The 57,671-nt window shown below is 60.4% G+C and carries 51 protein-coding genes (1 of these 51 running past the window's edge); 25 read left to right on the top strand and 26 right to left on the bottom strand.

Annotated elements, in window-relative coordinates; translation table 11 throughout:
• From ACO550_RS15895 to ACO550_RS15870, 6 genes are all read right to left on the bottom strand, one after another.
• On the bottom strand, positions 1-424 hold the start of the coding sequence (locus ACO550_RS15895) for a tripartite tricarboxylate transporter substrate-binding protein (RefSeq protein ID WP_315592793.1). 551 nt of this gene lie to the left of the window's left edge; 424 of the gene's 975 nt are visible here — the first part of the coding sequence; its start codon is at positions 422-424; its stop codon lies beyond the left edge, outside the window.
• A gap of 74 nt (positions 425-498) precedes the next feature.
• Positions 499-1,809 carry an NAD-binding protein gene (locus ACO550_RS15890; protein ID WP_315592792.1) on the bottom strand — a complete coding sequence of 437 codons (1,311 nt, stop codon included), beginning with the start codon at positions 1,807-1,809 and terminating at the stop codon, positions 499-501.
• Positions 1,810-1,876: 67 nt separating this feature from the next.
• Positions 1,877-3,076: a tricarballylate utilization 4Fe-4S protein TcuB gene (gene tcuB, locus ACO550_RS15885; RefSeq protein ID WP_315592791.1), complete on the bottom strand. Its 1,200-nt coding sequence runs from the start codon at positions 3,074-3,076 to the stop codon at positions 1,877-1,879.
• Complete coding sequence (gene tcuA, locus ACO550_RS15880) at positions 3,069-4,472, bottom strand: FAD-dependent tricarballylate dehydrogenase TcuA (protein WP_315592790.1); 1,404 nt, start codon at positions 4,470-4,472, stop codon at positions 3,069-3,071. The genes tcuB and tcuA overlap by 8 nt, the downstream gene beginning before the upstream one ends.
• A gap of 72 nt (positions 4,473-4,544) precedes the next feature.
• Complete coding sequence (locus ACO550_RS15875) at positions 4,545-5,540, bottom strand: LysR substrate-binding domain-containing protein (protein ID WP_315592789.1); 996 nt, start codon at positions 5,538-5,540, stop codon at positions 4,545-4,547.
• 332 nt (positions 5,541-5,872) lie between these two features.
• Positions 5,873-6,079, bottom strand: a complete 207-nt coding sequence (locus ACO550_RS15870) for a rubredoxin (protein WP_315592788.1) — start codon at positions 6,077-6,079, stop codon at positions 5,873-5,875.
• 212 nt (positions 6,080-6,291) lie between these two features.
• Here ACO550_RS15870 and ACO550_RS15865 point away from each other — a divergent pair, with 212 nt between their 5' ends.
• The 5 genes from ACO550_RS15865 (at position 6,292) to ACO550_RS15845 (ending at position 11,154) form a co-directional block, all read left to right on the top strand.
• On the top strand, positions 6,292-7,461 hold the full coding sequence (locus ACO550_RS15865) for a thiolase domain-containing protein (protein ID WP_315592787.1): 1,170 nt from the start codon (positions 6,292-6,294) through the stop codon (positions 7,459-7,461).
• A gap of 4 nt (positions 7,462-7,465) precedes the next feature.
• The gene (locus ACO550_RS15860; protein WP_315592786.1) at positions 7,466-7,882 is read left to right on the top strand and encodes an OB-fold domain-containing protein; all 417 of its coding nucleotides are present in this window, start codon (positions 7,466-7,468) and stop codon (positions 7,880-7,882) included.
• A 29-nt stretch (positions 7,883-7,911) separates the two neighbouring features.
• The gene (locus ACO550_RS15855; RefSeq protein WP_315592785.1) at positions 7,912-9,081 is read left to right on the top strand and encodes a lactonase family protein; all 1,170 of its coding nucleotides are present in this window, start codon (positions 7,912-7,914) and stop codon (positions 9,079-9,081) included.
• A gap of 148 nt (positions 9,082-9,229) precedes the next feature.
• On the top strand, positions 9,230-10,348 hold the full coding sequence (locus tag ACO550_RS15850) for a CapA family protein (RefSeq protein ID WP_315592784.1): 1,119 nt from the start codon (positions 9,230-9,232) through the stop codon (positions 10,346-10,348).
• 29 nt (positions 10,349-10,377) lie between these two features.
• Complete coding sequence (locus tag ACO550_RS15845) at positions 10,378-11,154, top strand: SDR family oxidoreductase (protein WP_315592783.1); 777 nt, start codon at positions 10,378-10,380, stop codon at positions 11,152-11,154.
• Positions 11,155-11,190: 36 nt separating this feature from the next.
• Here the strand turns inward: ACO550_RS15845 and ACO550_RS15840 are convergent, their stop codons facing one another.
• The 8 genes from ACO550_RS15840 to ACO550_RS15805 form a co-directional block, all read right to left on the bottom strand.
• The gene (locus ACO550_RS15840; RefSeq protein WP_315592782.1) at positions 11,191-11,925 is read right to left on the bottom strand and encodes an IclR family transcriptional regulator; all 735 of its coding nucleotides are present in this window, start codon (positions 11,923-11,925) and stop codon (positions 11,191-11,193) included.
• Positions 11,926-12,040: 115 nt separating this feature from the next.
• Positions 12,041-13,054, bottom strand: a complete 1,014-nt coding sequence (locus ACO550_RS15835) for an amidohydrolase family protein (protein ID WP_315592781.1) — start codon at positions 13,052-13,054, stop codon at positions 12,041-12,043.
• Positions 13,055-13,136: 82 nt separating this feature from the next.
• Positions 13,137-15,020 carry an NAD-binding protein gene (locus ACO550_RS15830; protein ID WP_315592780.1) on the bottom strand — a complete coding sequence of 628 codons (1,884 nt, stop codon included), beginning with the start codon at positions 15,018-15,020 and terminating at the stop codon, positions 13,137-13,139.
• 51 nt (positions 15,021-15,071) lie between these two features.
• Complete coding sequence (locus ACO550_RS15825) at positions 15,072-16,052, bottom strand: tripartite tricarboxylate transporter substrate binding protein (protein ID WP_315592779.1); 981 nt, start codon at positions 16,050-16,052, stop codon at positions 15,072-15,074.
• A 104-nt stretch (positions 16,053-16,156) separates the two neighbouring features.
• Complete coding sequence (locus ACO550_RS15820) at positions 16,157-16,945, bottom strand: enoyl-CoA hydratase-related protein (protein ID WP_315592778.1); 789 nt, start codon at positions 16,943-16,945, stop codon at positions 16,157-16,159.
• Between the two features lie 50 nt (positions 16,946-16,995).
• Positions 16,996-17,721, bottom strand: coding sequence for an enoyl-CoA hydratase-related protein (locus ACO550_RS15815; protein WP_315592777.1), 726 nt, complete (start codon positions 17,719-17,721; stop codon positions 16,996-16,998).
• 29 nt (positions 17,722-17,750) lie between these two features.
• Positions 17,751-18,794 carry a 2Fe-2S iron-sulfur cluster-binding protein gene (locus ACO550_RS15810; protein WP_315592776.1) on the bottom strand — a complete coding sequence of 348 codons (1,044 nt, stop codon included), beginning with the start codon at positions 18,792-18,794 and terminating at the stop codon, positions 17,751-17,753.
• Between the two features lie 36 nt (positions 18,795-18,830).
• Positions 18,831-20,957, bottom strand: a complete 2,127-nt coding sequence (locus ACO550_RS15805) for an acetate--CoA ligase family protein (RefSeq protein ID WP_315592775.1) — start codon at positions 20,955-20,957, stop codon at positions 18,831-18,833.
• Positions 20,958-21,278: 321 nt separating this feature from the next.
• Here ACO550_RS15805 and ACO550_RS15800 point away from each other — a divergent pair, with 321 nt between their 5' ends.
• Positions 21,279-22,034, top strand: a complete 756-nt coding sequence (locus ACO550_RS15800) for a hypothetical protein (RefSeq protein WP_315592774.1) — start codon at positions 21,279-21,281, stop codon at positions 22,032-22,034.
• Between the two features lie 71 nt (positions 22,035-22,105).
• A complete protein-coding gene (locus ACO550_RS15795; protein ID WP_315592773.1) occupies positions 22,106-24,235 on the top strand; it encodes a 3-hydroxyacyl-CoA dehydrogenase NAD-binding domain-containing protein in 2,130 nt (709 codons plus the stop codon).
• Positions 24,236-24,296: 61 nt separating this feature from the next.
• Here the strand turns inward: ACO550_RS15795 and ACO550_RS15790 are convergent, their stop codons facing one another.
• The 3 genes from ACO550_RS15790 to ACO550_RS15780 form a co-directional block, all read right to left on the bottom strand.
• Positions 24,297-25,337 (bottom strand): amidohydrolase family protein, encoded by a 1,041-nt coding sequence (locus ACO550_RS15790; RefSeq protein ID WP_315592772.1) that lies wholly within the window; start codon positions 25,335-25,337, stop codon positions 24,297-24,299.
• Positions 25,338-25,433: 96 nt separating this feature from the next.
• Entirely contained in the window at positions 25,434-26,864 is a 1,431-nt protein-coding gene (locus tag ACO550_RS15785; RefSeq protein ID WP_315592771.1) for an MFS transporter, read from the bottom strand.
• A gap of 88 nt (positions 26,865-26,952) precedes the next feature.
• On the bottom strand, positions 26,953-27,903 hold the full coding sequence (locus ACO550_RS15780) for a tripartite tricarboxylate transporter substrate-binding protein (protein WP_315592893.1): 951 nt from the start codon (positions 27,901-27,903) through the stop codon (positions 26,953-26,955).
• Positions 27,904-28,148: 245 nt separating this feature from the next.
• On the opposite strand from ACO550_RS15780, the gene ACO550_RS15775 reads away from it, so the two are divergent.
• The 5 genes from ACO550_RS15775 to ACO550_RS15755 all read left to right on the top strand — a co-directional run bounded on the left by ACO550_RS15775 (position 28,149) and on the right by ACO550_RS15755 (position 34,878).
• A complete protein-coding gene (locus tag ACO550_RS15775; protein ID WP_315592770.1) occupies positions 28,149-29,945 on the top strand; it encodes a dihydroxy-acid dehydratase in 1,797 nt (598 codons plus the stop codon).
• 34 nt (positions 29,946-29,979) lie between these two features.
• Positions 29,980-30,744 carry a GntR family transcriptional regulator gene (locus tag ACO550_RS15770; protein WP_485994899.1) on the top strand — a complete coding sequence of 255 codons (765 nt, stop codon included), beginning with the start codon at positions 29,980-29,982 and terminating at the stop codon, positions 30,742-30,744.
• 304 nt (positions 30,745-31,048) lie between these two features.
• A complete protein-coding gene (locus ACO550_RS15765; protein ID WP_315592769.1) occupies positions 31,049-32,629 on the top strand; it encodes an isocitrate lyase in 1,581 nt (526 codons plus the stop codon).
• A 266-nt stretch (positions 32,630-32,895) separates the two neighbouring features.
• Positions 32,896-33,966: an iron-containing alcohol dehydrogenase gene (locus tag ACO550_RS15760; protein ID WP_315592768.1), complete on the top strand. Its 1,071-nt coding sequence runs from the start codon at positions 32,896-32,898 to the stop codon at positions 33,964-33,966.
• A gap of 42 nt (positions 33,967-34,008) precedes the next feature.
• On the top strand, positions 34,009-34,878 hold the full coding sequence (locus tag ACO550_RS15755) for a prephenate dehydrogenase/arogenate dehydrogenase family protein (protein WP_315592767.1): 870 nt from the start codon (positions 34,009-34,011) through the stop codon (positions 34,876-34,878).
• A gap of 6 nt (positions 34,879-34,884) precedes the next feature.
• On the opposite strand, the gene ACO550_RS15750 is transcribed toward ACO550_RS15755, so the two are convergent.
• Positions 34,885-35,799: a LysR substrate-binding domain-containing protein gene (locus ACO550_RS15750; protein WP_315592766.1), complete on the bottom strand. Its 915-nt coding sequence runs from the start codon at positions 35,797-35,799 to the stop codon at positions 34,885-34,887.
• Positions 35,800-35,965: 166 nt separating this feature from the next.
• On the opposite strand from ACO550_RS15750, the gene ACO550_RS15745 reads away from it, so the two are divergent.
• Genes ACO550_RS15745 through ACO550_RS15705 form a run of 9 tightly spaced genes read left to right on the top strand, consistent with a single transcriptional unit; the run spans position 35,966 to position 45,035 of the window.
• Positions 35,966-37,306, top strand: coding sequence for an amidohydrolase family protein (locus ACO550_RS15745; RefSeq protein WP_315592765.1), 1,341 nt, complete (start codon positions 35,966-35,968; stop codon positions 37,304-37,306).
• A gap of 9 nt (positions 37,307-37,315) precedes the next feature.
• Positions 37,316-38,824: an ATP-binding cassette domain-containing protein gene (locus tag ACO550_RS15740; protein ID WP_315592764.1), complete on the top strand. Its 1,509-nt coding sequence runs from the start codon at positions 37,316-37,318 to the stop codon at positions 38,822-38,824.
• A 1-nt stretch (position 38,825) separates the two neighbouring features.
• Positions 38,826-39,824, top strand: a complete 999-nt coding sequence (locus ACO550_RS15735) for an ABC transporter permease subunit (protein ID WP_315592763.1) — start codon at positions 38,826-38,828, stop codon at positions 39,822-39,824.
• Positions 39,821-40,792 carry an ABC transporter permease subunit gene (locus tag ACO550_RS15730; protein WP_315592762.1) on the top strand — a complete coding sequence of 324 codons (972 nt, stop codon included), beginning with the start codon at positions 39,821-39,823 and terminating at the stop codon, positions 40,790-40,792. The genes ACO550_RS15735 and ACO550_RS15730 overlap by 4 nt, the downstream gene beginning before the upstream one ends.
• Positions 40,793-40,836: 44 nt before the next feature.
• Complete coding sequence (locus ACO550_RS15725) at positions 40,837-41,805, top strand: sugar ABC transporter substrate-binding protein (protein ID WP_315592761.1); 969 nt, start codon at positions 40,837-40,839, stop codon at positions 41,803-41,805.
• A 30-nt stretch (positions 41,806-41,835) separates the two neighbouring features.
• Positions 41,836-42,702, top strand: a complete 867-nt coding sequence (locus ACO550_RS15720; protein ID WP_315592760.1) for a dioxygenase family protein — start codon at positions 41,836-41,838, stop codon at positions 42,700-42,702.
• Positions 42,703-42,739: 37 nt separating this feature from the next.
• Complete coding sequence (locus ACO550_RS15715; protein ID WP_315592759.1) at positions 42,740-43,048, top strand: Dabb family protein; 309 nt, start codon at positions 42,740-42,742, stop codon at positions 43,046-43,048.
• A 12-nt stretch (positions 43,049-43,060) separates the two neighbouring features.
• Positions 43,061-43,345, top strand: a complete 285-nt coding sequence (locus tag ACO550_RS15710; RefSeq protein WP_315592758.1) for a YciI family protein — start codon at positions 43,061-43,063, stop codon at positions 43,343-43,345.
• 22 nt (positions 43,346-43,367) lie between these two features.
• Positions 43,368-45,035, top strand: a complete 1,668-nt coding sequence (locus ACO550_RS15705; RefSeq protein WP_315592757.1) for a GMC family oxidoreductase — start codon at positions 43,368-43,370, stop codon at positions 45,033-45,035.
• Positions 45,036-45,076: 41 nt separating this feature from the next.
• On the opposite strand, the gene ACO550_RS15700 is transcribed toward ACO550_RS15705, so the two are convergent.
• The 8 genes from ACO550_RS15700 to ACO550_RS15665 all read right to left on the bottom strand — a co-directional run bounded on the left by ACO550_RS15700 (position 45,077) and on the right by ACO550_RS15665 (position 54,804).
• Positions 45,077-45,685, bottom strand: coding sequence for a PqiC family protein (locus tag ACO550_RS15700; RefSeq protein WP_315592756.1), 609 nt, complete (start codon positions 45,683-45,685; stop codon positions 45,077-45,079).
• Complete coding sequence (locus ACO550_RS15695) at positions 45,682-47,298, bottom strand: PqiB family protein (RefSeq protein ID WP_315592755.1); 1,617 nt, start codon at positions 47,296-47,298, stop codon at positions 45,682-45,684. The genes ACO550_RS15700 and ACO550_RS15695 overlap by 4 nt, the downstream gene beginning before the upstream one ends.
• Positions 47,299-47,437: 139 nt before the next feature.
• On the bottom strand, positions 47,438-48,097 hold the full coding sequence (locus ACO550_RS15690) for a DUF3313 family protein (protein WP_315592754.1): 660 nt from the start codon (positions 48,095-48,097) through the stop codon (positions 47,438-47,440).
• A 137-nt stretch (positions 48,098-48,234) separates the two neighbouring features.
• Positions 48,235-48,867 (bottom strand): TetR/AcrR family transcriptional regulator, encoded by a 633-nt coding sequence (locus ACO550_RS15685; protein ID WP_315592753.1) that lies wholly within the window; start codon positions 48,865-48,867, stop codon positions 48,235-48,237.
• Between the two features lie 262 nt (positions 48,868-49,129).
• Positions 49,130-49,315, bottom strand: a complete 186-nt coding sequence (locus ACO550_RS15680) for a hypothetical protein (RefSeq protein WP_315592752.1) — start codon at positions 49,313-49,315, stop codon at positions 49,130-49,132.
• A 210-nt stretch (positions 49,316-49,525) separates the two neighbouring features.
• On the bottom strand, positions 49,526-49,921 hold the full coding sequence (locus ACO550_RS15675) for a hypothetical protein (RefSeq protein ID WP_315592751.1): 396 nt from the start codon (positions 49,919-49,921) through the stop codon (positions 49,526-49,528).
• A 116-nt stretch (positions 49,922-50,037) separates the two neighbouring features.
• On the bottom strand, positions 50,038-51,423 hold the full coding sequence (locus tag ACO550_RS15670) for an FAD-binding protein (RefSeq protein WP_315592750.1): 1,386 nt from the start codon (positions 51,421-51,423) through the stop codon (positions 50,038-50,040).
• A gap of 120 nt (positions 51,424-51,543) precedes the next feature.
• Complete coding sequence (locus ACO550_RS15665) at positions 51,544-54,804, bottom strand: AfsR/SARP family transcriptional regulator (RefSeq protein ID WP_315592749.1); 3,261 nt, start codon at positions 54,802-54,804, stop codon at positions 51,544-51,546.
• Positions 54,805-55,043: 239 nt separating this feature from the next.
• Between ACO550_RS15665 and ACO550_RS15660 the strand changes: the two genes are divergently transcribed.
• The 4 genes from ACO550_RS15660 (at position 55,044) to ACO550_RS15645 (ending at position 57,600) form a co-directional block, all read left to right on the top strand.
• Positions 55,044-55,337 (top strand): helix-turn-helix domain-containing protein, encoded by a 294-nt coding sequence (locus tag ACO550_RS15660; protein WP_315592748.1) that lies wholly within the window; start codon positions 55,044-55,046, stop codon positions 55,335-55,337.
• Entirely contained in the window at positions 55,334-56,641 is a 1,308-nt protein-coding gene (locus tag ACO550_RS15655) for a type II toxin-antitoxin system HipA family toxin (protein ID WP_315592747.1), read from the top strand. The genes ACO550_RS15660 and ACO550_RS15655 overlap by 4 nt, the downstream gene beginning before the upstream one ends.
• 171 nt (positions 56,642-56,812) lie before the next feature.
• Positions 56,813-57,193 carry a hypothetical protein gene (locus ACO550_RS15650; RefSeq protein ID WP_315592746.1) on the top strand — a complete coding sequence of 127 codons (381 nt, stop codon included), beginning with the start codon at positions 56,813-56,815 and terminating at the stop codon, positions 57,191-57,193.
• Positions 57,190-57,600, top strand: coding sequence for a PIN domain-containing protein (locus ACO550_RS15645; protein WP_315592745.1), 411 nt, complete (start codon positions 57,190-57,192; stop codon positions 57,598-57,600). The genes ACO550_RS15650 and ACO550_RS15645 overlap by 4 nt, the downstream gene beginning before the upstream one ends.
• Positions 57,601-57,671: the final 71 nt, after the last annotated feature.

Genomic DNA, 57,671 nt, shown 5'->3' with positions numbered 1-57,671 from the left:
CCTTGAGCGACTTGTCTGGCTGCTCGGGTGATACCACAACCAGGAACGGCGAGCGTCCAACAAAGCCGACACCCGTAAAGTCGCGCATCAGATCGTAGCCCGGATCCTGGCGAATGACCTGTTGGAATGCCATCGTCCCTGCCGAGCCCAGAAGCGTGTAGCCATCGGCCGGCGCCGCCTTGGCTACGTTGATGCCGATCAGACCGTCACCACCGGCACGGTTCTCGACGATGACCGACTGCTTGAGGTTGGCGCCCATCTCCTTGGCGACAAGGCGGATGGTGAAATCGAGCAGGCCGCCCGGCGCAGTATTCACGACGATTCGAATCGGACGCGAGGGGAACGGATCGGCAGCGAAGCTTGCTGACGAGATTCCAAGTGCGATGCCAAACAAGGCCAAAGCCTTCAACGTGGGGCGCTTCATATTGTCTCCAACCATCTTGTTTTGGCCATTCGTTCTTGAATGGCTCCTTACCACCAGAGCATGCTTCCCGAGGGCTATTGGGCGAAGCGAACCCCTGAGACCACCTCGATGACGCCTGCCACTTCCGCGACGTCAGCGTCCTCACCGGCATCCACGGCTGCCTGTTCGTACAGGCAGCGAATCTGGTTAGCCACGAACATGGGCGCACCGACCCTGCTGCCAAGCGCGCATGCCTGACTCAAGCTACCAGCAACCTCGCGCAAGGACCTGACGGGGCTGCGATCACCAGCCAGCAACGCGGGCAGCAGGGCGCGCGATGCTCCGCTCCAACCGGAGCTCGAATTGATGACCGTGGAGATGTCCTCGAGGCGCAGGCCATACGCCACACCAAGCGCGGTGCATTCATAGGTGACCAATTGCCCCAGCGCAAACATTGCCGCTTCCACCAGCGGGCTCACAGCGTTGGCATCCACTCCGGCCGGCTTGCTCTGTGCTTCACCGGGAGCAATGCCGGTACCAGCCATCTTTCCGATGACACCAACCATGTCTTCGAGTTGCGAACCGTTACCCAGGGTATTGACACCGACCTGCAGCAAACCGCGAACAACGCTGGTGATTGGCATCGGAACGCCAACTTCCATCCCCAGCATCATTGCCTGGGTAATATCCTTGAGCATGAGGGGCAACCCGAAGCGGGTAGACGCCCTACCCTCCACCAGCGCAGGCAGCATCTTCTCCGTGACCTGGCTGCGCCCAAGGCGGCTTTCGTTCACCTCTGTGGTGATGCGCTCCAGAGGCAGGCCCGCCTTGATACCCATCGCGACGATTTCGAGCATGCCCATACGACATGCGCCGTTCATGGCGTTGTTCACCATCTTCATCGCCTGACCGTCGCCAATGCGGCTGCCGCAACGATAGATCGTGCCTGCCATGGTCTCCAGCAAGGGCAGCGCCTTGTCGTAAAGATCGTCTGGCCCGGCGACCATTAACGTCGCACTTCCACTGGCTACGATCTGAGGACTTGCGGAGACCGCTGCATCCATCATCTGGACGCCGATCTCGGCGAGAAGCGCAGCGATCTTCCTCGTTTCTGCAGGAATTCCGCTGGTCTGGTCAATGACCAGCTTTCCTGCCGACAAGCCTGCTGCCAACCCATCCGGACCGGATACCAACTGAAGGACATCGGCGCTACGCGGCAGGCAGACAATCACAGCGTCACACTGCTTGCCGAGGTCAGCGGCGGACGTGGCCACTTTTGCGCCGAGGCCTCTGAACGTCTCCGTGGCCTGTGGATTCAAGTCCCAGACGTAGAGTTCGTGCTTGCCAACAAAGCGACGTGCAAGTTCGCCACCGAGTGCGCCCAATCCAACGTATCCAACCTTCATCTATGTCTCCAGTTTCTTCTGTTCTCGCCAACCTGGGTCAAAGCCAACACTTGGGTCCGCGCCTACGTTAATCGTTGCCGAGCTTGAGGGTGTTTGCCTGTCGCTTCTCCAGCGCAGACTTCAGCAGTGCCGCCGTGCGGAAGATGCCGTGCGCGAACTTTCCGTAAGGAAGTGTCGCAAACAGGGCCATGACGATGCCGAGATGAACCGCAAGCAAAGCCGGCATGGCTCCTGCCTCACGGAAAGCAAGCAACGCCAGGCCGGATACGCTCGTCAGCAGTAACAGGATGATGAACGCGATATCCATCGGCTTCTGTCGCAAGTCGGATCGAAGCGGATCACGACGCAGGTTCAGCCAAAGAAGACCGATAGGACCAACAACCAAACCCAGGCCACCCGCCGTACCAAGCAGAACTGGCGCACTTAGCATCGGATACGGTGCATGCAAGCCAAGCGCATAGTGGTACAGCGTTGCGACGGCCGTGGCCGCGAAGCAAAGCATGAAACCGTAGAACGTAGCGTGGTGGAAGCGCCGACGCCACAGGGTGAACTTGTCGTCGGCGTCGTTGCAGCCTGCCCCATGACCGCCATCGAGATACTTCAGCGTAAGTACGTTTGCCGTAGCTTCAGCAACTGCGCCTGCCCCAAGCCCTTTCACCGAGAGCCCACGCCAGAATCGCGATACGCCGATGCCCAGCGCGAGCAATGCGAATCCGAACACAGCGCCAAACATGGCAGCCAGGAGGTTATGCGGAAAGATCGCGTAGAAGTTTGCCGCCAGACCTTCCTGCACGAGTACACCGTTGGTCAGCAGCATGGCGAGGATCAGGAACAGCGCCAATCCGGCGGAAAGTGCTACCGCGACCGTCGTCCCATTGTTGCGATACAGACGACCGAACGCTGCTGGCCACGCGTATTCGGTATAGGTTTGCAAGCGCACCCGCGCCATCGCCTGCGGCACATTCACCGCGAAGTCATGCGGGGGAGCGTATTGGCATGCGTGATAGCAAGCGCCGCAGTTGTGACAAAGATTCGCCAGATAGTTGACATCGGCCTTATGAAACTCAAGGCGTCGTGTCATCGCCGGGAACACAGCGCAGAAACCTTCGCAATACCGGCATGCATTGCAGATCTGCATTTGCCGAGATACCTCGGCTTCATCATCCGTGAGTGGCAACACTGCAATCTGGCGCAGCTTTACAGATGCGGAGCTGGAGCGGTCTGCTAGCGACTCAGCCTCCTTCACCAACAATTTCAAGTCATGCATAGCTTTCCATCCGCTTGCCCAAGGCTGCTCGGGCAGCCTGAGTTCCTGCAATCCGACCAAATGCGGTACCAATCGACATGCCAACGCCTGCCGTATAACCTTGACCGAGGACATTGCCGGCCATCATCTCGCCAGCTACAAAAAGATTGTCGCTGGGAGAGCCGCCAAAGTGGACCTGAGCCTGGTCGTTAACCTTGAGTCCCAGGTAGGTGAACGTGATGCCAGGCCTCAGGGCGTAACCAAAGTACGGCGGCTTGTCGATGGGCAGTGCCCAATGCGTCTTGGGCGGGTTCACACCCTCGGTGTGGCAATCGTCAAGGGCCGTATGATCAAAAGCTCCCACCCGGCATCCCGCGTTGTATGTTTCAACAGTCTCGACGAACGCCTCGACCGGCACGCCCAGCTTCCGGGCAAGCTCGTCCAGCGTGTCTGCTTTCTGGCCAGGAAACACGGGGGGCATGAATCGACCGACAGCCTTGCTGTCAATGATCGAGTAGCCGATCTGGTTCGGCTGCTGAGCGACCAGACGTCCCCAGATCGCGTATCGCTTCGGCCAGAAATCCTCGCCTTCGTCATAGAAACGTTGCGCATTCTGATTGACCACGACACCCAGGGACACACAGTCGATGCGCGTGCAGATGCCACCGTCGTATAGCGGAGCCCTGGCGTCGATTGCCACACAATGCGATTGCGACGGGTCGCCAATAGCATCGGCACCTGCCTCGATCATGTGCTTCAACAGGACGCCCTGATTGAAGCGTGTGCCGCGAATGAGAAAGTTGTCCGCCGGCCATTCGCCTCGTTCATTCTGACCCCATGCCTCGCGCAACCATTCCCGGTTCGATTCGAACCCACCTGCCGCGAGGACACATGTTTTTGCAGTGAAGCGTTCACGCTCGCCCACAGCCGCGACAAAACGCGTGCCGTCCATCTCGATAGCGTGAATCGGGGTGTTGTAGCGAATCTGTACGCCCAGCGCTTCGGCGCTACGGTAGTACGCATTGACAAGGGCCTTGCCACCGCCCATGAAGAATGCATTGGTTCGCGCCACATGCAGCGCGCCTGACAACGGAGGTTGAAAGTGGACGCCGTGCTTTCGCATCCAGGGCCGGCATGTCGCAGATGCCCGAATCACCAACCGCGCGAGGGCCTCGTCAGTCTTCCCGCCTGTGACCTTGAGCAAGTCCTGCCAATACTCTTCTTCGGGATAGGCATCCACCAATACATCTTGCGGCGCGTCGTGCATGCACCGAAGATTGCGCGTGTGCTGCGAGTTGCCACCGCGCCATTCGCGTGGCGATGCTTCCAGCAACATGACGGACGCGCCCGCCTCGCGGGCCATCAGTGCCGCGCACAACGCCGCATTACCTCCGCCAATGATCAGTACGTCAACCATCTATGTCTCCTTGAGGTTCCGACTATATGAGCTAGGTCGAACCTCCGCCATCCTCTGTTCGCAAACAGTTCTTCATGAAACATGAAGACTTTGCTCGGAGGCGGTCAGACTGACTGCGCTGCTCTCCGTGTTCGATCGACACGCTGCCTCGATAAGCGTTGCGCCTGGCCAGCGTCCTTCGCTGACAGTGCTACGGATGACATCGGCCAGGACTATCCGGGTAGCCAGCGCGGCTGGCGACAGCTCATCTTCACTAAGACTGATGAGGATGTTCTCGCGCTGAGCGGCCGCATCGTCGAACTGCACGCTGCTCAGCTCAGCATGGGCCTCTGGCGCCAATAGCGATCCCGGCTGGATCGTCACCCCCATGCCGGCCCGCACTGCGCGCATAAGAAGACTCAGACCATCAATCTCAGCCACGACATTCGGCTCCACCCTGGCCTGCTCGAAACATCGGATAAGCAGCGATCGCAAGCCATGGGAACCACTTGGGAGGATGAGCGGAAGCGCTGCGGCCTGGCTGATACTGGCGTTCTCCCCAAAGGGGACGCCCAGCATGTCCGGCAATCCGATCAAGAACAGCTTCTCATTCAGAAGCCGCAATCTGCTCCACCGCTGTGATGGTTCTTCCCGAAAAAGGACAGCCAGGTCGATCTGGCGCGCGCTCAGCATGGTTGACAGATAGCCGGACAGGCTCTCAACGATGCGGACTTTTACGTCAGGGTAACGGCTGCGCATGGCTTGCATGAATCGCACGCCAACAATCCCGGCCGTACTCTGCGCGAGACCCACACTCACATATCCCGTGAGGCGGGCGTGCCTTGCCGCGGTGGCTGCGGCATCGGCATGCCGCAATGCGAGTTGGGCCTGACGCCAGAACGCAAGACCAGCATCGGTCGGCACCACGCCGGTCGAGGTTCTCTGCAATAAGCGCGTGCAGAGTTCACCTTCGAGACGGCTGATCTGCTGACTGAGTGCGGATGTGACAACACCCAACTCGAGCGCCGCCTTTCCCATGCTCCGATGCTCGATCACGCTGACGAAGTAACGCAGTTGCCTGAGTTCCATCTCTGCTCACTTACCACTTACGCGACTGCGTCGGCAGGCACGAGAGCAACCTGCAGCCGACCCGGCGCGGGAGGGTAAACGCACCACGCCCCGTCACCATGTCGAAAGAACCAGATCGAATGCAGCTCTGACGCGCGCTCGAACTGGACTTCGACACATCCGGTTCCCTGGGTTGGATGGCGCGCCCGAATGACACGGGTAGCCGCGCGATCGCTGTCTCCAATCCATTTTTCGAAGAGGGATCTCAGCGAGGTTGAAGCATCTCTCATGCTGTCGCTCCAATGGCAGGGTATGCGTGCACCTTCGGCTACGCATCGCCTTGGCTTCGCTCTTCAGATTTCCACCATCTCGAAATCGCTCTTTCCGACGGCGCACTCCGGGCAACGCCAATCATCCGGAATGTCTTTCCACCGAGTGCCGGCGGGAATGCCATCGGCCGGCATACCCTCGGCTTCGTCGTACACGAATCCACACAGGGCGCACTGCCAAATCTTGAATGCTTCTCCAGCTTCTGCCGAAACTGCCTGAACGTCTTCCACAACTACTCTCCTTGACTTCGATATCGAGGCAACCCTCAACGCCACGATGGCCGCTGCGCCTCGACAAACACTCAGTGCTGCGCTGCGCACCGGATCGGATACCCCCAGCACAACCACAGTTCCGATGCTATCATAGGTTCTATTGGCTAGCATAGGTTCCACTGAATGGAACCGCAAGGCGATTTTTCGAGAAGTGTTGAGGAGGACAGAACATGAGTGTCAGAGGCAAGGCTTGTATCGTCGGCGCATACGAGCACCCCTTGCGCAAAGCGCCGTTGCACTCGGTGGCGCAGCTGCATGCCGAAGTAGCGAAAGGCGCGATCGAAGATGCGGGGCTTACACGCGACGACATCGATGGGTACTTTTGCGCTGGGGACGCCCCGGGCGCCAATGTCTGGTCGATGGCGAACTACCTGAACCTGAACAAGCTCCGGCACGTCGACTCGACTGACATGGGCGGTTGTTCATACCTCGCCCATGTGGCGCACGCTGCGGAAGCCATTGCTGCAGGCAAGTGCAATGTCGCGCTCATCACGCTTGCAGGGCGGCCGAATTCGGAAGGGATTTCTGGAACCCAGGTGCGAGTACGGGGCGTCAATATGCCCGAGGCACCATTCGAGATGCCCTACAACCCCGTGACGCTCAATCTGTATGCCATGTGCGCAATGCTGCATATGCACAAGTACGGCACGACGAGCTCGCAGTTGGCCTGGGTCAAGGTTGCGGCGTCTCAACATGCCCAGCACAACGCCAATGCAATGCTCCGGAATGTGGTCACGGTCGATGACGTACTCGCTTCACCCCTTATCGCGGATCCACTGCGCAGACTCGATTCTTGCGTGGTCAGCGATGGCGGAGGCGCCATCATCGTGACCCGTCCGGAAATCGCCAGGTCGCTCAACCGGCCGGTCGTGAAGGTGATTGGCAGCGCCGAAAGCACCAAGCACCAGATGGGGGGAGAGATCGACCTCACGTATACCGGTGCAGCATGGACGGGGCCGCGGGCATTCGAGGAGGCAGGTGTTCGTCCTTCGGATATTCAGTACGCATCGATCTACGACAGTTTCACCATCACCGTCGTGCTTCAACTCGAAGACCTCGGCTTCTGTGAGAAAGGCGCCGGCGGCCGTTTCGTTGCAGACGGCAACCTGATCGCTGGCGTTGGCAAATTGCCCTTCAATACCGACGGGGGCGGTCTATGCAACAACCACCCTGCCAACCGCGGTGGTATCACCAAAATCATCGAAGCGGTACGTCAACTCCGAGGCGAAGCACATCCGAGTGTGCAAGTCCCAGACTGCAAACTCGCCCTGGCGACCGGCATCGGCGGCGCCATCGGTTCGCGGCACGGCGCCGCAACGCTAATCCTCGAACGGGAGTAAAGATATGCCGACTATCCCTGCAGATCGAAAAATCTCCGATCCCGCGCTGAATCCTGGCGACGAGCCCTACTTCGAAGGCGCCTCCAGGGGCGAACTCCTCATCAAGGCTTGCAACGGTTGCGGCAAGGTCCACCACTATCCCCGTGCTATCTGCCCCTTCTGCTGGAGTGCCGACCTCAAATGGGCCCAGTCGAGCGGGAAAGGACAGATCTACACCTATAGCGTAACGCGTCGCGGCGCCGGTGCGCCCTACTGTATTGCCTACGTTACGCTCGATGAGGGACCGACCCTGATGACGAATATCGTGGACACCGACCTGGACGAGGTAAGGATCGGACAGCGGGTTAACGTCGTCTTCAAGCACTCGGAGAATGGAACCGCAATCCCCATGTTTACTCCGGCAGCTGGCGACGCCAGCTAGAGGAATTCAACACCCGGACAGGAGTAACCATGAGACAAACCGTCGTTCTCTACAGTGCAGTCGATGACCTGATTACCCGGTATCGCGTAGATGTGGATGCTGGGACGCTAGAGAAGCAAGAGACCACCCAGGCGGCGTCGCGCGTGCAATACGCCTGGCGCCATCCATCCCTTGACGTCCTGTACGTGACTACCAGTAGCTCGGGACCCCATATCAAGTCCGAGTTCAGCCATGTTGCCGCATACCGCATGGCCGAAGACGGACGTCTGTCACTGCTTGGTGCGCCCAAGCGCCTGCCAGACCGTGCGGTCCATATGTGCGTTGATCCGAAAGGCAGGTACATCCTGTGTGCCCATAACTTTCCGGAATCTGGCATTACGGTAGATCGTATCGAAGCCGACGGTTCTATCGGGGACCGGATCGAGCAAGCAAGCTCGGCCAACTTTGGCATCTACCCCCACCAGGTCATGGCGTTTCCGTCTGGAGGTGCTGCCCTTCTGATTGACCGCGGGAACAACAGCACAAAGGAACGACAGGAGGAACCTGGCGCACTGCGGAGCTACCTGCTGGACGATGGCCAACTTGCCGCGCATGAAGTGGTCGCCCCTGACGGCGGCTTTGGCTTTGGCCCACGGCATATTGATTTTCATCCTTCTGGCAAGTGGCTGTACGCCTCCGACGAGCGCACCAATAGCCTCCACACGTTCAGGCTCGAAGGCGACCATATCGATCCGAGGCCGATAAGCACGCTCCCCTCGCTTCAGGCGCCCGACCGGACTCACAGTCGCCAACTGGCGGGTCCCATCCATGTACATCCGAACGGACGTTGGGTCTACCTTGCGAACCGCGCGGATGGGAATGTCGACCGCGACGGCGTCCGGGTTTTTACGTCCGGCGAGAACAACATTGCCGTGTACGAGATCGACCCGGAAACCGGGGTGCCAGCTCTGCGCCAGCATATCGATACTGAGTCGTTCCACGTGCGGACATTCTCGTGTGACCCAACCGGTCGGCTATTGGTCGCCGCCAGCGTCAAGCCGCTTGGCATCGAGGTCGGAGACAAGGTGGAGATTGTTCCCGCCACGCTATCCGTATTCCGGATCCGAGACTCGGGGCGGATCGAGTTCATGCGCAAGTACGAGGTTACGACGCAAGGAAGTCAAATGCAGTACTGGTCTGGTCTGGTGGCACTGCAATAACGACAGGTAGCGAAAAATAGCGGAAAGTAGCGAATGCTATGATTCAACGATAATTTTCGAACTGATTCCACACAATGGAACCCAACACCGCGTTTAAAGGGTGTATCCATGATGCGTGGGAGAGACAAGCAATATGGAAGGAGACACTGTGTCTGATATTTCAACCGTCCTGATCGCCGGCGACTGCGGCCCAACCCATGGAGCGTCCGAGGGCTATCCAATCGAGGGATACACGGAGCTGGTGAAGCCGGTGCTTCAAGAAGCCGACATGCGGTTTGTGAACTGCATGCGCACGTATTCGGGCAGAGGCGTCAAGTCTGACCATGCACCGCAGGTCTGCCAGCCAGCGGAGATGGCTCACATCTTTACCGGCGGACTATTCGATGCGGTAACGATGGCCAACAACCATAGTTACGACGCAGGCCCAGAGGCCTTGCTCGACACACGCGAGCTTTTGAACGCCCATGGTGTCCAGGTCACGGGTGCGGGGCGCAATCTTGCGGAAGCACGAACGGCTGCAATCGTTGAGAAAAACGGTGTAAAGGTTGGATACCTTGGCTATACGTCCGTCGCCGCCGCCGGAAGCGACGCCGGTCCGGACAAGCCGGGCGTAGTGAATATTCGCATCCACACGACCTACGATACCCGGGGCCCGCATCAGCCGGTGCGGGTTCGCACAACGCCTGATGAGGCCGATCTTGCACTGCTGATCGAGGACATCAAGACGCTGCGCTCGCAAGTAGACGTGGTCGTGCTGGCGTTTCATTCGGGAGTCATCAGGCTGCCACGAGTCGTGGCCGACTACCAGGTGGCGGTGGCGCATGCGGCGATTGATGCTGGAGCCGATGTCGTCGTCGGTCACGCGCCTCACCTGCCCAAGGCAATTGAAGTCTATCGAGGCAAGACGATCTTCTATAGCCTGGGAGTATTCGCCATGACCAAGTCATTTGCGGCGCCGTCGTGGACAAGCGAACCGGCGTGGGCACACGGTGCTGTGCGAAATCATACGGACCTCGACCCCGCATACCCGCTTATGCCTTATGGCCGCGACTGCACGAAGGGGCTGCTGGCCAAGTTGAAAGTGTCGAAGCAAGGCGTTCTGCAGGTGTCATTTCTGCCGATGACGTTCGACGATCGCTATCGCCCCCAAGTACTGCGTCGCGACGACAAGCGCTTCGATGAAATCGTCGGATACATGGAATGGGTTTCGGAAGATATGCCGCATCGCTTCACGGTAAGCGGTGACGAAGTCATCGTCACCGAGTGAGCAATGCTTCGAATGGATGCGAGTGAGATATGGACCTAGGAATCAAAGGTAAAACCGCCCTCGTCACCGCTTCCAGCGGTGGCATGGGCCGGAACATTGCCCACGCTCTTGCGGCTGAAGGCGCGAACATCGCGCTGTTTGCCCGTTCCGCGGACAAGTTGGCGGAGGTGGCCGCAGAAATCGAGCGCACCTACGGCGTGCGAGCGCTGCCAGTCGTCGGCGATATGACATCGACCGAGGATGCCGCACGCCTCGCGGCAACGCTGGAAAAAGAGATGGGCGGCACGGACATCGTCATCCTCAACACCGCTCGGCCACCGAACCCCATCCGGACGACGATCGACGAAAACGATCCGAAGCGATGGCATGAAGCCTATGAGAATCAACTACTCAGCGTAATCCAGGTAGTTTCAGCGGTATTGCCGGGGATGACGCAGCGAGGTTGGGGGCGTCTGGTCGCAGTAACTTCCGCTTCCGTGAAGCAGCCGATGCCGCACCACAGTCTGTCGACCGTGTTCCGTGCAGGCGTAACCGCCTACATGAAGCATCTGGCAAACGAGGTCGGCCAGCACGGCATCACCGTCAACTGCGTTGCGCCGGCGCTAATCGATACGTCGCATCGAAATGCCGCCACGGCCTATAGCGCGTCACAAACCGAGGCCCGAAAACGGCTGACACCGCTGGGCAGGCTTGGGACACAGGAAGAGATTTCTTCCGTTGTGACGTTCCTCGCGTCGGTGCAAGCGGGATTTATCAACGGCGCGACGGTCCCTGTAGAAGGTGGGATGGTCGGCTCTTTGTACTAGGAAAGCGAGCTGGCGCATGTGAATGCGCCAGCGTTTTCAGGCACGTCCGCCAAACTGCCGGGAAATAGTGGCCGCAGCCGAAACTACGAGCTTGGTGAATTCCTTCTCGTGCATTTGCATCCGAACCGTCGGAGCGCCGACGGAAATGCAATATCGCACTTGCTCATTCACGTCTTTAATCGGCGCTGATACCGCTGAAATGCCGAGAAGCCTTTCGCCATGGGACACAGAGAAGCCCTGCTCCCGCACCTCGTCCAACTCGGACAAGAGTTCAGTCTTGGTCTTCTTCAACGCCTTGGCAGCCGAGGTAACGATCGGTCCAAGTTCGGCCTTTTCCATATAGGCCATCAACACCCGAGACGCGGAGCCAGCGAGCAATGGCACCTGCTCACCGGCCTGCACCACTGCGCGTAGCGGAGATGCACCGGTGGAAACCGCATCGATACATACCCGGTTCTGACCGCTTACTGTATGGATCGACACTGTTTCTTTCGTCTTCTCAGCCAACTCGACCAACACCGGACGTGCGATCTCGCGGATGCCCAGCGTGCTCTTGACCAAGCCTGCCAGTTGGGTGAAACGGAAAGAGAGGCAGTATTCCTGGTCCTCAAGCCGCACCAGATAACCGGCCTGCTCCAGGCTCTGTACGATGCGAAACGTCGTCGACTTTGGCAACTCAATCCGGTCGGCGATCTCTTGCAGCGAAAGGCTGCTCCGATCGGCCGAAAAACTTTCGAAAACGGCGAGAATACGCTGCACCGAACGCATCATAGGAAAACTATCCCGTCAGGAACCAGAATGCCGACATGGTACACCACAGGGCATACCGGCAAGTAGACTCCCCGGTACGAGGGCACGCAATCTACACCGGCACGAGTTGCCGGCGTCAGTCTTCCAGTCGATACACTCGAATCGCATTGTCGTGAAACAACGCACGCTTTTCGTCCGCAGAGAAATCCTTAACGATGCGCTTGAACGCATTCCATAGTGAACTGTAGCTGCAGCTCTGTTTATCGACCGGGAAGTTGCTCTCGAACATACAGCGATGGGCGCCGAACGACTCAATACACTCGAGCACGTATGGCTTCCAGGCATCCGCAAGCTCAAGGGACGTGGGCGGCGTTTGACGCACATGAAAGTCCCAGCCGGTGTAGAGCATCCCCAACCCACCGATCTTCACGCTCAGGTTTGGAAACTGAGCCAGGCGGCCCAGCTTGTCACGCCATTCCCGCAACACGGACGAACGGTCAAGATGGGGCGGCAGCCCGACAATGCCACCACAGTGATCCAGGATCACGTTGGCTTCTGGATGCCGTTCCAACAAATCAACAAGGTCGTCCAACTGGTGATAGAAGAGCCAGGCATCAAACGTAAGGCCGTGGCGCGACAACTGTGCGACACCGCTTTGAAACTTCGGCTCCCGCATCAGATGCCGTGGCGCAAAAGCGCGGCCATATCCTGCGGCTCCCGCATCCCAGGTAGCGCCGTGTCGAACGCCCTTCAGCCTGCCCTTGCCTGCAGCAAGCATTGCCTGAAGTACGTGCTCTACCTCGTCGCCAAGCATAAGATCGGCATGGGCAATGATGCCACTGCAAAATTTGCTTCTTCTACCGCCGACCGTTTCACACTCTTCTCCAACCCTGGTGGCGAACTCGACTTCGCCGACGGGCTTGAGCTCCTCGGGGCCATCCGTACGGTACGAGGACTTGTACTGTACGAAGACCGTGCCAACGATATTGGTTCCGGCGTCGATCTCCGCATCGAGTTCATCCGCCAGGAAGCGTCCACGGTCGTCGTCGAACAGGTGATGATGGGGATCGACAATGGGAAGCTCTGGGTCGATGGATTCCTCGCGAAGCTGCGAAACCCAGGACGCGAGGCTGTCGAGCGAGCGGGGCATATTCCCGCGAAATTCCGGTACGTTGGACATATTCATAGAAACGGAGAGATGCGCTGCCACTCAGCGCAATGATGCAGGTCTGTCAAACCTTGGGGCAGGACTGCGCCTGGCCATTCTTGTCATTCAGAAGTCCCTGGCGAACCTCCACTGATGCCCAACCTTCGTAGTATCGGATCAGCTCACTGACGTCGTCACCATGGGTATTCAGGGCAGTCGCCAGTCCAAACAGCAGCCGGGTGGATTCAAATACCCAGGTCGTTACACCTTGGCTGGAAGCCTCGTCGCAAACGAGCCGAAGCATACGGTGCGCATGCGCAAGCGACTTGCCATAGGCGAATTGCCGGGTGGCGACCTGCTCCGGAATGATGGTTGCGCTTGCCGTAGTTCTGCCAGTTTCGATGCCAAGGATCTTGGCCATCGTAAGCGGTTCCAGTCCCGCCTTCGCGCCAGTCACATACGACTCACATCCAACCGCCAGCAGGCTTGCGGACAAGGCCTCGTCGATTGCGACCATCAGTTGCGCATCACCGGCACGGTTGGAAAGATGGCGGACCTTTGAAGCGACCGCGTCCAGCAACGATCCCACTTGCGCTGCCGCCGCTCCATCTCCGCTGACCACGGCCCTCCACCCCGCCTGTGCCGCAGACGCATGCGTGGGAACCATCGGGGCGTCCAGGTACGAATGTCCATTGGTCGCCAGTTGACGGCACAGATCCGACGCGACCTCCTTCTGCAGGATGCATGTGTTCAACACACACCATTTCTCAGACCGGCTGGCAAGCCACCGTGGAACGCCTTCAGCGACGTCGTCGTCCGGCACAACGAGAAGGACGCAAGAACGCTCTGCAAGACGACCACCAGCTTCAGACGCTGCCCCACCCTTCTCCGGGTGCTCCACCACCGTGACCGCCCAGCCGGCAGCATCGAGCTTCGCCATCCAGGTTGGCTGATTCGCGGGACAGCAAACCACCACGACATTCGTGAAGTCCGTCGCGTGCCCTTCCACTGCTGAAGTCGTTGTCGGCGCAGCATTACCCGCAGAGCCTTCCACGATAACGCCAGCCCATGGTTCCAGATAAGTAATCAGTGCGGTACCGTCGCGATCCGCTCCGCCTTGGGCCACTGCGTACCGCCAAAGTTGCTGCACTGATCGCGACACCCATGTCGGTACGCCGAAGTTCGCCGCCTCTTCCACTGCAAGCGAAATGTCTTTGGCCGTGATGGCCATCCGGGCACCGTAGTCGAACGTGCGACCAAGCACCGCGCGCCTGAACTTGTTGCGACTGGCGTTGGTGCTGGATGCACCTGAATTAATGATATCGAGCATCGCTTCAGGATCCAGCCCAGCCTTGACGCCCAGCACGAAAGCTTCACAAGTCGCCGCCATCCCGGATGCCGACACAAGGTTGTTCAACAGCTTGAGGGTCTGGGCCCTCCCTATCTTCTCACCCAGGTACAACAGCATGGAACCGGCCAAGGGCAGCATTGCAGGCTCTGCGCGCTTGAAGGCATCGGCAGGTCCGGAACACATGATCCCGAGCTTGCCGTTTCCGGCGGTTACGACGTTCCCCGTGATGGGCGCATCAAGCAGCGAAATCCCCGACGCCTCGAACCGTCGCGCAGCCTCGCGAGCGAACTCAGGTCCCGTCGTCGACAGGTCTACCACCACCCGAACCTCAGTACCCTGCGCCACACCCTGATCGCCGAAAAAGACAGCCTCCAGCGCACGCAGTGAAGGAAGACATGTGAAGACAAGATCCACACGAACCGACACATCCAAGGCACTGCCGCATGCAATGGCGCCGGCGTGGACCGCCGCATTGAGAGCCTCGACGTTCAAGTCATGCACAAAGACTGTAAAACCCTGCTCGAGCAGACGATGCACCATGGGTCCGCCCATGGCGCCCAAACCAACGAACCCCACGGCGTTTGATGAATGCTGCTGCGACGGTGACGCTTCCATCATGGTAAGAATTTGTGTTTAGAAAACTTTCGTCAGATGATTGATTTCAGGCGCTTAATCGGCCCTGGCACCCGATTGCTCAATGACCTTACCCCATTTGGAGATCTCGGCAGCGAGAAAGCGCTTGAACTCTTCCGGACTGGACCCGATCGGTTCAGTACCAGCAGTCTCCAACTGTTTCACGACGGCAGGTTGCTTGAGTGCCTTGATTGTGGCCTGGTTCAGTTTGGCAATGATTTCTGGCGGCGTTCCAGCCGGAGCCAGCAAGCCCTGCCAATTGTTGACCTCGAAACCAGGATAGCCCGACTCGGCAACCGTAGGCACGTCCGGCAGAGCAGGCGAACGCCTTGGCCCGGTGATGGCAAGGACGCGCAACTTCCTGGCTGCAACGTTCGGCAGGACCGCAGGCGGGGTGAGAAGCGACACGTCAACAGTCTGACCTAATACCGCGGCAAGTGAAGGGGCGGTGCCGTTGTATGGCACGTGGACCGCCTCGATATGTGCCACCTTCTTGAACAACTCCATGCCCAGGTGGGCACCCTGCCCGTTGCCGGCCGACGCGTAGGTCATTCCCCCGTTCCTGGACTTTGCATAGGTGACCAGCTCTCCCAGCGTTTTGACCGGAAGTGCCGGATTGACGGAGAAATAGAAATAGTTCGCGGTTACCTGGGAGATCGGAGCAAAGTCCTTCAGCGCATCAAAGCGAAGGTTTTGGTAGAGATTTACGTTGATGGCGTGACTCGAATTTGCCATAAGCAACGTGTATCCATCGGCGGGCGACTTCGCTACGAGTTCAGCGGCAATATTGCCGCCGGCGCCCGGTCGATTCTCCACAACTATGGCCTGGCCAAGGCTCTTTCCAACTTCCTGCGCCAGGATTCGCGCAATAAAGTCGGCACCTCCGCCAGCTGCAACGCCTACCACCATCCGGATAGGCTTGTTGGGGTAGTCAGAATGCTGCGCCTGGGCCGGCGCAAGTGCACCGACTGCGAAGGCCAAACCAGCAATGTAGATCAGGGCGGATCGTTTGTTCATGGCGTCTCCTCCATGTATGTCTTGTAGGGTATCGGCTTCGGGCCGTCTTCCAGCGCCCCTGAAAGCCGCTCTTCTGTGAGGATGCTAGTTCTTATGTCGGGCGCTTAGTAGCCTTCGAACCTTGGCTTCCTCTTCTCCTTGTAGGCCTGGATAGCCTCCTTGTAATCCCGGGTCGACTGAATGACAGCCATATGCGCTGAGACAGATTCGAGACTGGTGCGGAAATCCGTACGGAGACCTTGGTACATCAGCTTCTTGATTTCCCGGAGTTGAATCGGCGGTCCGTCTGCAAGCTTGCTCGCAAAGGCAAGCGTTTCATCGAACAACTTCTCGTCCGGGAACACACGATTCACAATCCCCAGACGGTGAGCTTCGTCGGCCGAGACGAAATCGCCGGTCCACAGCAACTCCAGGGCCCTCGCGGGTCCAACCAGGCGGGGCAAGAGATAGCAACCGCCATTCCCCGGTAACAGGCCGACACGGACATATGCCTCGGCGAATCGAGCCGACGCGCCAGCAAAGCGGAGATCGCACTGGAGCGACAGATCCATGCCGGCGCCGAAGGCTGCTCCATTTACGGCCGCAAGCAGGGGCTTCTCGAAATCCTCGATCGCCAATGCGACCTGGTGGGTCACATTCTGAAGGCGCTGCTTGCGCTCCAGCGGTGTTGGCTCACCCGCCTCGGCGGAGCGACGCCCCAGGTCTCCGCCAGAGCAAAACGCGTCACCGGCACCCGTCAGCACAACGCAACCAATGCCGGGGTTTTCGTTGGCTTCCCGCAGCGTCTCGCGCAGTTGGGCAAGCATTTCCTCGCTCAGCGCGTTTTTCTTTTCCGGGCGATTGAGGCGTGCCACCCGGACACGACCAATGGTTTCAATTTCAAGATCTGCCACTTTCCGTCCTCATAATCTGTGCGTCCGCTTTCAGAAGCTGGTTGCGGAGTTCACCGCGCCGCAGCCTGCCGATGCAAGGCGTGCTCAACGCGCGCTTCGTCAATAGCTGTCTTGATCTTGCGATTGAGCCAACGCTTGTTGTTGGCAAAGACCGCCCGATCACGATCTCCCAGCTTCCGCGCCTCCTTGAGAGCACGCTCGATAAGCTCGTTTGCGGGTGCCACGGCATTGATGAGCCCCCGGCCATGTGCCTCAATTGCCGGCATCCGCCTGCCGCTCTGAATCATGTCCTTCGCCAGAGCCCGTCCACCAATCGCTTCCAGCATGCTCGCACCAGAGAACGTTGCGATTCCCAGGTCGATTTCTGGAAGGGACAATGCCGCGTGCTCCGCTGCAACACAGGCGTCGGCAAGCAACGCAATCATTGCGCCCGCACCACTGGCGATCCCGTTCAACGCACAAACTACCGGGATACCTGTATCGAGAACAGTGTCTTGCAATGCGGCAAGTGCCAATGAACGGCGCTCCTTTTGCTTTGCAACGTCGCCATCGGGAGGCAATTCCCGTACGTCGACGCCAGCGCAGAAGACCTTTTCGCCGCTGGCAGTCAGAACCACCGACTTCACTGACGCATCCTTGGCGCTTTCCTGAATTGTTCCGGTGATCGCCTGCATCATTGCGACGGTCAGGGCATTCGCCTTCTGCGCCCGGTCGATGGTAATGACGAGCTGCTCTTCCTTGAGCTCGATAATGAGGTTTTCCTCTCGTACTTCCATTGTGTCTCTCGTCTCTTTTTGTTAGCCCGTCAGGAACCCTTCACACCACCGGGTACGAAGATGTCGGCATAGAACTCTTCCGTGGGTAGCTGGCAGGCCGCAGTGAAATCATCTCGCGCCGCTTGCACGACAATTGGTGCACCGCATGCGTAGACCTGGTGTCCCGACAAGTCCGGGAAGTCTTCCATAACGGCCTGATGCACGAATCCGGTCCTGCCGCTCCAGCTGTCCGCAGGCTGGGCGTCGGATACCACGGGTACGTATGTCACCCCGAACTTGCCGACCCATTCTTCCGCGAGCTGCGACAGGTAGAGGTCTTGAGGGCGTCGTCCACCCCAGTACAAGGTCATCTTCCGCCCGTGGCTCTTGCTCGCTTCGCTTTCAATCATTGCCTTCACAGGTGCGAAACCAGTGCCACTTGCCACGAAGATGATTGGCTTGGCACTCTTCTCGCGGATAAAGAACGCTCCCTGCGGGCCTTCGATGCGCAGCAAATCGTTGGCCTTCATGTTCTGGAAGACGTGCTTGCTGAACGGGCCACCATAGTTGCGCAGGTGAAGTTCGATAACACCATCGCTGGCATCGACACTCGCGAGTGACAAGCTACGGCGGATGCCACCCGGGGCAACGATATTGATGTATTGGCCTGGCAGGAACTTGAGCGTCTGACTCGCCGGCAGGCGCAGCCGAATTCTCATCACGTCATCGGCCAACTTCTCCAGTTCATGTACCCGGCAAGGTAGTCGGACGAACGGGATGCCCTTGGTCTCTTCAAGGATCGTACATTCGACCGTGACCGGCGACCTGGGTGTTGCCTGGCAAAGCAGTGCGTAGCCTTCCCCGCGCTCCTTGTCGCTCAACGCGGACGCCGACGATTCCCCATGATCCACTTCGCCGGCGACAATGCGCGCCTTGCACGAGCCGCAGATTCCGTTCCTGCAACTGTGGGGAAGTGGATAACCATTGCGCATCGCGGCCTGGAGAATCGGCTCCGCCGAGCCCACCTCAAGCGTGGGCCCGTTCGGTACAAAGGTGACAGGGAGCGACTGTGTCTCCGTTATTACTTCAGTCATGGTATCTAGTCCTCATGCCCCAATTCGACGCGTCGCTTACTGAGCCACGCACGGCTTAACGGGGATAATCACGGCATCGGCAGCCACCACCCCCTCCGGAAGCACGAACAGCGGGTTGATATCAACTTCCGCTACACGCTCGCGGTTTTCCCATGCGAACTGCGACAGGGCGGCCAGGGCCTTGGCTGCGGATTCGGTATCGAGAGGTTTTCCGCCACGCGCGCCCGCCAGGATCCGCCGGCACTTCAGGCTGTTGATCATTTCCCGTCCGGTCTCGACATCAAACGGCGCAATTCGACAGGCTGTGTCGCCCAGCAGCTCTGCGTAGATGCCGCCAGCGCCTACGACTACCACCGGGCCGAAGACCGGATCGTTCACGACGCCAGCGATAAGTTCGAAGCCACCCTGGATCATCTCGGTAACCAGTGCTCCAGAGATCCGAGCGTTTGGCGCTTTCTGCCTGGCACTGTCCAATACACCCGCAATCGCGGTCTCCAGTTCCTGTCGCGTACGGATGCCGACCTTTACGCCCCCTACTTCCGTCTTGTGAGCGATGTCCGGAGAAACTACCTTGACGACGAGAGGGGCGCGCATGGTTTCGAAGACACCAGCTTCTTCGCTGCTCTGCACGATGACGTCGTTGGAAACCGGGATGCCGGCCTGACCAAGAATTCGCTTGGCATCGGTCTCGGACAGCGACGATAGATCGCTATCCGACAACACCGAGGATGCAGGCCGAGTGGCGTCCGCGGTTTTGGCGTTCTGCTGCTGTTGACGTTTCGCTGCGCCATAGTTCGCCAGCATCGCTACAGCATGAGCGGCGCGGGAAGGCGACGGGAAGACCGGGATTCGCGCGGCTTCAAACGCGTCAAAGGCATCTGCAACCAGTTCGCGAGGCGCCGAAGAGAAGACCAGCATCGGCTTACTGGTCGACTCGACCACGCGCGCCATGACTTCTGCCGCTGCCTGGCAACCAGCCTTCCCGGTCGTGGCCAGGTTGACGCACACTGCATCGACATTCGGGTCATCGAGCACCGCGCGCAGAACGGTGTCCAGCTTGTCGCGATTGGCCGGCGAGAAATACCCGGCGGTGAGGTCGACCGGATTGTGCACCGCACCGATGCTCGAAATGACGGTTTGCAAACGCGTTTGCGTCTGCTCGGTCAACTCGCAGAGCATCACCCCGTCTGGCTCGCCGGCATCGGCAAAGACAATTGCGGAACCGCCCGACACGCCGAGCACGGCGACACCAGTACCTTCCGGAGTCTTCTCGCCTTCCAGCGCCTTGAGGTAATCAACCGCTTGATGGATCTCCCGGATTTCGATAATGCCGCTCTGGGCAAAGAGCGCCTTATAGAAATCGTAGCTGCCGGTCATGCTTGCGGTGTGGGAGGCAGCGGCCTTGGCACCCTGCTCGGTAATACCTGCCTTCCACAGGAGAATCGGCTTCCCGAGGGTCAGCGCGCGTCGGCCAACCTCGAGCAGAGCCCGCCCATCCCGCGTGCCCTCAAGGTACGCAACGATGACACGCGTTTCGTCATCGTCGAGCAGTGCGTCGATAAGCTGAACAGTATCGATATCGCTTTCGTTGCCTGTTGCCACGACGTGTCGGAAACCGATCCCGGCGGCGGCACAGCCAAGCGCGATGCTGTAGCCGAACCCACCACTTTGCGTAACAAGCGATACGCCACCCTTCTTCAGCTTCGGTTCGCGAGTAATGCTGCCGAAGGCGGCATACACACCGTCATGGATGTTTGCAAAACCAAGGCAGTTCGGCCCGAGGACCCGAATGCCGGCAGCCTTGGCGATGTCGAGCATCCGTTGCTCCAGCACGATGCCCTCGGGACCGCTCTCGCGGAACCCGCCGCTAAGAATCACCACAAACTTGACCTGCTTCTTCGCGCAGGTTTCGAGCACTGCGACAGCACCCTGAGCGGGAACGCCAATCACCACCAGGTCAACCGGATCCTCGATATCGAGGACGGACGGGAAACACTTGTGTCCGTCGAACGCCTCGTACTTCGGATTGACGGGATAGATCTTCCCCGCATAGCCATTCTTGACCAAGGCACGCACAACTTGCGACCCGGGGCGGTTAGCGTCGTCCGACACGCCTACGACAGCGATCGACCGTGGCTGAAACAGAAACTTGAATTTGCTCATACGGATACAGGAAGAGGATTTCCCAAAGTGATGGTGATGTAACCCATGACGCCTTGGGTCATCCATGCAGGTTGTCGAACGGGGACTTCGGATGCGGCGGCGCCATGAAGCGAACTGTAGACCCGACCTTGATCCACGTCAATATTTTCGGAATACGTTCCACTGTTCGAAACCAAACAGATGACCGACAGGCATACCGAACGGTTTCACTGATTGGAACCCGTGCTATTTGGTAAAACTCGTGCTAGCATGATTGCACGGTCGGCGATTGGCTGGCCAGCGCAGAAGCGCGATCTGTCTTTTACCCATGGAGAGTTGCAGATGATCTACACCCGTAGCGGCAGCGACGCACTTGCGCAGCGCAGCGTTATCGTGTCCCCTGGTACTGGCAACAAGCACTGGGGGACCATTTTCTTTGGTCCCCGTTCGTCCAACTCCGCTGGCGTTGGGCCGCAAGCGACGATGTCGGAGCTCGATGCGAATGAAGCAATCGTTCCCCATTTTCACGGCGTAACGATGTTTCAGTGCTTTGTTGCCGGGTCGGGCACCATCGGCACGCGCGGTCAAACCATCGAGCCCCTGACCGTACAGTTCAAGGACCATCACACTGCCTATGGTCCTATCACTGCCGGTCCGCAAGGTTTGTCTTTCGTCGCCATGCGCATGTACACGGGCAACTCCGAGCCGGTGTATCTCGACAAGCCCGGCTATCGCGACAAGCTGCAACCGAGCAAGCGCCGCCACCTGCATTCGGATCCCGTACGTTTTTCCACTGCGCCGGTCATGAAGGCGCGCACGGAGGCAGCATGGGAAACGCTGTTCGACGATCAGGACGACGGCATGCGCGCGCGTGTGCTGCGCCTTGGCGCAGACATGCAGATTGAAGGCCCGGATCCGAAACGCGCCGCCGGCTACTACATTCTTGTAGGCAACGGCAGCCTGCGGCACGAGTCCGAAGAACTGCCGCTCTGGTCGATGATCTGCGTCGAACCAACCGAAGATAAGTTCGATATCCGTGCGGGTTCGGAAGGTCTGGAAGCGCTTGTCCTCGAGTATCCACGCGAGAACAACCGCTGATACCGGTATCGATCATTCTGATCCGGAGGCACAGAGATCGGTCCGGTGATGTACATAGTAGAGAGGCCTGAATGACACAGACAGAATTGGTGCACTACGGTGTGGAAGACGGAATCGCAGTAATCTCCGTCGACAATCCACCCGTCAATGCGCTCGCCCCTGGTATGCGGGAAGGAGTGATCTCCTTCCTGGAGACAGCGAACGGCGACGATAGCGTCGAAGCCATCGTGCTGATTGGGGAAGGAAGGAACTTCATCGCCGGCGCGGACATTCGCCAGTTCGGGCAAGCTCGTTCGGTCTCGACACGTACCAGCACAGCCGCTATCGATCGCAGTGCCAAGCCCGTCGTCGCAGCAATCCAGGGCTACGCCTTGGGCGGCGGGCTCGAACACGTGCTCGCCTGCCACTATCGCGTGGCTACCACTGGAGCGAAGCTCGGCCTGCCTGAAGTGACGCTAGGCGTCATTCCCGGTGGCGGCGGCACGCAGCGCCTTCCCCGCCTGGTCGGCCCCAAGAAAGCCCTCCAACTGATTCTGAGCGGGCGCCCGATCAGTGCGGAGGAAGCCGAGAAGCTAGGGATCATCGACACGCTGGTACCAAAAGGGGAACTGCGTCGTTCGGCAATCGAGTTTGCCAAAGCGATTTCCTCGAAGCGTCCATTGCCGCGCGTACGCGACCGGAACATCGACGTCGACGCCGAGAGTCTTGCGACTATCATCGCGGATGCACGCAAAGCGGAAGCGAAGAATGGCCAGCTTCTGCCCGCCAAAGACAAGGCAATCGCATGCGTCGAAGCGGCTGCCCGACTCAGCTTCGACGAAGGCTTGGCATTTGAAGAACGAGCCTTTGCCGAACTTGAAAACTCGCCCGAAGCGAAGGCATTGCGATATGCGTTCTTCGCCGAAAGGGAAGCCCGCAAGGTTCCGGAAGTCGACACGTCGAGCGTGGCACCCGTGAAGTCAGCAGCCATCATCGGCGCGGGCACGATGGGCGGCGGCATCGCCATGTGCTTCGCGGATGCAAACATCCCCGTAAAAGTCCTTGAAGCGAGCGCCGAGGCCCTGGAGCGCGGGCTTCAACGGATCCAGGACACGTATGCCGTAAAGGTCAAACGTGGCAGTCTGGCCCAAGCCGAGATGGATCGACGCCTTCAACTCATCGAAGGGGTTCAGGAATATGCGGCGATTGCCGATTGCGACGTCGCCATCGAAGCAGTATTCGAACGCCTGGACATCAAGCAAGATGTCTTCCGCAAGCTGGACGCAGTACTGAAACCGGGCGCTCTGCTGCTCACGAACTCCTCCGCCATTGACATCGACGCAATCGCCGATGCGACTTCGCGACCAGGCGACGTGGCGGGGGCCCATTTCTTTGCGCCGGCTAATGTCATGAAACTGTGCGAGGTCGTGAAAGGGCCTCGCACTCTTCCCGCAACTATCGGTCGCACGATGGAGATGGGTCGGGCAATCGGAAAGGTTTGCGCGGTCGCTGGCTCTTGCGATGGCTTCGTTGCGAATCGGAGCCGTGCCCCCATGATGGCAGAGATGATGCTCATGCTTGAGGAAGGGGCCACGCCGGTTCAAATCGACCGGGTAATGGAGCAGTTTGGATATCCGAAGGGACCCTTCGCAGTCAACGATATCTCCGGCCTGGACGTGAGCTATGAAGGACGCAAGCGTCGTGCCGCAGCGGATCCGGAGTATCGAAAACTCCATGTCCCTGACCGCCTCGTCGAGATGGGTAGAAAGGGGCAAAAGACCGGTGCCGGCTGGTATCGATACGAGAACGGCGACCGCACTCCGATGGTGGATGATGTGGTCAATCAGGTCATTGCTGAGATCGCCAAGGAGTTCGGCATTCCGCAACGGGAGTTTTCCGACGAAGAGATCCTTCAGCGCGTTCTCTTCGCCTCGGTAAACGAAGCCTGCAAGATTCTTGAAGACGGCAAGGCGTACCGATCGAGCGACATCGACGTGATGTGGCTCTTTGGCTTCGGATTCCCCCGGCACAGGGGCGGCCTGATGTTCTGGGCAGACACTATCGGTGCGACCGTCATCTACCGTGAAGTCTCGAAATGGCACGGGATGTATGGCAAGCGGTGGCGCCCATCGAAGCTCCTTCAGGAAGTCGCGGAATCAGGTCTGCGCTTCCGTGATGTAAAACCTGCGATTGTGGAAAGCGCCGAAGTCTCAGCCGCTTGACGCACGCTACCTAATCAAAGAAGGCGGTCGGTGCGACCGCCTTCTTTGTTACACCGGCTAGTCAGGTACCCAGACGATAAGTCCGTATTGCTGTGTCGCTGAAAAGGCAGTCGCGCTCTGCTGTTGTGTAGCTCGTCGTCAACTTCTTGAAGGCGTTCCAAAGAACGTGATAGCTAAACATTCCGCGGTCGACCGGGAAGTTGCTCTCGAACATGCACCTGGCCGGGCCAAAGATGTCGATGCACTCGTGAACGTAGATCCTCCACGCATCGACCAGAGTGTCTGACGACGGCGGTAACGGTTCCTGATTGAACCGAAATCCTGCGTACCGCATGCCAAGTCCGCCAATCTTGATGACCGCGTTGTCGCAGTCGGCAAGCAAACGCAAGCGCGCCGACCACTCCGAGAATACTTCCTCACGTGAATGCTCATAGGGGCCGATACCAATCGGTCCGCCAAGGTGATTGATGACCACTGTGAGGTTCGGAAACGACCGGCAAATATCCAGGACTTCGTCAAGCTGCGTAAAGAACGCCCAGAGATCCAAAGACAGACCACGTCTTTCGATGCACGCGATGGCTTCTCTAGCACGCGGATGCATCAGTATCCCTGAAGGAATGTCCAGCGGTCTTACCCGGCTGTCATGGTGCCAGACCACACTTGGCCGAATTCCCTTGAAGCGTTGACCGGCCGCCCGCATGTGGGCATCGAGCACTGCGTCCACCTGACTTCCCAGTAGCAAGTCCGTGGTCCCGACAATGCCGGCAGCTACGCGCACTGGTCCGTATTCTCCGCTGGCACTTTGGGCAGCCATGCCGTTCACGAACTCTGTTTCGCCGACCGGCTTCATCGCCTCGTCGCCGTCTGCCCGATACATCGAACGACATTGCACATGGACAGTTTGAGTAATGCTATGACCACAGGTAAAGTCGTCGATTGCCTCATCCAGGAGATAGCAATTGCCAGGCAGGTTCCAAAGATGATGGTGCGGATCAACGATTGGCAACTCGGGATCGACAACGTCCTCTCTTCGAAGAGCCAGCCATTCGGGATTTGCCCCTGGATGCGCTGACAGCGCAGACTTGATCGAACTATCGGACACAAGCAATCTCGCTTCTGGAATGAAAATGAGCTCCGACCGTTCTGGCGGAGCCCTCGGATCATTTTGCCGATCACAACAACGCCGGCAAAATCTCTGCTATGCGGCAACTTGCGCCAGGGATTTCTGATATGAACGGCCGGCCATGATGGCGACGAGGCTTACAAGTGCGATGAGCATTGTGTAGCCGTAGAACAGCCAGATTCCGCCGCCGTGCATCGCAATGAGGACGGTGGCGATAATTGGGAGAGGGCCCCCGAAGATGGCGCCGGACGCCTGGTAGCCCACTGAGAGCCCTGTGTAGCGCACGTTCGTTGGGAACATTTCCGAGAACAACGCGGCCTGGGATGCGTGACACGCTGCGTGGCCCAGTCCGAGCATCACGACATAGCAAACGAGCAGCCAGGGGTAGGCTTTGGCTTCAAGGGCAGTGAAGAACGGATAAGCCATGAAGGCCATGACAAGCAGTCCGCCGACGAACACCTTGCGTCGCGAGATTCGGTCAGTCAACGCGCCAAACAACGGAATCATGCACATTTCAGCAAACGCGCCGAGGCAAACTGCCGCCAGCATCTTTGACTGGCTGATGCCGAGCTTGGTTACCGCATACGAGACCATCGCGACGGCGCAGGCGTAGAAGAATGTATTGGGCGCCGCCTGGGCGAACATGATGGCGAACAATTGTCGGCGGTGTTGCTTCACCACCGTTGCCAGTGGCATTCCCTCGATATTTCCCGAGTCCTTTGCCTTCTGGAAGTCGGGGGACTCCATGACCTTGGTACGGATAAGAATCCCAACGCCAAGCATGAGTGCGCTGAGTAGGAATGGGATGCGCCATCCCCATGACATCAACGCCGACTGATCCATGTTGATGATCGCAAGGAATGTCGCGTTGCCAAGAAGCAGTCCCAGGAACGACCCGCATTGGGGCAAGCTGCCGAAGAATCCGCGCTTCGCCTTGTCCGCGTGCTCAACTACGGTAATGATCGCGCCGCCATACTCTGCGCCTACGGAGAGGCCCTGGATGACCCGCAACAGCAAGAGCAGTACCGCCCCGATGATTCCTGCGGTCTCATAGGTGGGAAGCAATCCGATGAGCGTGGTAGCCGCGCCCATGATGATGAAACTCCAAAGCAGCGTGGTCTTGCGCCCCACACGGTCCCCGATATGGCCGGCGATGATGCCGCCCAACGGGCGAACAACCCAGGCAGTTGCGAAGGTCATGAACCCCAGCAAGGTCCCGGTGGTGCTGTCAAACGAAGGAAAGAAAAGCTTGTTCAGGAAAAGCGCCGAGATGACTCCGAAGATGTAGAAGTCATACCACTCGATGGTGGCGCCAATGAATGTCGATGCGACAACGATGCGTCGCTGACGCGCCTGCGCTTTGGGCGTTCGGGTGTCCATGCCTGTCTCCTGTTGTCTTTGCGCGGTGCTGTGCCTGCCCGCTTCTTCCAGAAGACTGTAGCCACCCATGTTCATCACGTCAAGATTTAAGGAACCGGTTCCATTGTATGGAACCGGTTCCTTCATGAAAGATGTCGAAGTGTTTAAGCTGTGTGAACACACAGAACGCCAAGCGACAAGCCAAGAGCTTTGCGTTTGCTTTACTTGCGCTTGCTTAGTCCGCCTTGATGTTCGACTCCCTGATAACCTTGGACCATCGCGCGACTTCCGCAGCGATTTGCGCGCGGGCTTCTTCGGGGGTCGTGTAGGCAGGCATCGCGCCCTGCGCGACAAGCGCGCTCTTCACCTCTGGCTGCGCCATGACGTCCTTTAGCGCGGCGCTCAGTTTGTTGGCGATCGGGGCCGGCAGACCAGCCGGCGCAAGCAGCCCAAACATGGAACTGACCTCATACCCCGGCAGACCAGCTTCACTCGCCGTAGGCACCTCCGGCAAAACCCGTTGAGGCGTGGCCGTGGCCAAGGCACGCAGACGACCGCCCTTGATGAATGACTGGGTGGCAGGCAGTGTGTCGAAGACGACGTCCACCTGCCCTCCCATCAGGTCGTTTAGCGCCGGGCTGCTTCCCTTGTATGGAACATGCGTGAGATCAACGCCGGCTTGGCGCTTGAATAACTCGGCGGCCAGGTGCTGAGGCGACCCATTGCCCGACGATCCATAGTTCATGCCACCGGGCTTCGCTTTTGCAGCGGCAATGAAGTCAGACAGAGTCTTGCCCTTGACCGACGGCCCCACTGCGACTACCAGCGGTACACGTCCCACTACCGAGATTGGCGTAAAGCTCTTATCCATCGCGAACCCTGCCGTGGATGGCAGCAGCACGCTGTTGATGGCATGACTCGTCAAGGCACCCAGCAGCAGCGTGTAGCCGTCCGGTTTCTCTCTGGCGACATAAGCTGCGCCAAGATTGCCTGCCGCGCCGGCCCGATTTTCGACCACGACGGGTTGCCCTAACGACACCGTAAGCTTCTGACCTACGACCCGCGCGATCACGTCGGTCGCGCCCCCGGGGGTGTACGGTACGACGAGCTTGATGGGCTTGTCGGGATAGTCGGCCCTTGCGAGAGCAGGAAAGATCATATTTCCTGCGATGACCGCGGCTGCCATGAGAATGCTTCGGCGCCGCGGAGCCAGATTACTGAACGACGGATTCACGGAGTCTCCTTCCTTGTGGGCATGTGATTGGTTGTGCCTGGGCGCCAGCCAGGAACCAGCCCGAACTCTAGTCAATTACATTATTAATAATATAGGTGATATTACTAACGACAATCGTGCCAAGCTTCAGCTATGCTTAGGTCCTACGTAGCAGCAAGGTGCAACGTTTCTGTCCCCAGTACTCAGCAGGAAACTCAATGTCCAACGAAGACCAGACTCCCAAAGGCGCCGCTCCGCGCCATGACATCGCTCCCGAAGACGCTTCCACCGGCATCTCAAAGGGCCTTACCAATTACGGGGACCGCGGGTTTTCGCTGTTTCTGCGCAAGGCGTTCATCAAGGGAGCGGGTTACACCGACTCGGCGCTGGACCGCCCGGTCATCGGCATCGTGAACACCGGCAGCGCCTACAACCCTTGTCATGGCAACGCGCCCCAGCTCATCGAGGCCGTGAAGCGCGGCATCATGCTGGCGGGCGGCCTGCCGATGGATTTCCCGACGATCTCGATCCACGAGAGCTTCTCGGCGCCCACCAGCATGTATCTGCGCAACCTCATGTCGATGGACACCGAGGAGATGATTCGCGCGCAGCCGATGGATGCCGTGGTGCTGATCGGCGGGTGCGACAAGACGGTGCCCGCACAACTGATGGGGGCTGCCTCCGCAGGTATTCCCGCGATTCAGCTCATTACCGGGTCGATGCTGACCGGCTCACACCGCAGCGAGCGCGTGGGTGCCTGCACCGACTGCCGCCGCTATTGGGGCAAGTTCCGCGCGGAAGAGATCGACGCCGAGGAGATTGCCGACGTCAACAACCAACTGGTGGCCAGCGTGGGCACCTGTTCGGTGATGGGCACGGCCAGCACGATGGCCTGTATCGCCGAAGCGCTGGGCATGACGGTGCCTGGCGGCGCCTCACCGCCCGCCGTGACGGCCGACCGCATCCGCGTGGCGGAGCAAACTGGCACCGAGGCGGTTCGTATTGCGAAGGAGCGCCTCACCATCGACAAGATCCTGACGCCTGCCGCCTTCGAAAACGCCATGCGCGTACTGCTGGCAATCGGCGGTTCGACCAATGGCATTGTTCACCTGGCGGCTATCGCAGGTCGCCTGGGCTATGACATCGACCTCGCCGCCCTGGACAGAATGGGCCGCGACACCCCGGTGCTGCTGGACTTGAAGCCATCGGGTGACCACTATATGGAGGACTTCCACCACGCCGGCGGCATGGCGACCCTGCTGCGCGAACTGAAGCCCCTGTTGAACCTGGATGCATTGACTGTTACGGGCCGCACGCTGGGCGAGGAGATCGAGCGCGCCGGCCCCGGTTTCGCCCAGGAGGTGGTCCGTTCGCGCGACAACCCCATCTACCCGCAGGGTGGTATCGCCGTGCTGAACGGCAACCTTGCGCCCGGCGGCTCCATCATCAAGCAGTCGGCAGCGCATCCGAAGCTCATGGAGCATGAAGGCCGCGCTGTGGTGTTCGAGAATGCCCAAGACCTGGCCAATCGTATCGACAGTGACGATCTCGATGTCACGGCTGACGACATCCTGGTACTGAAGAACATCGGCCCGAAGGGTGCACCAGGCATGCCCGAGGCTGGCTACATCCCGATTCCGCGCAAGCTGGCTCGCGCTGGCGTGAAGGACATCGTCCGCATCTCGGACGGCCGCATGAGTGGAACGGCGTTCGGCACCATCGTGCTGCATGTCACACCGGAGGCTGCCGTCGGCGGGCCGTTGGCCCACGTCAGGAACGGCGACCGCATCAGCCTGTCCGTCTCGCGCCGCGAACTGAAGCTTCACGTCAGCGACGAGGAACTGAAGCGTCGTGCCGAGGAGAAGCCGGTAGTCGTGCCAACGGCAGACCGGGGCTATCGCAAGCTCTTCCTTACGACGGTCAATCAGGCAGACCAGGGGGTCGACTTCGACTTCCTGCGCGCGGTAGAAAACCGCGGCAAGGTGCCAGGCAAGAAGCCGGGCAAGGGCGAGTAACACCCGGAAGGCGGGCTCGGGAAAATAGTACACAATGACGGCTTTCATTCCGAATCGCACTATCGCACCGGGCTTGCCCGCCGGTGCGGCTCGCCCGATGCCCAGCTCTGAAATCCTCGCCTCCGCTTTTGACAACAGTGTTGAATCGGTTTTTGCCCAGCCAGACTCGTTGGGCGCCATCGTCGCGACACTGGAAGAGGACATCGTCTTTGGCCGACTCCATCCCAGAGAAAGGTTGGTCGAGGACGAACTGATGGACAGATTTGCCGTCAAGCGCCATGTAGTTCGGGACGCTCTCGCCGCCCTGGACCGCATGGGATTGATCGAACGCCGCAAGAATATCGGCGCCCTGGTCCGCTCGTTTTCAGATCAGGAAGTGAAGGAACTGTACGAAGTGCGAGCCATGCTCGAGACGGAAGCAGCCCGCCGTATCGATCTGCAGCTGGTCCCGTCACGCATCGATGCCTTGATTGCGATTCAAAGACGACATGACGAGGCTGTCGCTGCCGGAGACGCCCGCACGGTCTTCCGGGTAAACCTCGCCTTTCACCGCGAACTCTTTGCACTGTGCAGCAACCATACGTTGCAGAAGGCGATTTCGGAGTTCGCACGACAAACGCACCCGATTCGCTTCGCCTCACTCGTCTCACCCGAGTACAGGGAACGGGCTCGCAAAGAGCATTGGCAGATGATTGAAGCGCTTCAGGCTGGCGATATCAACACACTGGTCAGCCTCTGCGCAGACCACCTACTCCCGTCCCGCGACGCGTATCTCGACGCTCAGCAATACCGGCGGTAATTACATCGCGGAACAGTCCCTCCCACCGACGACCGAAACCACGTTTCACATCGTGGTATTTCGCTGAGTTTTTCCGCAGCGCCACTTCTCGGTCTCTGAAAACTCGTTTCGCATTGCGAAAAATAGTTTATAAGTCATTGAAAAATAACAATAAATAAAGTCTTATGTCTTATATAAGACCTTGTTGCAACGCGGCAAGGCAGCGCTAGAATTTGGTCATGCAGTTTCGCTTCGACAAACGCAGAAAAAACGCGGAAGCAGACTCAGACATTTCTCAAACGCGCTTTGCTCTTAGGAGAGACACATGGCCCAGTATCAAGACGACATCAAGGCAGTTGCCGGTTTGAAAGAGAAACAAGGCAGCGCGTGGGATGCCATCAATCCCGAGTACGCCGCCCGCATGCGTGCCCAGAACAGGTTCAAGACGGGCCTGGACATCGCCAGGTACACGGCCAAGATCATGCGCGCCGACATGGCTGCCTACGATGCGGATCCGGCCAAGTACACCCAGTCGCTCGGTTGCTGGCACGGCTTTATCGGCCAGCAGAAGATGATCTCCATCAAGAAGCACTTCAACAGCACCGATCGCCGCTACCTGTACCTGTCGGGCTGGATGGTGGCCGCACTGCGCTCCGAGTTCGGCCCGCTGCCGGACCAGTCGATGCACGAGAAGACCTCGGTCACCGCGCTGATCCGCGAGCTGTACACGTTCCTGCGCCAGGCCGACGCCCGTGAACTGGGCGGCCTGTTCCGCCAACTGGACGCTGCGGAAGGCTCTGCCAAGGCCGCCATCCAGGAAAAGATCGACAACCACGTGACCCATGTGGTGCCCATCATCGCCGACATCGACGCGGGTTTCGGCAACGCCGAGGCAACCTACCTGCTGGCCAAGCAGTTCATCGAAGCGGGCGCCTGCTGCATCCAGATTGAAAACCAGGTGTCCGACGAGAAGCAGTGCGGCCACCAGGACGGCAAGGTCACCGTGCCGCACGAAGACTTCCTGGCCAAGGTCCGCGCCATCCGCTACGCCTTCCTGGAACTGGGCGTGGACGAAGGCGTCATTGTGACCCGTACCGACTCGCTGGGTGCAGGCCTGACCAAGCAGATCGCCGTGACCCACACGCCGGGCGACCTGGGCGACCAATACAACTCCTTCCTCGACTGCGAAGAAATCTCGGCCGACACGCTGGGCAACGGTGATGTTGTGATCAAGCAGAACGGCAAGCTGATGCGTCCGAAGCGCCTGCCCAGCAACCTGTTCCAGTTCCGCGCCGGCACGGGCGAAGCGCGCTGCGTGCTGGACAGCATCACGTCGCTGCAGAACGGCGCCGACCTGCTGTGGATCGAAACCGAAAAGCCGCATATCGAACAGATCGCCGGCATGGTCAACGAAATTCGCAAGGTCATCCCGAACGCCAAGCTGGTTTATAACAACAGCCCGTCGTTCAACTGGACGCTGAATTTCCGTCAGCAGGCCTATGACGCGATGAAGGAAGCGGGCAAGGATGTGTCGGCATACGAGCGTGGCCAGCTGATGAGCGTGGAGTACGACGAGACCGAACTGGCAAAGCTCGCCGACGAAAAGATCCGTACGTTCCAGGCCGATGCATCGCGCCAAGCCGGCATCTTCCACCACCTGATCACGCTGCCGACGTACCACACCGCCGCGCTGTCGACCGACAACCTCGCCAAGGAATACTTCGGCGACCAGGGCATGCTGGGCTACGTGGCTGGCGTGCAGCGCAAGGAAATCCGCCAGGGCATCGCCTGCGTCAAGCACCAGAACATGTCCGGTTCGGACATCGGTGACGACCACAAGGAGTACTTCAGCGGCGACGCAGCCCTGAAGGCGGCTGGTAAAGACAACACCATGAACCAGTTCTGATTACAGGGTTCTGATTGCAGTAACGCCCGGGCCCAGGCCCACGCAAAACGCCAACCTTCCGGTTGGCGTTTTTTTTATTGGTTTGCCATCTGGCCATCTGGTCATCGGGCGAATGGGCATTTCGCGCAACTTGGGTCGGCACCAACTCTCCGGATTTTTCCGGCTGGTACAAGACTGTTTTCCGCCCGCCCTGTTTCTTTGCACGCGCGGGAACTATAAGGTGCTGAGAATTCCTCGCATCGGGCAAACACAGACACCGACCAGCCATGCAAGCGTTCCAACCCTTCGTTTACCAATCCCACGCGGCTCGGATCATTTTTGGTGCCGGCACGCTGGCCCGTGTCGCTCAGGAAGTCAATCAGATCGGCAAGACTCGGGCCCTGGTACTGAGTACCCCCAATCAAGCGTCTGAGGCGCAACGGGTCGCCGATTTACTTGGCAGCCTCAGCGCGGGCGTCCATGCCGGTGCGGTCATGCACGTGCCGGTATCCGTTGTCGAAGAAGCGCTTGAACGAGTGCGCACGACAAACGCGGATTGCATCGTCGCCATCGGGGGTGGCTCGACCACCGGGCTGGCCAAGGCGATTGCCTTGCAGACCGACCTACCCTACATCGCCATACCAACCAGCTACGCGGGTTCGGAAATGACACCCATCTACGGCCTGACCGACGCTGGGCAGAAACGAACTGGCCGCGACCTGAAAGTCCTGCCTCGGGCTGTCATCTATGACCCTGAGTTGACCGTCGGGCTGCCGGCGCAACTGTCAGTCACAAGCGGCCTGAATGCAATCGCCCATGCAGCCGAAGGGCTCTACGCGGCCGACGCCAATCCGGTGATGTCGCTCATGGCAGAGGAAGGCATCCGCTCGCTGGCCAGTGGGATTCCCAAAGTGGTGGCGAACCCGGCCGACCTGGATGCCCGCTCTCAGTGCCTGCAAGGCGCGTGGTTGTGCGGGACGGTCCTGGGCAGCGTCGGCATGGCGCTGCATCACAAGCTCTGCCATACGCTCGGCGGAAGCTTCAATCTGCCCCACGCGGAAACGCATACCGTGGTGCTGCCTCACGCCCTCGCCTACAACGCGGCCGCGGCCCCGCAAGCCATGGTTCGCATCCGCCGCGCACTTGAGTCCGAGCATTCCGCGGCCGCAGCGGTCTACGACCTCGCCGCCAGTAACGGCGCACCGGTTTCACTGCGCGACATCGGGATGCGGGAGAGCGACCTGGACAAAGCGGCGGATCTCGCCGTCGCCAATCCGTACCCGAATCCACGCCCGCTCGAGCGGGCACCGATTCGCGCATTGCTGCAAGCCGCGTTTGAAGGCACGCGTCCGGCCTGAGCCAAACACTCAAAACAACTATTCAACTATTGGAGCGAGACAATGAAGATTGCCTTTATTGGTACCGGCAAGATGGGCCTGCCGATGGCCCGGCACCTGACGGCCGCGGAACATCAGGTCGTAGGCTTTGACATTTCCTCCACCCAGGCCGAGCAGGCCCGCCGGGCCGGAATCCCGGTGGCGACCTCGCTGCCTGAAGCCGTGCAAGGCGCAAAGGTGGTGTTCAGTTCGATGCCGACGGATGCCGCCTTCCTGTCAGTGGCCGGCCAGATCGCCGAGCATGCGGAATCCGGCACCATCTATGTCGACACCAGCACGGTCTCCCCTGCAGCTTCGGCGCAAGCGGCACGCCAGCTTGAGGAGCGGGTCACCTACATGCGCGTGACCGTGTCCGGCAACAACCATATGGCAGAGGCGGCGAAGCTCACCTCGATGGTTTCCGGCCCTGCTCATGCATACGAGCAGATCAAGCCGCTGCTCGCATTGCTAGGGCCGAAGCAGTTTTATCTGGGTGAAGCCGAGCAAGCCCGGCTTATGAAGCTGGTTATCAACCTGCTGATTGCCCAGACCTCCGGCATGCTCGCGGAAGCCCTGACCCTGGGAAAGAAAGGCGGGCTGGACTGGAAGGCGATGTGGGAGGTCATTACCGCCAGCGCGGTCGCGTCTCCCATTGTCACTGCGAAGTCGGCGCAACTGTCCGTCCACGACTACACGCCGACATTTACGGTGGACCAGATGCTCAAGGACGTGGGCCTGATTCTGGACGCTGGTGCCGAGCTACGCGTCCCGCTGGGGCTCACGGCCATGCTGGGCCAGATGCTGCAAGGTGCGGCAGCGCAGGGTTTCGCCGGTGAAGACTATGCGGCGGTCATCAAGTACGCGGCCACGAATGCCGGCCTGACACCCGACTAGGTTCGCTCAGCTGGTCCATTTCCGCTCGTAATCCATGCGGGTGAAATGGTCGACCAGAAACTCGATGAACAGGCGCACGCGGGCAGGCAGGTGCGCCCGGTTCTGGAACGCGATATTGACGGTGAGCCGCGGCAAGTCCCAGTCGTCCAGTACGGGCACCAGCCTGCCCGCAACAATGTCGTCGTAGATGATGTACTTGGGCTGCACCAGGATTCCCATCCCCTTGAGTGCCGCTGCGCGTAGCACTTGCCCGTCGTTCGATTCAAACGTGCTGCGCACGTTGATTTCCCGCTTCTCGTCTCCACGAGCAAACACCAACTCATTCGGGCGATTCGCGTACGAGTAAATCAGCATGGCATGGGCTGCCAGGTCTTCGACCGTCTTGGGAATCCCGCGCCGATCCAGATAGCGTGGCGCCGCCGCCAGGATACGGCGCGTCTGAGCCAGGCGCCTGACCGTCAGATTCGAGTCGGGCTCGAACTCCCGCGTGCGGATGGCCAGGTCGATATTGGTATCCATGATGTCGTAATACCGGTTTGCGGCCACGACATTGACGCTGACCTTGGGATAGAGCGCCGTGAAGTCCGGTATCAAGGGCGCAAGGTGGATCATCGAGAACGACAGCGAAGCGGTGATGGTCAGCGTCCCACTCGCTTCGAGGACGTTCGCGCTGACATCGGCCTCCGCCTCTTTCATTTCCGAAAGCACTTCCTTGCAACGCCGGAAGAACTGCTCACCGACCTGCGTCAGGTATAGCCGACGCGTACTTCTCTCGATAAGCCTCGCACCGAGTCGCCGCTCCAACGAAGTGAGATGCCGGCTCGCCGCGGCGTTGGAGATTTCCAAGGTTTCGGCGGCTCGCGTCAGACTTCCGAGCTCGGCGGTCTGCACAAAGAGTTCGATCTCTGCCCAGCGGTCCATGCAGCGTCTCCAACACTTTCAGCCCCATATTTTCTCGCTACGCGGAAGAAAGATTTCCGACATGGGGCATTTTCTTTCGATTCGCGAAGTATAGACTTGTTTGCAACCGGCCAGTTACCGACCCGCAGTGACATAGGAACTGATGCTGGAATGAGGAGACAACTTCATGCAGCGAACCCTGATTCGCGGGGCGACGCTCGTCACCATGGACGACGCGTACGGAGAATTTGTCGGCGATCTGCTGGTCGACGGCGAGAGGATTGCCGAAATTGCCCCCCGCATTGACGCCCCCGACGCAGACGTCATCGATGCACAAGGCTTCATCGTTGCGCCCGGTTTCGTCAACGCGCACATGCATACCTGGCAGACCGCCCTGCGCGGCATCGCTTCAGGCTGGACCCTGCCGCAGTACTTCCACCATATGCACGCCGGTCTGGCCACGCGTTTCACACCGGACGACATCCACATCGCCACGCTGGTCGGTGCCTGGAACCAACTGGATTGCGGAACCACGACGCTGGTCGACTGGTGCCACAACAACCCTACGCCTGCACACAGCGATGCTGCGATCGAGGCGTTGGCGCAGTCGGGCATCCGCGCCTGGTTCTTTCATGGCTCACCAAAGCCTGACCCGGTTCCGGGTGCCACACCCTTCTGGGAAAAGCCCCACCCGCGCGCCGAAGTGGAACGCCTCAGCCGCCAATTGCAGGGAAACGGGCTGGTCGGTCTCGGGCTGGCCATTCTTGGCCCGCACTATTCGACGCTCGATGTCGCGCTCCATGACTTTGCCCTTGCAAAGGAATTCGGGCTGATTGCCAGCATGCACCAGGGCGGCGGAGAAGCGCGATCGGCGGATGGATGGGAGCGGCTCGAGGCTGCGGGCCTGCTTGGTGGCCACATCAACATCGTGCACGGCAACAACCTGAGCGATGCGCAACTGGCCCGATTCGTAGACGCAGGCATGAGCTTCTCTGTCACACCAGAAAACGAACTGATCCAGGGCCACGGCTTTCCCATCACCGGCAGGCTACGGCGCCTGAATGCTGCGCCCTCGCTTGGCGTAGATCTCGAATCGGGGCTGTCAGGCGAAATGTTCCTGGCCGCCCGTATCGCACTGGGCGTGGAGCGCGCCCTGAACCACCACGCATACCGCAGTGCCCACGGCGGCATTGCTGACAGTCATGAGGTGAGCTGTCGCGATGCGCTGGCGTGGGTAACGGTGGAAGGCGCACGCATGCTCGGCACGTCCGACCGCATTGGCAGCCTCACGCCAGGCAAACAGGCGGACCTGGTCATGTTCGATGCTCGCCGGCTCAACATGGCCCCGCTCCACGACCCAGTCAACGCCATCGTCATGCAGGCCAGCCTGGCCAATGTCGACAGTGTTTTCGTCGCCGGCAAGGCAAGGAAGCGCCATGGCCGCCTGCTGGTGGACGGCCTGCCCGAAGCGCTTGGCACGCTGCGCGCCTCCGGCGAACGTCTGCTTCACAGACATACATACGCATAAGAGGAGACCATGAACGCAATCACGGAAGTGCCGCCGTTGCTGGAAATGCGCGGCATCTCGAAGGTATTCCCTGGCGTAAAGGCGCTGGACGACGTCTCGTTCTCGATCTATCCAGGTGAGGTCCATATGCTTCTGGGCGAGAACGGCGCCGGGAAGTCCTCCTTGATGAAGGTCCTGTGCGGCGTCTATGTCGCGGACGAAGGCGAATTTCACTACAAGGGGCAACCCGTCAAGGTGAAGAGTCCTGTAGACACGATGCAGCTTGGCATCGCAGTCATCTTCCAGGAGTTCTCGCTGGTCCCTTATCTCGATATCGCCCAGAACATTTTTCTTGGACGCGAGCCTCGTGGCCGGATCCCCGGTTCGATTGACCTGAAAGCCATGCATGCCGAGGCACGCAGGCTGCTCGACGTGCTTGGCATGGACATCAGTACGCGCACGCCAGTGCATCGGCTCGGTGTCGCGCAACAGCAGATGATCGAGATTGCCAAGGCGCTTTCCCAAAGCGCACGGATCCTGGTGCTTGATGAGCCAACGGCGGCGCTTTCCGACCGTGAAACCGAGCGCCTCTTCGAAGTCATCGCAAAACTGAAAGCCGACGGCGTATCTCTTATCTACATTTCTCACCGCATGGCAGAAGTGTTCGCACTTGGCGACCGCATTACGGTCATGCGCGATGGCCGGAAAGTCGGCAGCTATCTGCCGGGCGACGCCACGCCAGATGAACTCGTGGCCCGCATGGTCGGCCGTAAAGTCGACATGAGTTACAGCCGTGAACGCGGCGGTGCACCGGGAGAACTGGCGCTGGAAGTACGTGGTGTTTGCGCCGACACCGGCATCGAGGATATCGATCTGGAAGTGCGCGCCGGTGAGATTGTCGGTCTGGCAGGTCTGGTCGGCTCTGGCCGCAGTGAGGTAGCACGTGCGATTTTCGGCGTGGATGCGATTCGCAAGGGTGAAGTCCGGATCTTCGGCAAGCCCATGAAGGGCGGCCCGGACAAGGCCCGCTCGCTAGGCGCGGCGCTCATTCCTGAAAGCCGGAAGACCGAGGGGCTCGCGCTCATTCGTACCGTTCGCGACAACCTCCTTCTCGCCGGCCTCGGTAAAGCCTTCCCCAGGCATTGGTATAGCCGCAGCAAGGCCGACGTGATGTCCACGCGAGAGATCCAGCGCCTCCGGATTGCAACGCCAAGTGGCGACCAGATTGTCAAGAACCTTTCAGGCGGAAACCAGCAGAAGATCGTCATTGGCAAATGGTTATTGGCCCAATCACGACTCTTCATTTTTGACGAGCCCACTCGGGGAATCGATGTAGGCGCCAAGGCGGAGATCTTCGCGCTCATCGACGGCCTCGTGAAGGAAGGTGCTGCCGTGCTGCTTATCAGTTCCGAGTTGCCCGAAATCATCAACGTTTGTGACCGTACGTACGTGATGCGAGAAGGCCGGATCGCCGGCCAACTCAAGCATGGCGAAATGACCGAGGAAAGCATTCTGCAACTGGGGATGAATGATGCCTGACATGCCTGAGATCCGACCACTGACACCAACGATGACGCCTCAGCCAGCCGCTTCGTCCCATCGCGCCGTCTTCACGACACTTGCCCACCTGCCTGGTTCCGCATGGGTCGTACTGCTGCTCATGCTTGCATTCGGCTTGTCCAGCGACAGCTTCCTGAGCATCGCGAACCTGCTCAACGTTGGCACGCAATCAACCATCCTGCTGCTGATCGCCTTGCCAATGACGCTGATCATCATGACGGAGGGCCTTGACCTCTCGATCGGTGCCGTACTGACACTTTGCGGCGTCGTGCTGGCCACGGTCGTGGCGTCAACGGGTTCGGTTTCCCTCGCCCTGCTTGCCGCGCTGGCAGTTGGCATCGCCTTTGGCGTGGTCAACGGCGGCCTGGTCGCATGGCTCAGGATTCCACCGTTCGTGGCAACGTTGGGAACCCTCGGCGCTGCCCAGGGGCTCGCACTCGTCCTCACCGATGGCCAGAGCGTTACGGATATCGGGGATGCGATTCCCCTGGTCTATGCCAGCACCTTCCTCGGCATGCCAATCCCGCTGTGGATCGCGGCGGTCTGCTACGGGCTGTTCCATTGGTTGCTGTATCACACCCGCTTCGGCGCCTATGTGTTTGCGCTTGGCGGCAATCGCGAGGCACTGAAGTTTGCCGGCGTACGAATCAACCGCTACCTGATTGCCGTGTATGTACTCGGCGGCGTCATGGCAGGCATTGCCGCCCTGCTCCTGACCGCCCGCATGAATGCAGGGCACCCAACCGCCGCAATCGGGTTGGAGTTCGATGCCATCGCGGCTGTGGCAGTTGGCGGTACGACGTTCGATCGCGGCAACGGCTGGCTGCCAGGGACCGTACTCGGCGTACTCGCTGTCGGCATTCTGCGCAATGGACTGAATCTTCTGGGCGTTCCTTCCGCCGTGCAAGTCGCCGCGATTGGCTTGCTCGTCCTGCTCGTCCTGCTGATCGAGTCGTTCAAATCCAAGGAGAAGGCATGAACACGGCTACCATGACCCGCCCGTTCCAGCTCTCCAGCGAGGGCAAATCGTTTGCCTACCGCCTGGCCGCGCTGGGCATCCTGTGCGCCGTCCTGGCGGTCGCATCCGAGGCATTCCTTACCACTGGCAACCTGCTCAACGTCATGCGGCAGGCCAGCCTGCTGTTCCTGCTGGCGTCGGGACTGACCCTGGTGATCCTTACCGGTGGGCTCGACCTGTCTGTCGGTGCCAACGTCGCGATGTCCGCTTGCCTCGCGGCAAGCGTCATCAAGGCTACCGGCTCTCCGCTACTTGGCGTTGCCACAGGCCTGGGTAGCGGCATGCTGATCGGATTGGCCAATGGCCTGCTGGTTGCGGCACTGCGCATTCCCCCATTCATTGCAACCTACGGCATGCTGTGGGTCTTGCACGGCCTGACCTACTGGTTCATGGCCGGCGAGACGATCCACGGGTTTCCTCCGGAATTCCGCGCAATCGGCAGCGGCTACCTGTGGGGTATCCCCATACCCGTGTTCCTGATGCTCGGCTTCCTCTTCGCCGGCACCGCCATCACCCAGAAGACAACTTTCGGACAAGAGATCTACGCCACCGGAGCCAACCCGCTGGCTGCCCGCCTCTCTGGTGTTCCGGTCGGCCGTCGCCTGGTCATGGTCTACATGATCAGCGGTGCGATGGCTGGCCTTGCAAGCCTGGTCTACCTGGCGCGGCTGAATTCGGCAGAGGGTGATATTGGCGAAGCACTGACGCTGCCGGCCATCGCAGCAGTACTTATCGGCGGGACGTCCCTGTTCGGAGGCGTCGGCAGGGTGTCTGGAACGCTGGTCGGCGCCATCATCCTGACACTCGTCCTGAATGGCATGAACCTGCTCACCATCAGCGCGAACTGGCAACCGTTGGTCACCGGCGTCATCGTTGTACTGGCCGTATTCCTCGACTCCGTCACCCGTGGCAAGACGGACAACCGTTGAACGACATCACTGAATCAATCGAAAAACATAACAGGAGACCTGCAATGAACGCCTTTACTTTCCCGAAGCTCGGCATGGCCATCACGCTCGGCCTGTTCCTGATGCCCGCAGCCCACGCCGATGGCGAACGGATCGCCGTCTTCACAAAAAACCAGACCAATCCGTACTTCCAGGCGTTGCGCCAAGGTGCTGATGCGGCGGCAAAGAGCATGAATGCCACGGTCACGCATTACATCCCGACCAAGCCGGACAGCATTCCGGAGCAAATGAGCCAGATCGAGGACGTCATCATCAAGAAGGCCAATGCTGTCGTCTTCGTCCCGGTGGACTACAAGGCGATGGGCCCCGGCGTAAAGAAGATCAATGCCGCCAACATTCCGGTCGTCAATGTAACGGACCGCAGCGAGGTTGGAACCTTTGTCGCCTTTGTCGGCGCCAGCGACTACGAGCTCGGACTGCAAACGGCCAGCCACCTCTTCAAGACCATGAACGGCAAAGGCAACGTGGTGCTGCTTGAAGGCGTGAAGGGTTCCGCGACCAGCATCGACCGGACGCGCGGCGTGCGCGATGCGCTCAAGTCCTACCCGGGCATCAAGGTCCTGGCTTCGCAGCCGGCCAACTACCAGCGACTCCAGGCGCTCCAGGTGATGGAGAACCTCATGCAGTCGTATCCGCAGATTGACGGTGTGTTTGCCGCCAACGACGCCATGGCCGTTGGCGCAATTGAAGCGCTGCAAGGCGCAAACCGGAAAGCGCTGGTTTCCGGCATCAACGGTACCAAGGAGGCTATCGATGCCATCAAGGCCGGAACGATGCTGGCCACGGGAGACTACAACGGCTTCGTACAGGGGTGCCTCGGCACCATGACCGCGATCCGCAAGCTGCGCGGGCAGCCAGTGAAGGCGGAAATCGTGCTGCCGGCCACTGTCATCGACAAAACGAACTACCAGTCCCACGACGTTCCTGCGGACAAGCGTGTATGCCCGCGCTGGGACGACGCGGTGAAATCCTGAACAACGATCTGCACACGAGGAGTCACCAACATGCGCAATCTCAATGAAGAGACCATTACCCAGGCGGTACTGGCGCGCAATATCGACATGAAGGATGCACGGTTCAAGGAGATCATGACGAACCTTATCCAGCATCTTCATGCGTTCGCTCGCGAGACCAGGCTCACCGAGGAGGAATGGGCTGCAGGCATCCAGTTCCTGACAGATGTGGGCCACACTTGCTCGGGAACACGGCAAGAGTTCATCCTGCTCTCGGACACCCTGGGCCTGTCCACGCTCGTAACGGCACAGAATCATCGGAAGCCGGAAGGTTGCACCGAAGCGACGGTGTTCGGCCCCTTCTACGTGGACGATGCGCCGGACTACGAGCTTGGTGGGGATGTGGGCAACGGCATGGCCGGCCAACCGTGCTATGTGAGTGGCCAGGTCAGGAGCATCACCGGTGCCGCGATTCCGGATGCGAAGCTCGAGGTCTGGCAGGCAGACTCGGAAGGCTTCTACGATGTGCAACGACCCGAGCAACACGCCCAGGGCCGTGGCACGTTGCGGGCTGACGCATCCGGACACTTTCACTTCAAGTCCATCGTGGCGGAAAGCTACCCGATTCCGCACGATGGACCCGTGGGCCGCATGCTTGACGCCATGGGACGTCACCCTTGGCGACCGGCACACCTGCACTTCATGGTGTCCGCGCCGGGTTTCGAGACACTTGTCACACACGTGTTTCGCGAGGGCTGCCAATACCTGGATTCGGATGCGGTCTTCGGCGTGCGGTCGTCGCTGATTGCTGACTGGGTCGAGCACCCGTCGGGCACTACGCCGGACGGGCAGCATTCCTCTACCCCGTTCTTTACGCTCAACTTCGACTTCATTCTGAATCCGGACTCGCCAGCCTGAGTTTCGGAGCTGCAAGGCCTATCGATACGGAGGACCCGTGACCGTAATAAAACATATTGTGATGTGGAATCTGCGCGGGGACAGCGACGGCGAAAAAGGCTCGGCGGTACGGCAACTCAAGGCCGCCTTTGAGAGCCTGCGCGGAAGAATTCCTGGCCTGCTCCACCTGGAGGTTGGCGTGGATTCCAGCCGCGTCGACTACGCATGTGACGTCGTGCTCTACACCGAGTTTGCCTCCAGAAGCGCGCTGGACGAGTACGCGAGCCACCCGGAGCATCTCCGTGTCAAGCGCGAACTAGGCGATCTCCGCATTGCCCGATATCAGGTCGACTACGACCCCACCTGAAAGGAATTCGAAATGTTCTATGTGATCCACGCGCTCGACAAACCCAATGCAGTTCAAGTTCGGCTTGCCCACTACGACGCTCACAAGGCGTATCTCTCGGCGGCAAAGATCCGCACCCTCGTTTCCGGGCCGCTCCTTGCCGATGACGGCGAGACCATGATCGGCTCATTCTTCCTTGTGGAAGCCGAAAAGAAGGATGAAGTGGTGGCCTTCAACGCCAACGACCCGTTTGCGCACGCCGGTCTCTGGCAACGCGTGGAGATCCACCCGTTCAACAAGCGCGTCGACAACCGTTAGCCCCTAGCCCCGACCATCGCGCATGACAGCTGACTTTCTCATCATCGGGGGTGGCACTGCAGGAGCGGTTCTGGCGGCCCGGCTGTCGGAAGACCCCGCTACCACCGTGGTCCTGCTCGAGGCTGGCAAGGACGTCCGGCAGGATGCAATGCCAGCGGATATTGACGATGCTTTTCCAAGTGCGTCACTGAATCAGGGCTATTTCTGGACCGGCCTGCAAGCGCGCAGGCGCGCTGACGGCCCCGTATATCCGTACCCCCAGGCCAGGGTGCTGGGCGGTGGCTCATGCATCAACGGCATGTGGACGCTCAGGGGCATGCCTTCCGACTTCGAGCGGTGGTCGCAGGCCGGCGCGCAAGGGTGGGATTGGGAATCCGTACTGCCGTACTTCAGAAAGGCCGAGGGCGATGCAAGTCGCGGCACCGGTCCCGGTGCGGCAGGCCCCTTCCGGATCAGCAGGTTGTCACGTTCAGAATTGCCACGGTTCGCGCATGCGATCGAACGGGTAGTGAATAGTCGCGGACTTCCCTCGATCGATGACATCAATGAGCAGCCAGGCTGTGGGTTCTTTGCAATGCCCTACGCCGCATCCAACGGCAAGCGCTCGTCCGGGGTCTCGTGCTACCTGACGTCCACGGTCCGCTCACGGCAAAACCTGACCATCATCACCGAGGCTACGGTACAGCAAGTCGAACTGGAAGGAAGGCGCGCCATCGGTGCTGTGTACATCAAGAATGGCCAGCTCCAGCGGGTTGCGGCAAATGAAGTCATCGTGTCCGCCGGCGGCATCCATTCGCCCGCCATCCTGCTAAGGTCGGGCATCGGCGATGGCAGTTCCCTGCGCGACGTCGGCATAGAGAGCAGGCATCACTTGCCGGGTGTGGGGCGCAACCTGCAGAACCACCCGTATCTTCAGTTTGCCGTTACGCTGCCGCGCCAGGCGCGGCAAGCGCCATCTGTACGCAATTTCGCCTGTGCCGGGGTACGCCATTCCTCGTCTCACGAAGGATGTCCTCCGGCCGATCTGATGTTCTCGATGCTCGGCCGGGTTGCGGCCCGAGACTACGGCACCGGCATGGCAATGCTGAGTGCCGCGCTGTATGCGCCGTACTCGCGCGGCACAGTCACTGTCAGTTCGCCGAATCCCAACCATGCACCGGTCATCGATTTCCGGCTGCTCGACGACCCACGCGACGCGCCCCGGATGGTCCTGGCTGCCCGATTGATCGAAGCGGTGCTGGCGGATCCTGCTTTTGCTGACAGCTACTGCGATGCGTTCATCCTGCCTCCCGTGATGGCCGCTAACCAGTTCAACAAGAGCGGCGCCGCGGGCCAGTTCTTTGCGCTGGGAGCCCAGGCAGTGCTGAACGCCCCATCCGTTGTCTCCCGCTACGCCATCGGCCGCGCACTGCGGCCAGGTAAATGGGTCGCGAACCGAAGCCGGCAGGAACGCTTGTCAGACGAAGACATCGCTGGCGCGGTTGCGCCGATGGGCCATCCTACGTCGACTTGCAGGATGGGAGACGTTGCAGATCCGACCGCTGTCGTCGATTCCGAATGTCGGGTGATTGGCATCGAGGGACTTCGCGTGGTGGACGCCTCGGTCATGCCGTGCGTGCCGAGTGCCAATACAAACCTGCCAACGATCATGATCGCCGAGAAGGCCGCGGACCTGATCAGGGCGACATGACTGCGGACATGACAGGGAACGTGAGGGGGCGTAACGCACGACTATTGCATCCTGGATACGGCAGTACAAAGATCGCCGGCCACGGCTGCCACGACCCGTTGATATGCCCGAACCAAGCCACGAACGCTGCCGGAGGCGGGCAAGACAACGCGCGACTGTCCCGACTGGAGCCTGCCGTCCGGAACCCTCCTGATGCGCCAGTTCACCACGGCACCCATCGGCATGTCGGGATCGGCGTCTACCTGGACGATGTCGACGCTGATTCGGTAATGTTCCTGCGAGTTGGCAGGCCCGCTCCCTTGACGCTCGCATGCACCGAGGCTGTCCTGCAATCGCTCGGACAGTGCGTCGCGAAACTCGTCAGGAAACGGCGCGGACCAGCGATCGTTTTCGAGAATATGGACCGCATCGCCAGTACGCACCAGCACGTTTGTCCGGTTCAGTCTCTCCGGCACACGGATGGGTTGCACCTCGATCCGGAGCGGCGGCATGCTGCTGTCGCGACGACACTCGCCTACCGCGTCGCTCTCCACGGGGCCCGCGAGGGTGAAGTAGCGCGGTTCGGGGGATGCGCATCCGGTCGTGCCCAGCACGGCCGCCATCAGGACGATCAGCCATAGCGCCCGTTGGAAATGCCAGGGTATCGTCATCGCCCTTCCCCCTCTGGCTTGCCACGTATCACCGATTCCGGATGGTTCTTCAGTGAGTCAGCCAGCTCGCGCATCGACCTCGCCGCCCCTGTGAGCTCCTGCATCATGCGTCGCGCATCAGCCTGCACGCCATCCTCCGGGTCCAGTGTGCTATTGACCGATTGCAGGGCACTGCGAGCTTCAGTCATGGTTTGCGTCGCCTGGGGGAGGATGTCGCGGTCAAGCTGCGACGCCACGCTTCCCGCCGTATTCATCACGCGATCCGCCGAGCGCAGGGCACGACCAAGATCGTTGCCGATCTGATCAAACGGCACTCGATCCAGCTTCGTGACGATGCTCCCGATTTTCGACTGCAATTCGTCCAGTGAACCGGGCACCGTTGGCAGTTCTGGCAGCGCACCGCCCAGATGCAGTGGAGCGGGTGGTGCATTGGGAAAAAATTCGAACGATACAAACAACTGGCCCGTCAGCAGGTTGCCGGTCCGCAACTGGGCACGCAGGCCTTGCTTGTTCAGCACCTCGGCCATCGCATGGCCGTACGCCTTGTCGGTCAGGTCGCGGCGCCCGATACCGATGCGCGACGGATACAGCTCCACGACCACCGGCATCCGAAAGCTCTTCTCCTCACGGCGGAACTCGATACCAATGGATCGCACCTTGCCCACCGGAATCCCCCGGAACTCCACCGGTGCGCCCGGCGAAAGCCCGCGTACCGATTGATCAAAGTTCAGGACCGCCAAGAGCGGCGCGCCATCGTCACTTGCCTTCAGGGCGCTGCTTTCGTCGCTGGCCAACGCGAACTCCGCGTTCTCCGCTGCCTGCGGAGCGGGGCTGCCATCACCCGGCGAGCGGAACGCGACGCCGCCCAGCAAGATCGTGGCAAGTGATTGCACATTGAGTTGCAGCCCCTTGGCATCCAGTTGCAGATCGACGCCGCTGGCATGCCAGAATCGGGTATCCACCGTCACGAACCGGCTATATGGGTCGCGAACGAAGACCCGTACGAGGACGTCGCGTCCGTCCGAGCCCAACTGATAGCCCAGGACCTGTCCCACCGGGATCCGGCGAAAGTACACCGGCGACCCTACGTCAAGCGATCCCAGGTCGGTCGCCCGCAAGACAAACTGCTTGCCTGCCGCATCGCTCGTGAGAATCGGCGGCGCATCGAGCCCTTCGAACACCGCCTCGCGCGCGCCTTGTTTCGCGGGATCCACGCCCACATAGGCGCCGGAGAGCAACGTCTCCAGCCCACTGACCCCGGTCGTGGCGATCCTTGGCCGAACCACCCAGAATGTCGAGCCTTGCCTGGCGAAGGCTTCGGCATCATGTGTCAGGGCCACGGTCGCGATGACTTTCGTGTGGTCGGGCGCAAGCCGCACCGCCGATACAACACCCACGTCGACCGACTTGTATCGCACCGCGGTCTTGCCGGGGACCAGGCCCTCGGCAGTACGAAATGCCACGGAGATCGTGGGCCCGCGTGACGACAGCGTCTGGATCAGCAACGTGATACTGATGGCGGCAGCAATTGCTGGTAGTGCCCATACGAGGGACAGCGTCCAGCGTTTGCCGCCACGCCCCTTTCCGCCGCGGTGCCCTGGATGGTGCGGCATCTCAGGACACGGCGAGCCAGCGAGCACAGGCACCGACCAAGCCACCCGCACAAAGACAGAGCGCCAGCCACGCCGCCACGATCGCCACACAGTCCTTCAGTTTCATGGCGCGTCCCCGCGTGGTGACCGTTGGCATGGATCAACGCAATTCGGCCACCAGCGCGTCAGCGCCCTTGTCGATGCCGGTCTTCGCGGCCGACAGCGAGCCGAATGCCGCGGCAATGTTCATGGCGTTGGGATATTGCTTGCTGACGTAGGACTTGAGCAGCCGGTTGCTCTGCGCGTCGAAGATCTCGACGCCGAACATCACATAGCCCGTCATCGCCCCTTCCCGCCCGCGGATGGCCTGGACACCGTTGTAGAGGTTGCCTGCAATATCAAAATGCAGGAACGGGCCGAGCAAGGTTGCCGTGGGTTCCGCTCCCGTCAGCGTGAGCTTGACGCGTAGCGCATGGGCGCCTGCGCTGCCAACGTTGAACCGGGTCTTGAGCCTCTGCGCAAACTCGGACTGCATGTAGCCCGCCAGTTCTGCCTTGTCCTGCTCGGACATGTCGCCAAACTGGTGGTCGCCGCCACGGTAGATCACCACAGGCTCAACGAGCGCCGACGTGTACTGGTTCCACTCCACTGGCGCCGTATAGCGGTAAGGCATCCGATCCGCGCCGGACTGGGTATTGGCCGTCATCGACGAGGATGAGGCGAGCCCCGAATAAGCAACCGGTTGCGGGCTGGCACAGCCCCCCATGATGAGCACAATCGGTGCAGCAAACAGACTGACCACGCCACGCGACATACGCATTTTTCTTCCCCCTGGTTGGTGACAACGAGGCGGACTATAGCAGTTTGCAACTTATTTGCAAACCAAACGTTCTGTTTTTATTTGAGGCGAATGAGGACGGATCAGGCGCCGGACTGCGCGCCTCTTTCCCTTCGGACTCAGCGAATAGCTACTTTCTTTCGCGGCGCGGAGGTCTTTTTTGCGGGAGTCTTTGTAGCAGTGGTAGGCGTCGCACTACTCGACCAGGCTGCGGGGTCGAGCAGGCGTTCAAACAACCGATCCTGGTCGGCCTGCGTGAGCGGACACATGCCTAGCGTCCTGCCAAGGACCATGCCGCGTGCCGCCAGCCAGCGCAGCACGGCCAGATCACCGTCGTCGGCATCTTCGCGGATTCGCTCGATCTTTTCGGCGGCGTCCTTGCGCACACCCGCCAGCAGCTCTGGATTTTCGGAAACTGCGCCCAACACCGCTAGCGCAAAAGACTGGGAATGCCGGGTCGACTCCTGGAGCGCAAGGATCTGCTCGGACAAGTTTGGCTCAAGGCTGTACGTCCCTGGTCCTGCGTGATAGCGCGCCTCGAACTCGCGCCCGCGTTGGATTTGCTGTTCCAGCAGCGCTTCGATGACAGCAGCCTTGGTGCGGAATTGATGCATTACCCGCCCTTTGCTGATGCCGCCCTCCTGCGCAATCGCCTCGATCGTCAGCTTTCCCGGGCCCTCGCGCGCCAGTACGGCAAAGGCCGCGTCGAGGATGAGCGCGCGCGACCGCTCCGACCGTACTGCGTTCTCCATGAATCGTTTCTCCGAACTGGTTGCGTTGCAAGCGTTGCAACATACCCCCATTTGTCGGCAAAAACAATCCAATTGGTCTGTTTTCAGCGTAGTGCTGACGCGAGGCTTTTTGCTGCGAGACATGATTGATCAAGTTCTCGCGCATTCCCAATGCGCAAATGAATACCGGCCCTACGCACACCGAATCAAGTGTGCGTAGGGCCGGTATTCATTTGCATGCGGCGCCCGATGCGCCGCCCTTCAATTGCTCAGCTTGTGCCGATCAGCCGTTCGCGTAGACCACCTTGGCCTTGCGCGCTTCCGCCTGCAGGCGGGTGAAAATGTTCTGGACGGCGGCGATCACACGCTTCACGTCGTTGGCAAAGCCCAGGCTTTGCGTACCGAGCTCACGCTCGATGAGGTCACGTTCCAGTTGATCGGTCAGCTTGATGTCGGATTGGGTGTTCATGGCGTCCTTCCTTGAGGGATTACCCTTATGGGGTTTTCCCGAATTGTAGCAGACGCTTTGTCGCATTGCAGCATTAGGTAATAGTGCGTATGCGGAATGGCAACAGCGAATTTGGGAGATTAGCCAATTCGCGCACCATGACGCACATTTCCGTACGACTGGACAACGAAGCGGCCCCGATAAGCCGCCCCGTCGCCCTACCCGACCTGCTCAGGACAGGCACTCCCCGCTGTCGCGCGCTCCGCTGCGGGCGCCATCGGTGAAGCCATCGCGCGAGCTGATGCGCGCGCCATCGGTAAAGCCATCGCGCGGACCGATGCGGGCACCATCGGTGTAAGGGTCAGGCTTGCGCATGCCGTCCGAGTACGGGTCGAAGCCACGGATCGCGCACACGGAGATGGACCTGCCCTGATTCGCGGCCACGGGCAGCATGGCACCCTCGGCGGCCGGACTGCGCGCGCCATCGGTAAAAGGGTCTCGCGGACCGTTGTGTCCCGGCGCGGCAACGATCAGCGCGTCGGAATATGCGCCGGCGTGAGCGTTCAGGCTGAGACTGGCGGCCAGTGCGGCAGCGGCGAGCAGGGTCTTGGCAAGAGTGTTGTGCATTGCTATCTCCAACAGCAGTGTCGGCGGCGTTGCCGCGGCGGCACTCCTCATACAGGCGATCAGTTTCGGAACGCTACGGCCCGCACGGGATCGCCTCTGCCGTGCAAGCCGTTGCGTCATGCAGGCCTGATGTTCTGATTCACGCGGAACAGGTTGGCCGGGTCGTACTTACGCTTGATCTGCGCCAGTCGTGCATAGTTGTCGCGATAGGACGCCTTCACGTTGTCGTTGCCCTCGTCCATCATCATGTTGATGTAGCCGCCACCAGCCGAGTGCGGATGCAGGGCCAGCCAATAGTCCTTCGCCCACTGCACGATGCGGTCGTTGTTGGCTGGGTCGGGATCGACGCCGACAATCACGCTGGCAAAGCTGGCATCGCGGTAGCTGAAGGCCGTTTCGTCGCATCCAACGCGATGCGCGGCACCATTGATCGGATACAGGTGCATGGTTGAGTGCATCGACGGCAACTGCTGCCCGTACTTGATGTGCAGATCGATGGCCTTGTCGCTCAGGTCGCTAACGAAGTCGGCTTTCCAGTACCACTGCAAGCCCGCCGGATACAGCCCGTCGAACAGGCTCTGCAGGACAGGCCATGGGATTGGCCCGGCAAAGTCCACCGCTGGCGGCATGGCCTCACGTATCGGACGGAAATGCGCGTCGGCCTGATCGAGCGGACCGGTATAGCACCACACCACGGCGCACATCTTCTGCAGGTGAACTTCCTCTGGGAACGGCGCGGCGGGCGGCACCGTGACGAAGCCAAACCAGCCGTTGATTTCCTGCGGCGCGCTCAGGATGAAGTCGCGCCACCATTTCATCAGCTCGCGTGCCTGTTCCATCGGCCACAGCATCGGGCCGCCATAGACCGTGGCAACGGAATGAGCCTTGAACTCGAACGACGTCACCACGCCGAAGTTGCCACCGCCGCCGCGCAACGCCCAGAACAGGTCCGAGTTTTCGTCGGCGCTTGCGGTGACGATACGGCCGTCGGCCAGCACGACCTCGGCGCTGAGCAGATTGTCGATCGTCAGGCCGTAGGCGCGGCTAAGGTAGCCGATACCGCCGCCGAGCGTCAGTCCGCCCACGCCAGTGGTCGAGATGAAGCCACTCGGCGTTGCCATCCCGTAGGCACTGGCGGCGTGATCCACATCGCCCCAGGTGCAGCCACCGCCAACCCGCAGCGTCTTGCGTCCGGCGTCGACAAACACGCCCTTCATTGGCGACAGGTCGATCACCAGTCCACCATCGCATGTACCGAGCCCGGCGCCATTGTGTGCACCGCCACGCACGGCCAGCAGCATCCCGGCGTCTCGTGCGGCGTTCACCGCGGCGACGACGTCCGCAACATCGACGCAGCACGCGATGATCGCAGGGCGCTTGTCGATCATTCCGTTGTACACGGCACGCGCCTGGTCGTAAGCCACATCGCCCGGCTGAATCAGTTGTCCCCGAAAATGCGCCTTGAGTGCGGTTGCGACGGGTTCGCTCGATGAAGATTCCATGGCTGCCTCCTGTCCGGTTGGTATGCAGGAGTTTTAGCAACCTCGGCGTTTCCGGAGCGTTAGGTGAGCCGTTATATGGGGGATTTCATCTCCCGACCGCGCGCGGTGGTCGAGCCGGAACTAACGCGCGAGTAACGCTCGCGCCTTGATGATGTCGGGCTGATCGAAGCCCTCGGTGAACCGCGCAAGCGTCTCCTCGACCAACTTGTGTGGATTGGCACGCCCCTGCGAAGTTTGCAGCGCGGTCCATGACAGGATGGCGCGCAACTCGAGCGGCAGCGCCCGTTGGGCTGTGGCGATCTCGATCGCCTTGACTAACGATGACTCGGCTTCGCCACGGTTGTCGCTGCTGCGCAGCAGCAATTCACCGCGCAGACGGTACAGTTCGGCGTCTACCCAGTGCTCGCCCGTGCGCCCGGCGCATTCGAACGCCTGGTCGACAGCCGCCAATGCGGCCTCGGTCTTCCCCACATCGCCCAAACATTCAGCCTGCATGGCCAGGTAGAGCGGCAGCCGCAGGCGTGCGCCCGTAGCGTTAAAGCCCTCGATCGCCACCTGCATCGCCACCACGGCCTCGGTGCTGGGGGACTGTTTTGCGTTCGCCCAGGCGAGCAGCACGCCTGCCCAGGCGAGGTAGTAGCCTACGTGATACCGTTCGGCGATCTCGTGTGTCTGGCGGGCATAGTGCAGTGTGAGACCGTGCTCATGTCGCAGCGCATGCTGGGTTGCGATATATGACAGCGCGAGCGCCTGGGAGAACGGGTGCGCTACCCGGTTCGCCACCTCCAAAGCCTCGTGTCCACGCTGAAGGGCCTGATCGGCAAGCCCCCTGAACCACAATGCGTGCGCTGACCAGGCGGTGGCCAGCACACCGAAGTTGCCGCCCATCAGGGACGCATGCTCGGCGTGCTGGGCTTCGTCATAAGCGTGGTGCGCGCGTTGATACGCAGGCTCGGCAGCCATCCAGTCGCCTTGCTGAACCAGGCTGCCCATGACGCTGGTCCATGCCATCACCGAGTAAGTATCGGCGCCCACCGCCCCCAATCCCGCAATCAGTTCCTCGCTCAGGCTACGCGCCTGTGCAAGTTCCGCCCTCACTGCCAGGAAAAACGAAAGGCTGACCTGGGCGCGTGCCTGCTGGCTGCTGTCACCTGCCAGCCGGCTCAGTTCCACCGCTTGGCGCAGCGGCGCCTCCAGTTCGGGGGCCGCCCAGCCCCGGGCGATGCGAATCGGCGGCGCAAGGTCCAGTTGCAGGGCCAGCGATTGGGCGGCGCGCTCCTGCGGATCTGCAATCCGGTCGGCCTGCGCCAGCCCACGCGTCAGCAATGCAATGGCATCGTCATAGGCATACACACTCTGCGCCACGCCGGCCGCGCGCCGATAGAATGCCGCCGCCTGGGCGGGCAGACCCGCGTGCTCATAGTGCGAGGCGATCTGCGCGCTAGCCGCGTCGAGCGCATCGCCCGACGCCTGCTCGAACGCTCGCGCCACGCGCAAATGCAGGCGGCGACGCTGCAGTGGACTCACTTCGGCGTATGCCACGTCGCGGATCTTGTCATGGCTGAAGTCAAACGCCAGGCCGCCACCGTCGGTCTGGCGCACGATGCGCCGCTGCCACAGCTCGTCCAGCGCACCTGCGAGCGCATCCTCGCCGAGGTCGCTTGCCTGGGCGAGGATGTCGGTCGTGAACGCGCGACCAATGATTGCAGCAACCCCGACGATATCGCGTGCGCCCGGAGGCAGCTGTGCCAACCGGTTCGAGATGACGGCGTAAACCTTGGGCGGCAACTTCGACGCCATGCTGCCCTGTGCATCCCCGACCGGCATGGTGTCGGAGTGAGACCGCATCATTTCGACCGCAAACAGCGGGTTACCCTCGCTCTCTTCGAACAGCCGGGTTGCCTCGGTGTCAGCCAGCGGTCGGTCCAGGATCTGGGCCGCTATCTTTGCCGTTTCTGCGGCATCGAGTGTCCCCAATGGGATCTCGATGAACTGGTCGTCGCGGCGTAGTGCGTCCAGCAGCCGGTTCGCCGCGTGTAGCGGCATGATTTCCTCGGGGCGCGCCGTTGCGACCACCATGAGCCCTGCCGCCATGTCGAAACGCATCAGGAAGCGCAGCCATTCGAGCGTCTCGCCGTCGCACCATTGCAGGTCGTCGAGCAGCAACAGCAGCGGGCCGCCTTGTGCCAGCACCGCGCGCGCAAGCGCCTCGAAGAACCGTTGGCGTTGCCAGTATTCGGTCAGAGGCGACGGCGGCGACAGTCCCGATTGCTGCGTAAGGAGTTCGGGCAACAGGCGCGTGACCTCGGTCAGCCACAGTCTGTCGAGCTTGCCGATCGCACCGCTCAAGGCAGGGCTGCGCAGCCAGCCGGTCACCGGCCCAAACGCGAGCTGTCCCTCGGCCGCATAGGCGCGCGAATGCGCCACTGTGATGCCTTGCTCGGCCAGGTTGACGAGCAGTTCCTCCGCCAGGCGCGATTTACCGATGCCGGCTTCGCCCAGGATCAAAACAAACTGCTTGTCGCCCAACTGGGCGCGCTGCCAGACTTCAAGAAGCCGGCGCCATTCGCCATGCCGGCCAATCATTGGCAGCATCGCATCCCGCGGGCGCTGGCGCTGCATCGACGCAGCCTGCGCAGCCAGCCGCGCGTAGGCCTCGCGCATGGGTTCGCCGGGCAGGACACCCAATTCTCGAGCGAGCGTTTCCACGCAGCTGCGATACGCGCGCATGGCCGATGCGTGATCGTGGTTCAGCGCATGCAGTCGCATCAGCGTCAGGCAGGTGGGTTCGCGGCACGGATCGAGACGCTGCAACTGCTGTGTGTACTTCAATGCCTTTGCATAGTCTCGCCGGTCCTCACTCAGTTGACCAAGGCGCGCGAGCGCCGCGATGCACTGTTCACGTAACCTTTCGCGCTCGGGGTGGATCCACTCGTCATAGCAGTTGGCCAGCAGGTCACCGCGATAGAGATCTGCGGCATGTGTCAGCAGCTCTTCTTCAGCGACTGCGTCGCCGTGCCTCGAGGCCTTGCCCGCAGCCGCAACCGCGGACTGGAACTGCGCGACGTCGAGGTCCAGCGCCGCATCGGCCAGCCATCGCACCGTTTGCGCATCGGCCTGGACAAACTGATCAACTTCCGGCCAGGTCTTGCGCAGTTGAAACAGCAGTTGGCGCAGGGCGTTACGCGCCTGCGCCTGCGAGGCATCGGGCCAGAACAGTACGGCGAGCTGCTGCCGCGTCTGCGGTGCATCGCGATGCAGGACAAGGCAGGCGAGCAGCGCCTGCAAGCGGGGGGAGTTTGCGTTGAACCAGGTCGCGTCTGCGCCGTCGAGCTGGAACTCGCCAAACAAACGCACAGAGAAGCGGGCTTGGGACGTCATGCTGGAGGGCAATGCGACACAAAGCGATGGAGACTCCTGCAGGCAGCATGCGGTGCGCACTGCGGCAGCGCGCTGGATCTAACCAATATCCAGTGTGCGCGAGCACTATTCGTGACTATAGTCGGGTTGGGCTTCCACCAACAATATGATTTAGCATAAATATTCCTTAAAAATTATTTATCTACATAATTTTTTGAGGAATGCTATGCTATTTCATATCCCGACTACATGACGTTCTCGTGGCTGCCTTCGACACCCAGCTTCGCTCCCTTCGCAAACTTCGGGGCCTTTCCCTAGCGGATATTGGCCGGGTAATCGGCATGGCGGCCTCCAACCTGTCGGTCGCCTTGAGTGGCAAGCAAGATGTGCGCGCCTCGACGCTTTCAGCGATTGCCACCGCACTGGATGCCGAGTGGGTGCTAGTACCCAAGGAGCAAGTGGACGAGGTGCGGCAAGTACTGAGCGGCAAGTCGGCCGGTCCTGACCGCGCCGCGCCGACCTCGGTCGACCTGTTGCTGGGGGATGGAGCGTGACTGACGATCTTCGCCCCCGGTATCTGGCGGTGCAGTTGCATGGAGAACTGTGCGGCTACCTGTGCGAAGCCGGGCGGACCACGCGCTTTGTCCCGGGCGAACAGTTTCGCGGCGATCCCGGTCGGCCCACCTTGAGTCTTTCGCTGACCATCCCCGGCAACGAAGCGTTGACCGCCACCATTCTGTCAAACCCGTTCCACCCGGCGCTCTACAACACCAACGGCGAACTGCCGCCCTACTTCGCCGGTCTGCTGCCTGAAGGTGAACTGCGCAAGCGACTTGAAGCCACCCGCCATCATCCCGATGACCGCGACGACTTTGGTGTGCTTGCCGCGGCCGGGGAGGATCTGCCCGGCGCCCTGATCGTCCAGCCGGCCGACATCGACGCACTGCCGGGGCATGTCCGCGCAGTTGGCGTCACGGGTGGCGCGGACAATCTCGAGATTGCCGTGGTCGAAGGCGCGACCGAAGGCGCGGCGTCGGTATCCGGTGTGCAGAACAAGCTGGCCCTGTCGACTGCGCATGCGGGCAGGCGCTATACCATGCCAACGCACGGGCGTTTGTCGGACCTGATCGCCAAGCTGCCGGCACGCAACGACGACAGCCAGATCTTCAACGAATACGTGGCGATGCAGTTGGCTCAGGCGGCGGGCGTGGCCGTGGCCGTGTGCAAGCCGCAGCCGCTGACCGCCATCGACGTGCCGGGGCTTGCCGATGCGCTTGGGGCCGACCAGCATTTCCTGGCCGTGGACCGTTTCGACCGCGAGCCCGGCGGCCGCGTGCATGCCGAGGACGGTTGCCAGATCCTGACCCGCATGCCGGCACGCAAATACGCCGGCAACGACGCCTACGTGGCAATCGTGCGCCTGCTGGATCGGCTTAGTGTGCGCGGCATCGAGGATGTCAGGCAATTCTTCATGCGCCAGGCCGTCAATACGCTGCTGGGCAACAGCGATGCGCATCTCAAGAATTTTTCGTTCCTGTATCGCAACGGCACCATGCCCGAACTTTCGCCGGCATACGATATCGTCAGCGTGGCATCCCTGCCAGGCTTTGCAGCGTTTGGACAAAACGTGGCCATCGATGCGTTGCAGCGCAAGCAGACGCTGGCAACCTACCGCGACTTTGCACGCGAGGCACGTATCGCGGAACGCATTGCACTGGCTGCCGTGAAGGATGCCGTGGCAATGGCCCAAGCGCGCTGGCCAGCATTGCTCGATGCACTACCGACGCCTCCGGCAATGAAAGCCGTTGTGCTTGAACGCCTGCAGACGCTGCCACTTGCACGGCTGGCAAGGCACTGAACGCGCATCTGCAAGAAGGGGCGCATTTTGAGACACGTCCCATATTTTTCTGCTACGTGAGGGCCAAGAATGGTTGCGTCAGGTGCGGTGGTCGCGCCTGTGCAATGCGGACTCGCCGGATTGGCGTTCCGAGTTGCTTTACGACGTTAACACATACCGTTGGGGTCAATCATGTTGATGCACTACGCGGAAGAATGCGTTGCAATTGCCGGACTCGTACAAGACAAGGCGTACGACGCGAACCTGCCATCGCCAGAACCAGTTAGAACCCGCTCTATCAAGGACCTGAAAGGCTGCCTCGCGGGACGGAGACCGCCGCCAACTGCAGAGGAAATCCGGCAAGCCGTTGCGCAAGCAGAGGAAGAGGACGTTGAAGTCGACCCGACGATCAGTCTCGGCCTGCCGCCGCTTGAGCCCGGCCAGACGTGCTCCGTCAAGGCCCTCGCGGGCTGCCTTGCCGGCCGTAGAAAGGGGCCTGCGCCAACGCAGGAGGAACTCGATGAAGCCATTGCCGACGCGGTCTGGTCTCGCTACTTGCGGAGCTTCGCGTGATCGGCCTCGATACAAACATACTCGTTCGCTATTTTGCCCGGGACGATCCTTATCTGACGCCAAAGGCCGATGCTCTGCTCGATTCCCTGACCAGCGATCGGCGTGATTATATCCCGACCGCAGTGCTCGTGGAACTGACCTGGACAATGGACCGAAGCTACCGCGCGACTCGGCACGAAATCATCCGGATTGTGGGATTCCTGATTGAGAGCAATGACCTTGTCCTGGAATCGCAATCGCTTGTGAAGTCGGCATTGCGGCTTTTTAGCACGACGGTAAGCGATTTCGCCGATTGCCCGATCCTGCGGGCCTGTCAGCATGCCGGCTGCGAGTACACCGAGACCTTTGACCGTAAAGCATCTCGCGCAATCGGCATGCGCCTCGTTACGTCAACTACCCCGGCCTAAAGGCCGGAGCTTTAACGGCAACTGAAAAGCTCGGGTTGACCAGGCAAAGCGGTAGCCAACCCGCTACGTTG

Source organism: Cupriavidus sp. (assembly GCF_057315035.1).
The sequence above is the reverse complement of the archived record's forward strand: the minus strand, read 5'-3'. Positions and strand labels throughout refer to the sequence as shown.

Coding starts and splice junctions, on each gene's coding strand:
- ACO550_RS15830 (WP_315592780.1), bottom strand. CDS start 15,020: ATGATGGAAGCGTCACCGTCGCAGCAGCATTCATCAAACGCCGTGGGG.
- tcuA (WP_315592790.1), bottom strand. CDS start 4,472: ATGGTTGACGTACTGATCATTGGCGGAGGTAATGCGGCGTTGTGCGCG.
- ACO550_RS15785 (WP_315592771.1), bottom strand. CDS start 26,864: ATGAAGGAACCGGTTCCATACAATGGAACCGGTTCCTTAAATCTTGAC.
- ACO550_RS15805 (WP_315592775.1), bottom strand. CDS start 20,957: ATGAGCAAATTCAAGTTTCTGTTTCAGCCACGGTCGATCGCTGTCGTA.
- ACO550_RS15865 (WP_315592787.1), top strand. CDS start 6,292: ATGAGTGTCAGAGGCAAGGCTTGTATCGTCGGCGCATACGAGCACCCC.
- ACO550_RS15700 (WP_315592756.1), bottom strand. CDS start 45,685: ATGACGATACCCTGGCATTTCCAACGGGCGCTATGGCTGATCGTCCTG.
- ACO550_RS15735 (WP_315592763.1), top strand. CDS start 38,826: ATGCCTGAGATCCGACCACTGACACCAACGATGACGCCTCAGCCAGCC.
- ACO550_RS15855 (WP_315592785.1), top strand. CDS start 7,912: ATGAGACAAACCGTCGTTCTCTACAGTGCAGTCGATGACCTGATTACC.
- ACO550_RS15755 (WP_315592767.1), top strand. CDS start 34,009: ATGAAGATTGCCTTTATTGGTACCGGCAAGATGGGCCTGCCGATGGCC.
- ACO550_RS15845 (WP_315592783.1), top strand. CDS start 10,378: ATGGACCTAGGAATCAAAGGTAAAACCGCCCTCGTCACCGCTTCCAGC.
- ACO550_RS15795 (WP_315592773.1), top strand. CDS start 22,106: ATGACACAGACAGAATTGGTGCACTACGGTGTGGAAGACGGAATCGCA.
- ACO550_RS15875 (WP_315592789.1), bottom strand. CDS start 5,540: ATGGAACTCAGGCAACTGCGTTACTTCGTCAGCGTGATCGAGCATCGG.
- ACO550_RS15835 (WP_315592781.1), bottom strand. CDS start 13,054: ATGCCCCGCTCGCTCGACAGCCTCGCGTCCTGGGTTTCGCAGCTTCGC.
- ACO550_RS15760 (WP_315592768.1), top strand. CDS start 32,896: ATGCAAGCGTTCCAACCCTTCGTTTACCAATCCCACGCGGCTCGGATC.
- ACO550_RS15650 (WP_315592746.1), top strand. CDS start 56,813: ATGTTGATGCACTACGCGGAAGAATGCGTTGCAATTGCCGGACTCGTA.
- ACO550_RS15705 (WP_315592757.1), top strand. CDS start 43,368: ATGACAGCTGACTTTCTCATCATCGGGGGTGGCACTGCAGGAGCGGTT.
- ACO550_RS15670 (WP_315592750.1), bottom strand. CDS start 51,423: ATGGAATCTTCATCGAGCGAACCCGTCGCAACCGCACTCAAGGCGCAT.
- ACO550_RS15775 (WP_315592770.1), top strand. CDS start 28,149: ATGTCCAACGAAGACCAGACTCCCAAAGGCGCCGCTCCGCGCCATGAC.
- ACO550_RS15725 (WP_315592761.1), top strand. CDS start 40,837: ATGAACGCCTTTACTTTCCCGAAGCTCGGCATGGCCATCACGCTCGGC.
- tcuB (WP_315592791.1), bottom strand. CDS start 3,076: ATGCATGACTTGAAATTGTTGGTGAAGGAGGCTGAGTCGCTAGCAGAC.
- ACO550_RS15810 (WP_315592776.1), bottom strand. CDS start 18,794: ATGACTGAAGTAATAACGGAGACACAGTCGCTCCCTGTCACCTTTGTA.
- ACO550_RS15675 (WP_315592751.1), bottom strand. CDS start 49,921: ATGCACAACACTCTTGCCAAGACCCTGCTCGCCGCTGCCGCACTGGCC.
- ACO550_RS15685 (WP_315592753.1), bottom strand. CDS start 48,867: ATGGAGAACGCAGTACGGTCGGAGCGGTCGCGCGCGCTCATCCTCGAC.
- ACO550_RS15860 (WP_315592786.1), top strand. CDS start 7,466: ATGCCGACTATCCCTGCAGATCGAAAAATCTCCGATCCCGCGCTGAAT.
- ACO550_RS15720 (WP_315592760.1), top strand. CDS start 41,836: ATGCGCAATCTCAATGAAGAGACCATTACCCAGGCGGTACTGGCGCGC.
- ACO550_RS15770 (WP_485994899.1), top strand. CDS start 29,980: ATGACGGCTTTCATTCCGAATCGCACTATCGCACCGGGCTTGCCCGCC.
- ACO550_RS15730 (WP_315592762.1), top strand. CDS start 39,821: ATGAACACGGCTACCATGACCCGCCCGTTCCAGCTCTCCAGCGAGGGC.
- ACO550_RS15840 (WP_315592782.1), bottom strand. CDS start 11,925: ATGATGCGTTCGGTGCAGCGTATTCTCGCCGTTTTCGAAAGTTTTTCG.
- ACO550_RS15890 (WP_315592792.1), bottom strand. CDS start 1,809: ATGAAGGTTGGATACGTTGGATTGGGCGCACTCGGTGGCGAACTTGCA.
- ACO550_RS15690 (WP_315592754.1), bottom strand. CDS start 48,097: ATGCGTATGTCGCGTGGCGTGGTCAGTCTGTTTGCTGCACCGATTGTG.
- ACO550_RS15825 (WP_315592779.1), bottom strand. CDS start 16,052: ATGAACAAACGATCCGCCCTGATCTACATTGCTGGTTTGGCCTTCGCA.
- ACO550_RS15695 (WP_315592755.1), bottom strand. CDS start 47,298: ATGCCGCACCATCCAGGGCACCGCGGCGGAAAGGGGCGTGGCGGCAAA.
- ACO550_RS15750 (WP_315592766.1), bottom strand. CDS start 35,799: ATGGACCGCTGGGCAGAGATCGAACTCTTTGTGCAGACCGCCGAGCTC.
- ACO550_RS15745 (WP_315592765.1), top strand. CDS start 35,966: ATGCAGCGAACCCTGATTCGCGGGGCGACGCTCGTCACCATGGACGAC.
- ACO550_RS15800 (WP_315592774.1), top strand. CDS start 21,279: ATGATCTACACCCGTAGCGGCAGCGACGCACTTGCGCAGCGCAGCGTT.
- ACO550_RS15680 (WP_315592752.1), bottom strand. CDS start 49,315: ATGAACACCCAATCCGACATCAAGCTGACCGATCAACTGGAACGTGAC.
- ACO550_RS15780 (WP_315592893.1), bottom strand. CDS start 27,903: ATGGCAGCCGCGGTCATCGCAGGAAATATGATCTTTCCTGCTCTCGCA.
- ACO550_RS15740 (WP_315592764.1), top strand. CDS start 37,316: ATGAACGCAATCACGGAAGTGCCGCCGTTGCTGGAAATGCGCGGCATC.
- ACO550_RS15665 (WP_315592749.1), bottom strand. CDS start 54,804: ATGACGTCCCAAGCCCGCTTCTCTGTGCGTTTGTTTGGCGAGTTCCAG.
- ACO550_RS15710 (WP_315592758.1), top strand. CDS start 43,061: ATGTTCTATGTGATCCACGCGCTCGACAAACCCAATGCAGTTCAAGTT.
- ACO550_RS15815 (WP_315592777.1), bottom strand. CDS start 17,721: ATGGAAGTACGAGAGGAAAACCTCATTATCGAGCTCAAGGAAGAGCAG.
- ACO550_RS15765 (WP_315592769.1), top strand. CDS start 31,049: ATGGCCCAGTATCAAGACGACATCAAGGCAGTTGCCGGTTTGAAAGAG.